This is a genomic window from Mammaliicoccus fleurettii, from assembly GCF_002018435.1.
Taxonomy (GTDB): Bacteria; Bacillota; Bacilli; order Staphylococcales; family Staphylococcaceae; genus Mammaliicoccus; species Mammaliicoccus fleurettii.
Map to the genome: position 1 here is coordinate 57,672 of NZ_MWJM01000003.1, position 57,671 is coordinate 115,342.

At 30.0% G+C, this 57,671-nt stretch carries 48 protein-coding genes and 2 tRNA genes (1 of these 50 only partly in view); 33 read left to right on the forward strand and 17 right to left on the reverse strand.

The window, feature by feature from the left end; translation table 11 throughout:
* Positions 1-103: 103 nt before the first annotated feature.
* Positions 104-1,300, reverse strand: coding sequence for a lipoteichoic acid biosynthesis MFS flippase LtaA (ltaA, locus tag B2G86_RS03240; RefSeq protein WP_078356705.1), 1,197 nt, complete (start codon positions 1,298-1,300; stop codon positions 104-106).
* The gene (locus tag B2G86_RS03245) at positions 1,278-2,453 is read right to left on the reverse strand and encodes a diglucosyl diacylglycerol synthase (protein ID WP_078356706.1); all 1,176 of its coding nucleotides are present in this window, start codon (positions 2,451-2,453) and stop codon (positions 1,278-1,280) included. Before B2G86_RS03245 ends, ltaA begins: the two co-directional genes overlap by 23 nt.
* 285 nt (positions 2,454-2,738) lie before the next feature.
* Here B2G86_RS03245 and B2G86_RS03250 point away from each other — a divergent pair, with 285 nt between their 5' ends.
* The 6 genes from B2G86_RS03250 to B2G86_RS03275 all read left to right on the forward strand — a co-directional run bounded on the left by B2G86_RS03250 (position 2,739) and on the right by B2G86_RS03275 (position 10,375).
* Positions 2,739-4,223, forward strand: a complete 1,485-nt coding sequence (locus B2G86_RS03250) for a UDP-N-acetylmuramoyl-L-alanyl-D-glutamate--L-lysine ligase (protein WP_078356707.1) — start codon at positions 2,739-2,741, stop codon at positions 4,221-4,223.
* Positions 4,213-4,452, forward strand: coding sequence for a YueH family protein (locus B2G86_RS03255; RefSeq protein WP_078356708.1), 240 nt, complete (start codon positions 4,213-4,215; stop codon positions 4,450-4,452). Before B2G86_RS03250 ends, B2G86_RS03255 begins: the two co-directional genes overlap by 11 nt.
* Positions 4,453-4,465: 13 nt before the next feature.
* Positions 4,466-6,028 carry a peptide chain release factor 3 gene (locus B2G86_RS03260; protein WP_078356709.1) on the forward strand — a complete coding sequence of 521 codons (1,563 nt, stop codon included), beginning with the start codon at positions 4,466-4,468 and terminating at the stop codon, positions 6,026-6,028.
* Between the two features lie 220 nt (positions 6,029-6,248).
* Entirely contained in the window at positions 6,249-7,070 is an 822-nt protein-coding gene (locus B2G86_RS03265; RefSeq protein ID WP_078356710.1) for a TerC family protein, read from the forward strand.
* Between the two features lie 253 nt (positions 7,071-7,323).
* Positions 7,324-9,006: a S1C family serine protease gene (locus B2G86_RS03270; RefSeq protein WP_078356711.1), complete on the forward strand. Its 1,683-nt coding sequence runs from the start codon at positions 7,324-7,326 to the stop codon at positions 9,004-9,006.
* 16 nt (positions 9,007-9,022) lie between these two features.
* Positions 9,023-10,375 (forward strand): TrkH family potassium uptake protein, encoded by a 1,353-nt coding sequence (locus B2G86_RS03275; protein WP_078356712.1) that lies wholly within the window; start codon positions 9,023-9,025, stop codon positions 10,373-10,375.
* A gap of 43 nt (positions 10,376-10,418) precedes the next feature.
* Here B2G86_RS03275 and B2G86_RS03280 read toward each other — a convergent pair whose 3' ends face one another.
* Complete coding sequence (locus B2G86_RS03280; RefSeq protein WP_078356713.1) at positions 10,419-11,891, reverse strand: ATP-binding protein; 1,473 nt, start codon at positions 11,889-11,891, stop codon at positions 10,419-10,421.
* A gap of 158 nt (positions 11,892-12,049) precedes the next feature.
* On the opposite strand from B2G86_RS03280, the gene B2G86_RS03285 reads away from it, so the two are divergent.
* Positions 12,050-13,561, forward strand: coding sequence for a bifunctional metallophosphatase/5'-nucleotidase (locus B2G86_RS03285; protein WP_078356714.1), 1,512 nt, complete (start codon positions 12,050-12,052; stop codon positions 13,559-13,561).
* A 256-nt stretch (positions 13,562-13,817) separates the two neighbouring features.
* Here the strand turns inward: B2G86_RS03285 and B2G86_RS03290 are convergent, their stop codons facing one another.
* Both B2G86_RS03290 and B2G86_RS03295 read right to left on the reverse strand, forming a co-directional pair.
* Positions 13,818-14,423 carry a CPBP family glutamic-type intramembrane protease gene (locus B2G86_RS03290; protein WP_078356715.1) on the reverse strand — a complete coding sequence of 202 codons (606 nt, stop codon included), beginning with the start codon at positions 14,421-14,423 and terminating at the stop codon, positions 13,818-13,820.
* Positions 14,424-14,425: 2 nt separating this feature from the next.
* Positions 14,426-14,611: a YkvS family protein gene (locus B2G86_RS03295; protein ID WP_025905642.1), complete on the reverse strand. Its 186-nt coding sequence runs from the start codon at positions 14,609-14,611 to the stop codon at positions 14,426-14,428.
* Between the two features lie 171 nt (positions 14,612-14,782).
* On the opposite strand from B2G86_RS03295, the gene B2G86_RS03300 reads away from it, so the two are divergent.
* A complete protein-coding gene (locus tag B2G86_RS03300; protein WP_078356716.1) occupies positions 14,783-15,778 on the forward strand; it encodes a lipoate--protein ligase in 996 nt (331 codons plus the stop codon).
* A gap of 71 nt (positions 15,779-15,849) precedes the next feature.
* Here B2G86_RS03300 and B2G86_RS03305 read toward each other — a convergent pair whose 3' ends face one another.
* Entirely contained in the window at positions 15,850-16,065 is a 216-nt protein-coding gene (locus B2G86_RS03305) for an IDEAL domain-containing protein (protein WP_078356717.1), read from the reverse strand.
* Positions 16,066-16,316: 251 nt separating this feature from the next.
* Here B2G86_RS03305 and B2G86_RS03310 point away from each other — a divergent pair, with 251 nt between their 5' ends.
* The 6 genes from B2G86_RS03310 (at position 16,317) to B2G86_RS03335 (ending at position 18,951) form a co-directional block, all read left to right on the forward strand.
* Entirely contained in the window at positions 16,317-16,682 is a 366-nt protein-coding gene (locus tag B2G86_RS03310) for a VOC family protein (protein ID WP_078356718.1), read from the forward strand.
* 97 nt (positions 16,683-16,779) lie between these two features.
* Positions 16,780-17,334, forward strand: a complete 555-nt coding sequence (locus B2G86_RS03315) for a competence protein ComK (protein ID WP_078356719.1) — start codon at positions 16,780-16,782, stop codon at positions 17,332-17,334.
* 131 nt (positions 17,335-17,465) lie between these two features.
* Positions 17,466-17,540 (forward strand) — tRNA-Asn (locus B2G86_RS03320).
* 1 nt (position 17,541) lies between these two features.
* A tRNA-Ser gene (locus tag B2G86_RS03325) sits at positions 17,542-17,629 on the forward strand.
* A 101-nt stretch (positions 17,630-17,730) separates the two neighbouring features.
* Positions 17,731-18,198: a GNAT family N-acetyltransferase gene (locus B2G86_RS03330; protein ID WP_078356720.1), complete on the forward strand. Its 468-nt coding sequence runs from the start codon at positions 17,731-17,733 to the stop codon at positions 18,196-18,198.
* Between the two features lie 24 nt (positions 18,199-18,222).
* The gene (locus B2G86_RS03335; RefSeq protein ID WP_078356721.1) at positions 18,223-18,951 is read left to right on the forward strand and encodes an alpha/beta hydrolase; all 729 of its coding nucleotides are present in this window, start codon (positions 18,223-18,225) and stop codon (positions 18,949-18,951) included.
* Between the two features lie 248 nt (positions 18,952-19,199).
* Here B2G86_RS03335 and B2G86_RS03340 read toward each other — a convergent pair whose 3' ends face one another.
* Complete coding sequence (locus tag B2G86_RS03340) at positions 19,200-20,138, reverse strand: 1,4-dihydroxy-2-naphthoate polyprenyltransferase (RefSeq protein ID WP_078356722.1); 939 nt, start codon at positions 20,136-20,138, stop codon at positions 19,200-19,202.
* Between the two features lie 189 nt (positions 20,139-20,327).
* Between B2G86_RS03340 and B2G86_RS03345 the strand changes: the two genes are divergently transcribed.
* Genes B2G86_RS03345 through menB form a run of 4 tightly spaced genes read left to right on the forward strand, consistent with a single transcriptional unit; the run spans position 20,328 to position 24,958 of the window.
* Positions 20,328-21,680 (forward strand): isochorismate synthase, encoded by a 1,353-nt coding sequence (locus B2G86_RS03345; RefSeq protein WP_078356723.1) that lies wholly within the window; start codon positions 20,328-20,330, stop codon positions 21,678-21,680.
* Between the two features lie 2 nt (positions 21,681-21,682).
* Positions 21,683-23,362 carry a 2-succinyl-5-enolpyruvyl-6-hydroxy-3-cyclohexene-1-carboxylic-acid synthase gene (gene menD / locus B2G86_RS03350; protein WP_078356724.1) on the forward strand — a complete coding sequence of 560 codons (1,680 nt, stop codon included), beginning with the start codon at positions 21,683-21,685 and terminating at the stop codon, positions 23,360-23,362.
* On the forward strand, positions 23,343-24,164 hold the full coding sequence (gene menH, locus B2G86_RS03355; protein ID WP_078356725.1) for a 2-succinyl-6-hydroxy-2,4-cyclohexadiene-1-carboxylate synthase: 822 nt from the start codon (positions 23,343-23,345) through the stop codon (positions 24,162-24,164). The genes menD and menH overlap by 20 nt, the downstream gene beginning before the upstream one ends.
* Positions 24,137-24,958 carry a 1,4-dihydroxy-2-naphthoyl-CoA synthase gene (menB, locus tag B2G86_RS03360; protein ID WP_174221881.1) on the forward strand — a complete coding sequence of 274 codons (822 nt, stop codon included), beginning with the start codon at positions 24,137-24,139 and terminating at the stop codon, positions 24,956-24,958. Before menH ends, menB begins: the two co-directional genes overlap by 28 nt.
* A 293-nt stretch (positions 24,959-25,251) precedes the next feature.
* Here menB and B2G86_RS03365 read toward each other — a convergent pair whose 3' ends face one another.
* Both B2G86_RS03365 and B2G86_RS03370 read right to left on the reverse strand, forming a co-directional pair.
* Positions 25,252-26,850, reverse strand: coding sequence for a M20/M25/M40 family metallo-hydrolase (locus tag B2G86_RS03365; RefSeq protein WP_078356727.1), 1,599 nt, complete (start codon positions 26,848-26,850; stop codon positions 25,252-25,254).
* Between the two features lie 15 nt (positions 26,851-26,865).
* Positions 26,866-28,023, reverse strand: a complete 1,158-nt coding sequence (locus B2G86_RS03370) for an aminotransferase class I/II-fold pyridoxal phosphate-dependent enzyme (RefSeq protein WP_078356728.1) — start codon at positions 28,021-28,023, stop codon at positions 26,866-26,868.
* 126 nt (positions 28,024-28,149) lie between these two features.
* On the opposite strand from B2G86_RS03370, the gene B2G86_RS03375 reads away from it, so the two are divergent.
* Positions 28,150-28,686 carry a hypothetical protein gene (locus B2G86_RS03375; protein ID WP_078356729.1) on the forward strand — a complete coding sequence of 179 codons (537 nt, stop codon included), beginning with the start codon at positions 28,150-28,152 and terminating at the stop codon, positions 28,684-28,686.
* Between the two features lie 287 nt (positions 28,687-28,973).
* On the opposite strand, the gene B2G86_RS03380 is transcribed toward B2G86_RS03375, so the two are convergent.
* The 5 genes from B2G86_RS03380 to B2G86_RS03400 all read right to left on the reverse strand — a co-directional run bounded on the left by B2G86_RS03380 (position 28,974) and on the right by B2G86_RS03400 (position 37,345).
* Positions 28,974-29,975: an acyltransferase family protein gene (locus B2G86_RS03380; RefSeq protein WP_078356730.1), complete on the reverse strand. Its 1,002-nt coding sequence runs from the start codon at positions 29,973-29,975 to the stop codon at positions 28,974-28,976.
* Between the two features lie 155 nt (positions 29,976-30,130).
* Complete coding sequence (locus tag B2G86_RS13550; RefSeq protein ID WP_158079019.1) at positions 30,131-34,885, reverse strand: GW dipeptide domain-containing protein; 4,755 nt, start codon at positions 34,883-34,885, stop codon at positions 30,131-30,133.
* Positions 34,886-35,001: 116 nt separating this feature from the next.
* Entirely contained in the window at positions 35,002-35,427 is a 426-nt protein-coding gene (locus tag B2G86_RS03390; protein WP_078356732.1) for a GNAT family N-acetyltransferase, read from the reverse strand.
* 127 nt (positions 35,428-35,554) lie between these two features.
* The gene (locus tag B2G86_RS03395) at positions 35,555-36,031 is read right to left on the reverse strand and encodes a DUF2538 family protein (RefSeq protein ID WP_078356886.1); all 477 of its coding nucleotides are present in this window, start codon (positions 36,029-36,031) and stop codon (positions 35,555-35,557) included.
* 18 nt (positions 36,032-36,049) lie between these two features.
* Positions 36,050-37,345, reverse strand: a complete 1,296-nt coding sequence (locus B2G86_RS03400; RefSeq protein WP_078356733.1) for an LCP family protein — start codon at positions 37,343-37,345, stop codon at positions 36,050-36,052.
* A 197-nt stretch (positions 37,346-37,542) separates the two neighbouring features.
* On the opposite strand from B2G86_RS03400, the gene B2G86_RS03405 reads away from it, so the two are divergent.
* The 5 genes from B2G86_RS03405 (at position 37,543) to B2G86_RS03425 (ending at position 41,612) form a co-directional block, all read left to right on the forward strand.
* Entirely contained in the window at positions 37,543-38,391 is an 849-nt protein-coding gene (locus tag B2G86_RS03405) for a WecB/TagA/CpsF family glycosyltransferase (RefSeq protein WP_088368990.1), read from the forward strand.
* Positions 38,392-38,520: 129 nt separating this feature from the next.
* Positions 38,521-39,894 (forward strand): AMP-binding protein, encoded by a 1,374-nt coding sequence (locus B2G86_RS03410; RefSeq protein WP_078356734.1) that lies wholly within the window; start codon positions 38,521-38,523, stop codon positions 39,892-39,894.
* A complete protein-coding gene (locus B2G86_RS03415; protein ID WP_078356735.1) occupies positions 39,876-41,024 on the forward strand; it encodes a thiolase family protein in 1,149 nt (382 codons plus the stop codon). Before B2G86_RS03410 ends, B2G86_RS03415 begins: the two co-directional genes overlap by 19 nt.
* Positions 40,987-41,349 carry a hypothetical protein gene (locus B2G86_RS03420; protein WP_078356736.1) on the forward strand — a complete coding sequence of 121 codons (363 nt, stop codon included), beginning with the start codon at positions 40,987-40,989 and terminating at the stop codon, positions 41,347-41,349. Before B2G86_RS03415 ends, B2G86_RS03420 begins: the two co-directional genes overlap by 38 nt.
* A gap of 8 nt (positions 41,350-41,357) precedes the next feature.
* Positions 41,358-41,612 (forward strand): hypothetical protein, encoded by a 255-nt coding sequence (locus B2G86_RS03425; protein WP_078356737.1) that lies wholly within the window; start codon positions 41,358-41,360, stop codon positions 41,610-41,612.
* A 58-nt stretch (positions 41,613-41,670) separates the two neighbouring features.
* Here the strand turns inward: B2G86_RS03425 and tagH are convergent, their stop codons facing one another.
* Positions 41,671-42,465 (reverse strand): teichoic acids export ABC transporter ATP-binding subunit TagH, encoded by a 795-nt coding sequence (gene tagH / locus B2G86_RS03430; RefSeq protein ID WP_078356738.1) that lies wholly within the window; start codon positions 42,463-42,465, stop codon positions 41,671-41,673.
* Between the two features lie 207 nt (positions 42,466-42,672).
* Between tagH and B2G86_RS03435 the strand changes: the two genes are divergently transcribed.
* From B2G86_RS03435 to B2G86_RS03445, 3 genes are all read left to right on the forward strand, one after another.
* Positions 42,673-43,476, forward strand: coding sequence for an ABC transporter permease (locus tag B2G86_RS03435; protein ID WP_078356739.1), 804 nt, complete (start codon positions 42,673-42,675; stop codon positions 43,474-43,476).
* An 84-nt stretch (positions 43,477-43,560) separates the two neighbouring features.
* Positions 43,561-44,616, forward strand: coding sequence for a CDP-glycerol glycerophosphotransferase family protein (locus B2G86_RS03440; RefSeq protein ID WP_158079020.1), 1,056 nt, complete (start codon positions 43,561-43,563; stop codon positions 44,614-44,616).
* A gap of 4 nt (positions 44,617-44,620) precedes the next feature.
* Positions 44,621-45,673: a glycosyltransferase family 2 protein gene (locus B2G86_RS03445; RefSeq protein ID WP_078356741.1), complete on the forward strand. Its 1,053-nt coding sequence runs from the start codon at positions 44,621-44,623 to the stop codon at positions 45,671-45,673.
* Between the two features lie 78 nt (positions 45,674-45,751).
* Here B2G86_RS03445 and B2G86_RS03450 read toward each other — a convergent pair whose 3' ends face one another.
* Both B2G86_RS03450 and tagD read right to left on the reverse strand, forming a co-directional pair.
* Positions 45,752-46,894, reverse strand: a complete 1,143-nt coding sequence (locus B2G86_RS03450) for a serine hydrolase domain-containing protein (RefSeq protein ID WP_078356742.1) — start codon at positions 46,892-46,894, stop codon at positions 45,752-45,754.
* 89 nt (positions 46,895-46,983) lie between these two features.
* Positions 46,984-47,376, reverse strand: a complete 393-nt coding sequence (gene tagD / locus B2G86_RS03455; RefSeq protein ID WP_078356743.1) for a glycerol-3-phosphate cytidylyltransferase — start codon at positions 47,374-47,376, stop codon at positions 46,984-46,986.
* A 338-nt stretch (positions 47,377-47,714) separates the two neighbouring features.
* Between tagD and B2G86_RS03460 the strand changes: the two genes are divergently transcribed.
* The 6 genes from B2G86_RS03460 to B2G86_RS03485 all read left to right on the forward strand — a co-directional run.
* Positions 47,715-49,388 carry a CDP-glycerol glycerophosphotransferase family protein gene (locus B2G86_RS03460; protein WP_078356744.1) on the forward strand — a complete coding sequence of 558 codons (1,674 nt, stop codon included), beginning with the start codon at positions 47,715-47,717 and terminating at the stop codon, positions 49,386-49,388.
* A 14-nt stretch (positions 49,389-49,402) separates the two neighbouring features.
* Positions 49,403-50,569 carry a glycosyltransferase gene (locus tag B2G86_RS03465; protein ID WP_078356745.1) on the forward strand — a complete coding sequence of 389 codons (1,167 nt, stop codon included), beginning with the start codon at positions 49,403-49,405 and terminating at the stop codon, positions 50,567-50,569.
* Between the two features lie 137 nt (positions 50,570-50,706).
* Positions 50,707-52,692, forward strand: coding sequence for an acyltransferase family protein (locus B2G86_RS03470; protein ID WP_078356746.1), 1,986 nt, complete (start codon positions 50,707-50,709; stop codon positions 52,690-52,692).
* Positions 52,693-52,859: 167 nt separating this feature from the next.
* The gene (locus B2G86_RS03475; RefSeq protein ID WP_078356747.1) at positions 52,860-54,143 is read left to right on the forward strand and encodes a nucleotide sugar dehydrogenase; all 1,284 of its coding nucleotides are present in this window, start codon (positions 52,860-52,862) and stop codon (positions 54,141-54,143) included.
* 18 nt (positions 54,144-54,161) lie between these two features.
* On the forward strand, positions 54,162-55,106 hold the full coding sequence (locus tag B2G86_RS03480; protein WP_078356748.1) for a hypothetical protein: 945 nt from the start codon (positions 54,162-54,164) through the stop codon (positions 55,104-55,106).
* Positions 55,106-57,671 carry the 5' portion of a glycosyltransferase gene (locus tag B2G86_RS03485; protein ID WP_088368991.1) on the forward strand. Its footprint extends 65 nt past the window's final position, so 2,566 of the gene's 2,631 nt are visible here — the first part of the coding sequence; the start codon lies at positions 55,106-55,108; its stop codon lies off the right edge, out of view. Before B2G86_RS03480 ends, B2G86_RS03485 begins: the two co-directional genes overlap by 1 nt.

The window sequence follows — 57,671 nt, forward strand, 5'->3', positions numbered from 1 at the left end:
AATAATTATTAGTAATGATTTAAAAAATAAGCATATCACTGTAAATTTTAAAAATCAGTTAAGTGATATGCTTATTTATTTTGAGTTAGGAAATATGTTCCTGTTATATTGATTTTTTCTTTTTGTAATTCAAAGCAAAGTAAGTCCCATAGAATAATGCTAAGAATAAAAACATTAAACTAGATGCATAAATTGTATAATAGACATCTCTAAATACTTCTGATATTAAGCCACCTATAAGAGGCCCAATCATTGTACCGAAACCTTGAACACTATTGAATACGCCCCATGTTTCTTCTTGAACTTTACTATGAATATGTCCTGCCATAAAAGTGTTCCAAGCTGGTAAGAGTAAGCCGTATATTGTACCTATAAGCAATGCTATTAAAAGTACGATTAATAATTGAGTTAATAGGGTTAATCCAAAAATAAATGAACTATAAGCTAAGAAACCTACGAAAATTATAATATGCGTAAACGTCTTAGAGTGCTTATCCATTAATTTTGAGAAGAACAGCATTGATATCGTACAACCAATTCCACCAACAATGAGTATAATTGTATATTCTAAAGTAGTTACACCCATATGTTTTGTTGCATACGTAGGTAATATTGGTACAAGCATACCTATTGCAGATCCTTGCAAGAATATTCCTGGGAATAGTAGTAAATGACGTCTCGTTACTTGAACAATTTCTTTGAATTGTTTTTTGACTGATTTACTTTCGTAGTTAGTTAATTGAACTTTAACAAAATAGAACAAAATCCAAGCAACTAACACGCAAACAGCCATCATAAATGTGAATCGAGTCGGATGCAATTTGAATAGTAAGTTCATAAAGATCATACCTGAGAGCATACCGACTAACCAACTAAAATAAACATAGCCCATCTGTTTGCCTCGTGATGATTCACTTACACTTGATAACATAATGACCCATATGGGACTTACAGCGATACCAAGTAATATTGCACTTAATATAAATATCACTGGTGTTGGTATAAATATAATTAACGCTAAACTAGAAAAGGCTAGTAAAAATCCACAAGTTAAGATAACTGTTGGACCGAATCTTTTTAGAAGAAAACCAATAACAAAGTTTGTTAATGCGTCACTTATAAAATGTAAAGAGATTGCTAACGAAGTAATACCAACAGTCACTTTAGCAGTGGTTGTTGGTAAAATAGGTAAATAACTTAGAATATACATACCTCTAGCAAATTCCATCATGAATAATATGATAAGCATTAACCAAAAATCTTTTTTATAAAATGATTTATCTGATAAAGTATTTGGCATACATAGGAACCTTTCCATAAACTTCATTATATGAAAGTGAGTCACTTAATAATGATAGTAAATCGTTACAAATAGTTTCTGTTGATTTTTTTATATAATTCTCTTCTAGTAATTTAGTCATCTCTTTCAATTTGTTAGGTTGATTCGTAAGTGAAATAACCATTTTAGTGGCTTCTTCCGGTGTGGTTGCAATTTTTCCATAGCCCTTTTGTTCAAAATAATCAGCATTTTCTAATTCTTGACCTGGTGCTGGATTTAAGAATATGAGTGGTAAATGTCTTGAAAATGCTTCAGAAATCGTGATGCCACCTGGCTTAGTAATCATAAGTTGACTAGTTGCCATCCACTCATTCATATGTTTAGTATAACCAAGTATTAAGACATTCTTATTACCTTTAAAATGCGTGCTCAATTCATTCTTTAAAGATTTACTGTTACCACAAATCATCACAACTTGTGCATCTTTAGCATACATATCAATTTTACTTATCATGGTAGAAAATCCAGTAGATACACCAAATGCACCTGCAGACATTAATATAACCTTCTTGTCAGGATCTAATTTGTGTTTAGTTAACCATCGATATCGATCTATTGGTTCTTCAAATTGTTTCGAAATCGGAATGCCTGTAACTTTAATGTCTTTTTCATCAATACCAATAGAATGAATTTCATTTTTTAAATCTTTAGTAGCTACATAATAACGATTTGAGTGTGGTGTAACCCAGTTCTTGTGTAAACGGTAGTCTGTTATAACTGTTGCAATAGGTATATTTAAATTAAACTGTTCTGTTAAAACTGAAACGACTGGTGTCGGAAAAGTTAACAAAATTAAGTCGGGCTTTTCTTTTATAAGTAAGTTAAGTAATTTATTTAGTCCATAATATTTATAGAAACATTTATCAATTTGTTCTGGTCTACTATAGTAGAAGAATTTATACATGTTTCTAAAATATTTAAAGCTGTTTATATACCATTGTTTAGCGATGGAAGTCATAATAGGGTGTGCTTCTAAAAATAAATCATGTTCTATTACAGTCAAATGATTTAAATTCATTTCACCAAATTGTTTCACAATACTATTCGTAACTTGTAAATGACCGTTACCGAAAGAACCAGTAATAATCAATAATTTTTTGTTTTGAGAAACCATTAGACACACTCCGTATTTGTATTTAAATTCTATGATAGTTTAACGCATTTTTCCTCTTTTGTGAAAAGATATAGCATATTATTACAAAAACTACATAGAATCTTTAAACTAATTCAACGTTTCTTTAGTAATTCTTCATCAATTGGATTTTCATCATAATATCATCTATTTGTATATCGAGTAAATACTCATTTATTTTATAATTCTTTATACATATAGTCAAAGCTATAAAATCATTATCATAAAGTGTATAATAAACCTATTGAAAATAAAGGAGAAATAACGATGAACGTTGAGACGTTATTAAATAAAATTAAAATTAAAAAAATATATGGTAATGAAGACCAAGAAGTAGTAGATATTACTACAGATTCTAGAAATGCATTTGAAGGTACAATCTTTGTTGCTTCACAAGGTTATACAGTTGACAGCCATAAATTCATACCAAACGTTGTTGAACAAGGTTGTACAGTAGTTGTAAGTGAGAATTACATGGAACTACCAGATCATGTATTATTAATCGTTGTCAAAGATACATTAAAAGTAGCGAGTATCTTTAGTCATATCTTATACGACTTTCCAAGTCAAAAATTAACTACAATAGGTGTGACTGGTACAAATGGTAAAACAACAATTGCTACAATGATTCATCATTTAACAAGAGGACTTGGAAAAGGAAGTGCTTATTTAGGTACAAACGGTTTTCAAGTTAATGAAAAAATTACAAAAGGTGTGAATACCACACCAGAAACTGTAACTTTAACAAAACATATAGTAGAAGCAGTAAACGAAGAATGTGAAAGTATGACATTTGAAGTTTCAAGTCATGGTTTAGTTATCGGTAGGTTAAGAGGTTTAGAATTTGATATTGCGATTTTTTCTAATTTAACGCAAGATCATTTAGATTTTCATGGTACTATGGAAGCTTATGGACATGCGAAATCTTTATTATTTAGTCAATTAGGACAAGATTATAGAAAAGATAAATTTGTTATACTCAATGCAGATGATAAATTTACGAAAGAATTAATACCAGTGACACCATTTGAAATCTTTACATATGGTATTGATAATGAAGCTGATTTTATGGCTAAAAATATTAAAGAATCAATTAGTGGAGTAGCGTTTACACTTGTAACGTCTTTTGGTGAATATGAAATCGATTCTCCTTATTTAGGTAAATTTAATGTACTTAACTTATTGGCTAGTATTTTAGGTTTATGGGTGCAAGGTTATGATTTATCAAAAGTTGCTCAGGCTGTGCAAACTATGCCACCTGTTGAAGGTCGTTTAGAAGTGTTAGATAGAAAGCTTCCTATTGATTTGATTATAGATTATGCACATACACCAGATGGTATGGATAAATTAATTGATGCAGTTAAACCATTCGTAAAACAAAAACTTATATTTTTAGTTGGAATGGCTGGAGAAAGAGACTTAACAAAAACACCAGAAATGGGTAAAATAAGTTGTCGAGCAGATTATGTCATATTTACACCAGATAATCCTGCAAATGATGACCCTAAAATGTTAACAGCAGAATTAGCTAAAGGAGCGACACATAATAATTATGTAGAATTTGAAGATAGAGCAGAAGGTATTAGACACGCAATTGAAATATCTGAACCAGGTGATACAGTTGTACTAGCATCGAAAGGTAGAGAACCTTATCAAATTATGCCTGGCCATGTAAAAGTTCCTCATAGAGATGATTTAATAGGTCTAGAGGCTGCTTATGAGAAATATGGAGGAAAGCCAAGTGAAGATTAGAGAAAGTCATTCGCAAAATTTGAATTGTAAAGTTTATATATATGAAAATAAAAAAGAAGAATATTTTGTAATATCTATTCCTGATTTGTTTTGGTCTATAAAAGTAGACTATGATTTATACGGAGAATCATTAATTGAGCATCTGTACTTGCATTTATTTAATGTGCTTGATGAAGATGAAGCGAATGAATTAGCGAATAGAATTAGCCAATGGACATCCGAACTATAAGGAGAAATGAATTGTGACGATAAAACAAGAAGTAGAAAGTAGAAAGACATTTGCGATAATATCCCATCCAGATGCCGGTAAAACAACATTAACTGAGAAGTTATTACTTTTTGGTGGTGCTATTAGACAAGCAGGTACTGTTAAAGGTAAAAAGTCTGGGAAGTTTGCAACAAGTGACTGGATGAAAGTAGAACAAGAACGTGGTATTTCTGTAACAAGTTCAGTTATGCAATTTGATTATGACAACTATAATATTAATATTTTAGATACACCAGGGCATGAAGATTTCTCTGAAGATACTTATAGAACATTAATGGCAGTAGACAGTGCAGTTATGGTAATTGACTGTGCAAAAGGTATTGAGCCACAAACATTAAAGTTATTTAAAGTATGTAAAATGAGAGGTATCCCAATTTTTACTTTTATAAATAAATTAGACCGAATGGGTAAAGAGCCTTTTGAATTATTGGAAGAGATTGAAAAGACATTAGAAATAGAAACTTATCCAATGAACTGGCCTGTTGGTATGGGACAAAACTTTTTCGGCATTATTGACAGAGCTGAAAAGACTATTGAACCATTTAGAGACGAAGAAAATATATTACATTTAAATGATGATTATGAACTAGAAGAAGATCATCCAATTAAAAATGACTCACAGTTTGAACAAGCAATTGATGAATTAATGTTAGTTGATGAAGTAGGAGAGCAATTTGATGAAGAAATGCTATTAGCAGGAGAACTAACTCCAGTATTCTTCGGATCAGCTTTAGCGAACTTCGGTGTTCAAAACTTTTTAAATGCATATGTAGATTATGCTCCAATGCCTAGTGGACGTAAAACTGAAGAAGGAGATGTCGTTGATCCATTTGATCAAGACTTCTCAGGATTCATCTTTAAGATACAAGCAAACATGGATCCGAGACATAGAGACAGAATTGCATTTATGAGAATTGTAAGTGGTGCGTTTGAAAGAGGTATGGATGTAACACTGCAAAGAAATAAGAAAAAGCAAAAGATTACACGTTCAACTTCATTTATGGCTGATGATACTCAAACAGTCAATCATGCAGTAAGTGGTGATATTATCGGTTTATATGATACAGGAAACTATCAAATAGGCGATACACTTGTTGGAGGTAATCAAAAATTTCACTTTGAAACGTTACCACAGTTTACACCTGAAATATTTATGAAAGTTAGTGCCAAAAACGTAATGAAACAAAAGCATTTCCATAAAGGTATTGAGCAATTAGTTCAAGAAGGTGCTATACAACTTTATAAGACGCTTCATACTAATCAAATTCTTCTAGGAGCAGTTGGACAACTTCAATTTGAAGTCTTTGAACATCGTATGAAAAATGAATACAATGTTGATGTCGTAATGGAACAGGTTGGTAAGAAAATTGCGAGATGGATTGAAAATGAAAAAGATATAACAGACAACATGAATTCAAGTAGATCAATTTTAGTGAAAGATCGCTTTGATCAATATGTATTCTTGTTTGAAAATGAATTTGCAACGAGATGGTTTGAAGATAAATTCCCTGAAATCAAATTATTTAGTTTGTTATAATTCATAAAACATTGTATAATAATATAATAAAACTAAATAGACCTACGACTTTGTCGAAGGGGAGTAACTTTAGAACTTAAAAATTCTAGCATATTATCGTCATTACGAAACGGAAGTTTCCGGTAATATGGACATACTATAAATGTTAAGTGAGACCTTTGCCTTTAATTAGGCATGGTCTCTTTTGTTTTTTATTAGAAAAAAATGGAGAGTGAATAAGATGGATCCGAGTTTATTTTTGAGTTACGGTTGGGTATTAATCGTATTAATTTTTCTAGAAGGATTGTTGGCAGCAGATAATGCTGTTGTAATGGCGGTAATGGTTAAACATTTACCAGAAGATTTAAGGAAAAAAGCATTATTCTATGGCTTGTTAGGTGCTTTCGTATTCCGTTTAATATCATTATTCTTAATTAGTTTCTTAGCTAACTTTTGGCCAATACAAGCAGCAGGAGCTATATACTTAATTTACATGTCTATTAAGAACTTGATAGACTTCAAGAAACATAAAGACGAAAAAATTAAGACAGCAGATGATATCGAGGGACAAGAAGATTTTACAGAATCAGAATTTCCTTCAGATGGCAAAGGTCATCATAAGTTGAAAAAGAATTTCTGGATGACAGTATTAAAAGTAGAATTCGCAGATATAGCATTTGCTATTGATTCAATGTTAGCTGCATTTGCAATAGCAGTTACACTACCAGCATTAGGTGTAGACTTTGGAGGCATGGATGCCGGTCAATTCGGTGTTATGTTCGTAGGTGGTATGATTGGTGTAATCATCATGAGATTTGCAGCAACATACTTTGTAGAATTATTAAATAAATATCCGAACCTAGAAGCAGCAGCATTTGCTATCGTAGGTTGGGTAGGTATCAAATTATTAGTAATCGTACTAGCACATGATGAAATTAAAGTATTACCACATGACTTCCCACATGGTGTATTGTGGCAGTCAATATTCTGGACAGTATTATTATTGCTAGTTGTGATCGGCTGGATTACATCAGTCCGTAACAACAAAAAAACAACCGAATAACTAGAATGATTTGAGGCTGAGACAATTAATTTGTCTCAGCCTTTCATCTTTTCGAAAAATGAGGTAATTTCAACCTTAGCTAATTCTCAATTTATGATAGTAATTTCTTTAGTTTTCAAGTTATTTAGCTATTTAGTAAATATATGTAAAAATAGGTGTATAATGTAGAGAAATACAATGGTTTTGTGTTAATAATTTTAATATTATATGGCATAATAGATACATTAAGTGTTTAGATTGAGGAGGGCAATAAATGTCACGAAAAAAACATGTCATTCCTAGAAATGAATATAAGAGACAACGACGTGAATTTTTTCATAATGAAGAACGTGAGAAAAGAATTGAACAAGAGAGAAAAGAGAATGAGATAAAAAGAGCAAACGAGTTAGAGTTACAGAAGAAAAATGAATTGCGTGTTAAAGAAAATATGCAAAAAGCTCGTATTGAAAAATTAACTAAAGAAGAAATTAAAAAGCAAAAAGAAGAATCTAAATCACACCCAACGATTGATTTAGATGATGATAGATTAGCTGCTACACAACAAGATCATACGGAAGAAGATATAAAAGCTGATAATAAAAGTGAATTAGATAATGACAAAGTTGATGTAGATAATGAAGAAGATATTCAAGAAATAAATTATAAAAAAGTGAGAAATGAAAGTCATAATAAAGATAAAAAACATGTTGCTAAAGACAATGATTTTGAAACTAATAAGCAACTTGGTGCAATACATGATGAAAAGGTTGAAGAAAAATCTCAAAATAAAAATAATATTTTGAATACTATTTTATCTAAAATTGAAAAACATTGGCCAATAATTGCGATTATTTTAGCCATTATACTAATCTTTATTTTAGTTTGGAGTATCTTCCAAAATGTGAACCCTCCAAATGAAAGTAGAAAGACTATTGAAGAACAACAATCTCAAAAAGGATTCCAAAAACCTATTACAAATGTAATGGAAGCAGTAGAAAAATCTAAGCATTCAGTAGTTGGTGTTTCTCATGAAGATTCTGATATATCTAGCAAGACTGAATCTTCACAAAAAGAAAAAGAAGAAAATAGCGGCGTCGGTTCTGGCGTCGTTTATAAAGTTGATGATAATAAAGCATACATAGTAACAAACGCACATGTTGTTTCAAGCGATAAAAAACCGATTATCACAACTGCAAACGGTAAGAAATATGATGGTAAAGTTTTAGGTACTGATCAATGGTCAGATATAGCAGTGTTAAGTGTGCCTATTGAAAAAGATGATAAATTCAAATCTATTAAATTTGAAGACTCGGATAATTTAATATTAGGTGAAACAGCAATCGTGATTGGTAGTCCTCTAGGTGCAGAATTCCAAAATAGTATTTCTACTGGCGTAGTTTCTGGCTTAAATAGAAAAGTTCCTGTTGATTTTAATGGGGATGACGAGTATGATTGGGAAATTAAAGCAATTCAAACAGATGCTGCAGTCAATCCAGGTAATTCTGGTGGACCAATATTAGATTCACAAGGTAATCTTATTGGTATAGTATCATTGAAGATTGATATGCCAAATGTAGAAGGTATGGCATTTGCTATTCCATCAAACGAAGCAACTGATTACATTAATACTTTAGAAAAAGACGGTGAAATTAAACGTCCTGAACTAGGTATAATGGCTCAAAATTATACTAAATTAAGCTCTAACGAAAAATCTCAAATAACTTTACCTGATAAATATAAATCAGGTATGGCAATAACGGGTGTTACTAAAGATGGTAATGCTGATAAAGCTGGAATTAAGTTTAATGATGTAATTGTAGGCATTGATGATACAAAAATTGAAAATAATCTTGAATTTAGGAAAGAATTATATAATAATCATAAAATAGGTGAAAAAGTTGATTTGAAACTTATTAGAGATGGTAAAGAAACTACTAAAACATTAACATTGAAATAAATAGAGGTGACAATTTGTGTCCATTATAAAATACTTTTTTCAAAAAATGACTCCACAACAAGGTATTGTATTATATTATTTGGGCGCAATCATTGTCGCCTTTTTATTATTGAATTTACCTTATGTTGTTAAACCTGATGTGAAAATTGCACCTGTCGATACGCTATTTGTAGCGGTATCTGGCGTAAGTGTGACTGGACTTACACCCGTTATAATTGAAGATACATTTACAATGTTTGGACAGGCAATAATATTAATTATACTTAATATTGGCGGTATAGGTGTCATGGCGATTGGTACTTTACTTTGGGTAATACTAGGAAAGCATATTGGTTTAAGAGAGCGACAACTCATTATGCTAGATAGTAATTCAAATGCTATGAATGGCGTAGTTAAATTAATATTAGATATTGTTAGAACTATATTAATGATAGAAGTAATTGGAGCGATATTATTATCTTTTTATTTTTATAAAGATATCGGCTCTGTTAAAGATGCGATACATCATGGCATTTTTGCATCTGTATCTGCTACAACGAATGGTGGTTTAGATATCACCGGGGAATCGCTAGCACCATATGCAAATGATTATTTCGTCCAAACGATTATAATGTTACTTATCATGTTAGGTGCAATAGGATTTCCAGTATTGATTGAAGTAAAAACTTATATGCGAAATACGCATCCGAACTTTAGATTTTCATTATTTACTAAAATTGCAAGTGCGACTTATTTGTTCTTGTTCTTATTAGGAACAGTTGTAATATATTTATTTGAGTTTTCAAACTCATTTAAAGACATTTCGTGGCATAAAGGTATCTTTTATGCTATGTTCCAGTCTTCATCAACACGAAGCGCAGGATTATCTACAATAGATCTTGGACAGTTTACTGAAGCAACGAATTTCTTTCTAGGTGGATTGATGTTCATTGGTTCATCACCAAGCTCAGTAGGTGGAGGTATAAGAACAACAACATTTGCAATACTTGTTCTTTATTTAGTCAATTTTAGTAATGGTCGTACGACGATAAAAGCATTTAATAGAGAGATACATCCTTTAGATATACAAAGGTCGTTTGCCGTTATATCATTGGCTTTAGCTATCACATTTGTTGGTGTGTTATCTGTAGTACGATTTGAAGACGGTAGACATGATTTACTTTCAATATTTTTTGAAACAATGTCAGCATTTGGTACATGTGGGTTATCAATGGGGATAACCGATAATTTACAATTAGGTTCGAAAATAGTGATTATGATACTTATGTTCATTGGACGTGTTGGGCTACTATGTTTCGTAGTTATGTTAGGTGGTAAATCAACGCCTGATAAATTCCACTATCCAAAAGAACGAATTCAAATAGGTTAAAAAAACTGGGACAATTAACTTGTCCCAGTTTTTTATTTATATATTAAATATGCTTAACTACAGGTATCATAATAATAAAAGTTGTGCCTTCAGTATTGTTAGCCACGCTTATTGTGCCATCCCAATCTTCAATTAATTTTTTACTTAAATAAAGTCCTAGTCCACTGCCTGAATCTTTTGTAGTAAAGAAGGGGTCAAATACTTTTTGTTGAACTTCTTTTGACATACCTTTTCCATTATCTTTAAATACTAATTTTATTTGTTTTGTATTTGTCTTTAATAGTTGAATTTCTATTGAAGCATTATGTACGTCAGTTAATGCGTCTTTAGAATTTTGAATTAAATTGATCAGTATTTGTTTTAATTGGTCTTCAGATAAAAAGGCATAAATGGGTTCTTCTGGTAATGATAAAGAAATATTTATGTTGTTTTGTTCTAATTCATACTTTGAAAATTGCTCTATATCTTTGATTGTCTGGCTAATATTAACATTTGTGTAAGCTAAGTTTGTTGGTTTACCTAAATATAAGAATTGTGTAACGATGTTATTAATTCTATCTAATTCTTCTGTAATAATATTAAAATGGTTATCTTGCTGGTTTTGATCATATTTCATTCTAGTGAGTTCTATAAATCCATTAATACTCGTTAAAGGATTTTTTATTTCATGCGCGGTATTTGCAGCCAATGTTCCTATTAGTCGCAATTTTTCATTATTTGCTTGTTCGATTAACTTTTCATGTTCTAATCTATCGGAACGACTTTTAAATATTAAAGTTAAAATCGTTAATATTAAGAAAATAACTAAGAAAATAAATATACTTGGTAAAATTACGCGCGTTATAACACTATATTGTCCAGTAATGCTAATTGTGACAGGTAAGTTATTGTAAAAATAAGTGATTGTTTTTGTATGTTTATGTGATTTGCCGACTTGATAAATTTGAGTACCATCTATACCTTGTACTTGTATTTGGAATCTCTTAGCAATTAACTTTATTTCATTTTTAAATGAATTCATATTTATTTCTGCAGCAACAGTATAGTCTTGATTTTTAATCTTTAATCGATTTGTAAGTAATAATGTTTTAGGTCTATCTAGTGATCTCTTTTTGCTACTTAATGTGGATTTTTGAGTAAATGGGAAGTGATACTTATATTGATTAAAGTCTTCTATTGAAGTATAGTTTGGTCCTTTAGAGTCATAGACGATTTGATTTTTATTATTCAAAATATAAATATGATCTATCCAAGTATATCTAGTATGATTATCTTTTAAAAATTGATTAATAAATTTTTCATCGTTACTATTAGATAATATCGTCGTTAAAGATTCAGAAATACTGTTTGATTCGCTTATGAATGTATCGATTTTTAAGTTAATAATTTCTTTAGTAGTATCAAATCTTTGATTAATTCTATTATTATAGTTTTTACTAATGAGTGCACCAATTAATATAGAAACGATAAGTGCAAAAACAATATTTAGTATGATAATTTTATTAAAAGGTTTCATAATATTCTCCTATGTATATATACTCTTAATTGAGTATATTATGATTAACTAATATTGCCAACATAAAATAAAATTACATTATCATTATTCAAATTAGTTTAAAAAGACATATCATTTTTTAAAAATGGTAAAATATAAAAGAAAGAGGGGGAATAGCATTGAATACGAATGAAATCATTACGATTGATTTATTAGCTACTTCTGACTTACATGGTCGAATAAGTAGAAGTGGTATAAGTGGAAATATATTAAAGATGGCTACTTACGTAAAACATAAACGTAAAGCAAACCATCGTGTATTATTATTGGATAATGGTGGAATGTTGTCGGGTTCAATGTTTGCTTTTTATTATGCACAAATTGCACCATACAAAAGAAACCCAATGATTAAAATTATGAATGAAATGCAATTTGATGCAAGTGGTGTTAGCCCTGATGAATTTAATTTCGGCTTAGACTTCTTAAATAAGTCTATTGCCCTAAGTAGATTTCCATGGCTTGCAGCTAATATAGAACATAATAAAACAAAAGAACCTTATTTTACGACACCTTACACAATCAAATACGTTGATGGTATTAAAATTGGTATAATTGGGTTTACTTCAAGTGGCTTAATGGAAAATAAAAATATAGAATTCGAAGATGAAGTTATTGTTGGAGAATCAATGGCATCAGCAAAACGTTGGGTAAGATATTTGCACGAAAAAGAAAGTCCTGACTTTTTAATTATGTTATATCATGGTGGGCTAAACACTTACACAGATAAAAATAATTATAGATCATATTATAGTAATAACGCTGAAAACATGATTAAAAGTACAGAAGGCGTTAACGTCATTATTACAGGTCACCAAGAACATGTCGTGGATTTAAAAGTTGCAGAAACTCAATTTATACAACCAGGTAAAGATGCGACTAATATTGTAGATATGTCGATTCAATTTAGAAAAAGAACTAATTCAGTTGAAATTATTGATACATCAATTAAACATGTTGAACTTTCTAGTTATCCAGAAGATAGGGATTTACTAGAGTTAACTTATTTCGACCAAAAAGCAGTACAACATTGGTCGGAACAAGATGTAACGGATATGCCTGTAGTACTAGATTATAAGCAATTAACTGACCTATATATTAAGCCACATAAATTTATTGAGTTAATTCAAAATAGTATGAGTAAAGCATTTACAGAAATAGACTTTATTTGTGCACATATTGGAAACCCATTAGGTAATGGTTTAAGAGGAGAACTCAAAGTAAAAGATATATATAAATCTTATGTTCATACAGATAAACCAGTCAAAATAAAACTGACTGGTATTGAAATTAAACGTATATTAGAAAGAACAGCAACAGCAATGTACAAAGAAGAAGGAACAATAAAGTATAACGAAGAAATTTTAGAGCCAACATTAATGACAGTTTGGAAAGGTTTCAAGTATAAAATTGACTTAAACAAACCTGTAGGAAATAGAGTTGAACTTTATAATATAAATCTAGAAGACAGTTTTAATGTAATTATGACAGATTACTTATTTAGACATGTTAATAAGATTATTTCAGAATCAACATATGAAAGATCTAAAAAAACTGTGATTGAATATATGGTAGAAGAAATAGGGGAAACTAAAGGTAAATTCGAGCTAGAACATGATTTTGAAATTGAATAATAAGACATATCGAGTTCGAAAGAGCTAGTTGAATATTTCTTAATCGTTAACCGACAAAAAAATAAACAAAGTAAGTAAATAAATATAAAAATTATTAATATTTGGTATTTTTTTGCGCTGACTCCTGCGGGAAAAGCATGATTCGAAGACTACAGGCTGAGAACATGCCCGCGGAAAGCATGCGCATAAAAAAATGCCGGCAAAGTCTAAGACTTTGTCGACACTCTGAATCCAAACACGGCTGTGTTTGGATTTTTTAACTAAATATTATTACAAGTATAATTATTGCTGCTACTTGAGCGATATATGAAGTTACGATTCTTTTAGTGTAGAAATATAAAGTAGATAATATTAATTGAGCTAAAAATATAAAAATGAATATAGCGAAATTACCTAAATATAAAAATAGTGAACTAGAAGCAAAAGCACTTACAACGATTGCAACAATAGGTCGTGACAATTTAAGTTGTAGTTGATTTTGTAATATCGTTCTAATATAAAGCTCGTGACAAGGTATCGCAATAACAATTGTTACTAACATTTGCCATTTATAAAAAACGCCTGCGTGCATTAATTCTTTTAATAATGATGCATACGATAAACCATTATAAATTTGGGATAATAAAAGTTGAAGTATAACTAATAATACTGCACCAATTAAACCATATCCTATTGATTGTAATAATCGTTTAGACTTAATCTCGCGTTGATAAAAGACATAGCTAATGCCTGCAATCATCATAATGCCAGTATATAAGTACCAGAATACTTCTTTTTCACCTTGCATTAAAAATAAAATAAAGTGAAAAATAATAAAACTCGATATGAACCATATTAATTGAGGATTAATTTGTTTTTTCACTATTATCCCTCTTCAGAAATTATAGTATAACGCTTGTGATTTACTACAGTTTTTTCAGGTAGTTCTAAACTTTCAAAGTTATCCATGATTGTTATGTCTACTATAACTGAGTTTTCATTAATCTTTTCAACTCTACCTCTTAAGCCATCTTGAAATTCTATGATATTTCCAACTTCTGCGATTGTCATGATATTCCTCCTAAATAATACTATGAAATATTATACTAAATAACGGTTCAATTATAAAGTAATAATAAGATATACATCTATTTTATCACAAACATATCATTCATATTATTATTTAAACATATGGTAATATTAAAGTAAGGCAACAAGGGGAAAAATAAGGAGGAAATATAAATGAAATTTGTAAGTAATAATGGAATAAACGATCCAATGATCAATTTAGCAATGGAAGAATATGTACTTACTTCTCTTCCTAAAGATGATAGTTATTTTTTATTCTATATTAATCAACCATCTATTATTGTTGGTAAAAATCAAAATACTATTGAAGAGGTAAATCAAGAGTATGTTGAAGCTAATAATATTAAAGTTGTACGAAGAATTTCTGGTGGTGGGGCAGTTTACCACGATTTAGGGAATTTGAATTTTAGTTTCGTTACGAAAGATGATGAAGATAGTTTCCATAACTTCGCAAAATTTACACAACCTATTGTAGATGCTTTAAATGAAATGGGTGTTAATGCTGAATTATCAGGTAGAAATGATATTCAAGTCGGAGAAAAGAAAATTTCTGGTAATGCAATGGTAAAACAAAAAGATAGAATGTTCTCACATGGTACTTTGATGTTAAATAGTGAAATTGAAGAAGTTGTAAATGCTTTAAGAGTTAATGAAGCAAAAATTAAATCTAAAGGTATTAAATCTATTAGATCAAGAGTTGCTAATATTCAAGAATTTTTAGAAGAACCAATGGATATTGAAACATTTAAACAACGCATACTAACTTCAATTTTCAAACAACAAGGTAGTGAAGAAGTAGAGGAGTACCATCTTACTGATGAAGACTGGGATAATATTAATGAATTGAGCAAAAATAAATATCAAAAATGGGAATGGAATTATGGGAAAAACCCTAAATACAACTTTGAAAGAAGCCATAAATTTGATAGAGGTTTAGTTCAAATAAAATTAGATGTCAAAAAAGGTATAATAGAACATGCAGCAATCTTTGGGGACTTCTTTGGAGTGGGAAATGTAAATGATATTGAAGAAGCTTTAATAGGCGTACAACATCAAAAGTCTTCTATAAAAGAAGCATTAAAAGATATTGATGCATATCATTACTTTGGAGATATAGATAAAGAAGAAATTATTAACTTAATGTTATAAAAAATAAAAGAGACGATTTTTGAATGTTTTCAAAAGTCGTCTCTTTTATGTGTTAATTTTTAAATGATAACTCACGATTGTAAATCCTCCAACTGTATTAATTCTGCACTATATTGTTCAAATAAAGTATTGTTACGATTCAAAAGTGCTTCATCGATTAAAGCCATCAATTCTCGTTTGCGATTTTCACGTAAAGCAGAATCTATAACTAGTTCTACAGATAAATCATTTAAGTTATTAACGAAAGTTTCTAAACTCTGATGCTTAACTTGAGAATATTGTTTCATTTTAAACAACCCCTTGACTTTATTTGTTAAAATTATAGCGTATTTATTTTCTAAATGCAATGAATATTCAGAAATTTTAAAAAAGTAATTCTTTTTAACGAATTTATTGATAAACTAACTTTATAATTACATTATAATTTAGTATTTATAATTTTCAAATTATTATGCTCATAGCCACATTAGTGGGGTGTGATTTATTGTAAAAATAATACTTTGAAAGTTAAACATGAGAATAAAAAGGAGATATTAATATGTATAAGCTAAAAATGTGGGACCATGTTCAGTTGTCTGCTCCAAAAGGATCAGAGGGAAAGGCGAGAGCGTTTTATGTAGATCAATTAGGATTTAATGAAGTTGAAAAACCGGAATCTTTAAAAGGTAATGGTGGAGTTTGGTTTAATATTAACAATATTGATTTGCATATCGGTATCGAAGAAGATTTTATACCTCTTAAAAAGGCACACCCTGCAATTAATGTTGAAAATCTCGAAGATTTAATTGAACACTTAACAGAAGAAAAAATAGATTTTAAGACAGATAATCGATTTCCTGGTGCTAAAAGACTACATTTATATGATCCTTTTAGTAACAGGTTAGAATTTATAGAAAAACAATAGAATTTCATAAGAAAAATATTGACTAAGAATTAAATATATATTATATTTAATTCAGATAGATATAAAAGTAAAAAATTATCACTGAGAGGAGTTTGCGATGAAAAAGTATGTAATAAAACAGAATACAATGTATATAAGGGGTATTAAAGTAAATGAACACACTGTTCATACAGAGGTTTCTGAAGCAGGTAAATCACCCTTTATTATCGAACAGAGACCTCAAGAAATTATGAATCATTCCTGTCGCTTTTATGGAGAACATTTTCAAGAAAGGAAATTATTCACTAAACGACTAACTAGTATTACTAGTAAACCTCCAATTTTAGTTTCTCCTGTAACATCCACTTATTTTTTCTGTACTCATTCCGAAAGATCTGCTGACAACACATGGATTAATTTACTCTATGTTAAACATTTCACGAAATTCAAAGGTAATAAAACTAAAATATTTCTAGAGCAAGATCAGTCACTTGTATTCCCAATTTCTTTTCATGTAATTAATCATCAATATTTGAACTGTACATGTTTATATTATAAGAATCATAGAAATAATATTTTTATAAAACAGTTAAATACACCCAATATTGATTTGACGCAAGATGGTTATAGTGTGTTGGATGTTATAAAGATGTATCTTAAAAATCATCATTAGAGAGTCAAAGTGAACATTAACGGAACAAGTGCCACTAAAGTGTAAATGTTCCGTTAATTTTTTTAAGTTTTCACTTGAAAATATTGTGATGGTTGATATAATAGTACTTGTGCTTGATTAAATCATATTAATCCACAGTAGCTCAGTGGTAGAGCTATCGGCTGTTAACCGATCGGTCGTAGGTTCGAGTCCTACCTGTGGAGCCATGGAGATGTACTCAAGTTGGCTGAAGAGGCGCCCCTGCTAAGGGTGTAGGTCGTTCTGCGGCGCGAGGGTTCGAATCCCTCCATCTCCGTCATATAGTCTGTAACCGTTATGGTTGCAGGCTTTTTTTGTATGTGTAATGATTTTATATGTGTATAATGAAGCTAAATATAAACTGAAAAGGGGATTTTTATGAGTGTTAATTTAAAGTTAATGCAAGAGCATGAATTTAAAAATTTTTACGAAATTTCTCTTAAAGAGTATGCGGATGAACAGGTGAAGAATGGCACATGGGATAAAGATGAAGCTGACAGTAAAGGTAGAGCGTATTTTGAAAAATTATTACCAAAGGGTTTGAATACGGAAGGTCATAAAATTTTCAATGTACATTCAGATAATGAAAAAGTTGGTATTTTATGGTTACATATTTTTGAAAAAGATAATACATTGAAAAGTTTTATTTATGATATAAAAATAGAAGAAATACATAGAGGAAAAGGGTTAGGGAAAGAAACGATGCAAGCTTTAGATAAATATTGCAAAAGTCATAACATTGAAAGCATAAAGTTACATGTGTTTGGCCACAATAAAATTGCTTATTCATTATATGAAAAAATGGGATTTGAAACAACGAACTATTATATGGAGAAAAAATTATAGAAAACAAGTAGCGGAGTGATTGTGTTGTTGAAGTTAAAAGAAGCGCGTAATGTGTATTTAAAAGGTGGAAGTGAAGCTGTATTGTTATTACATTCTTTTACTGGAACAGTACGAGATGTAAAAGAATTGGCGACCTCATTAAATGAAGTTGGATACACTTGCTATATACCAGCGTATAAAGGACATTGCTTAAGTGTCGAGTCATTAATGAAATATAATACAGATGATTGGTGGCAACAAGCTCAGGTTAGTTATCAATTTTTAGTAGATGAGGGCTATAAAGATATAAATGTTCTCGGTGTGTCTTTAGGAGGATTAATGTCTCTTAGACTAGCTGAAACGTGTGATATTAAAAAATGTCTAGTTATGTCAGTACCTAATAATCGTACAAGTGCCGATATAAAACGAAGACTATACAGTTATGGGAAAAGAATTAATCAAATTCAAAATTTAGAAACTGAAGAAAGTGAAAGACAACTTGCTTTAATTGATGGTTATAATGAAGGTGCACATGTTTTTACGGAATTTATTGAGAATACAATGAAAAATTTGAAATCTATTCAAATACCAATTTCTATAATGTATGGTGAACGAGATCAAATAACTTATCAAAAGAGTGCAGAACATATTTATCGAGAAGTAGGAACGCATAATAAATTGCTTACTTCTTATGAAAAAGCCACGCATCTTATGACACGTAGTGCTGATAAGGACAAAGTAGAAAAAGATATTATCCGATTTTTAAATAATTAATTAAATTATACGAAAATGCTTTATTTTTGTATAAAAAAAAGATTAGTAACGATTTTGTAAAGTGCTGACGCCTGAGGGAATAGTATGCGTGAGAGACTACAGGCTCGAACCATACCCTCTGGCAAATGCACGAACAAAATTGTAAGATAAAAAAATAAGCATATCACTGTAAACTTTAAAAAATCAGTTTAGTGATATGCTTATTTATTTTGAGTTAGTATTTTTGTCCGAGATCGTTTTTTAAATAATTATAAGCCGCCTAATATGCCACTAATATAAACACCAAGTGCTAATAATAAACCAAATATTGTGTTTGTTTTACCTGTTGCTGCCATCGCAGGCATCATTGTTTGCGGTGTATCGTTCTTATTAAAGCGACGTACTGCTTTAATTGGGAATGGTGCTGAAATAAGCACTAATAACCATAATATTGATCCATAAGGCTTGAATAATGCTAAGTAAATAACAAACACATATGAGAAAATGTATAAAATAGCCATAGTCATAATTGAAATTCTTTTTCCGACTAAGATAGCATACGTTTTTCTACCACTTTGTTTATCTTTTTCTCGGTCTCTAATGTTGTTAGCTAAGTTGATTAATCCGATTGTGATAGATACAGGTATACTTAATAATGCTGGATAAAAACTTAATGTACCAGTTTGTATGTAGAATGAGATCATTACAATTACGAATCCCATAAAGAAACCGGCGAATATTTCTCCAAATGGTGTCCATGATATAGGATAAGGTCCACCAGTATAGAAATAACCAATAGCCATACAAACGAGTCCGATTGGTATTAATAACCATGTACTTTGCATGCAAATATATATACCTAACATTACTGCGATTATATAAAATGCTATGGCTAAGTTATATACGGATTTTGGTGACATACCGTTTCGTACAATAGCACCACCAATACCAACAGATGTATGATCATCTAAGCCACGTTTATAGTCGAAATACTCATTAAACATGTTTGTTGCTGCTTGTATTAATATGCTTGCTAATAACATAGCTAATACTACTGAAATTTTAATGGATGCTTCAGCACCTGTTAAAAATATCTTTGATGCCGCTGTTCCTAGCAATACTGGTACAAATGAAGCAGTAAGCGTATGTGGCCTCATTAAATGATAATATTTTTTTATGCCTGAATGCTGTGATAAATTTTGTGACATTTATTTACCTCTTATTTATTAATATTTTTGACAGTATTAGTATATGCTTTCGACATCAATTGGTCAATCACTGTATTTGTGTAATATTTTAATATATATTCTATTTATAAAGTACAATATTAACGCATGTTATGTTAAAAAATGATAAAATAAGAAGATAGATATTTTTCGGAAAGAAGTGGAAATGAAATGGCCTTGAGGACCGATTTGAAGCAAAAAATGATTTCTGAAATCGATGGAAATAAAAATTATATTTCAGTTGAAATTGAGCTTCAATATCAACCAGATTTAATCCATTTATTAAGGGAAGAAATCAATTATATTGGACAACGTTTTTATTACAAGTCAAAAGATTTCAAATTAGAAATGTGTGGTATCGGCTATTTATTAGAAGCTAGATACTCACATTTAGAGCACGATGAAATTTATGAGTATTGGCAAAATATTAAAGAACAGTTAAATACGGTAATTATGCATGATGATAAACATCATTTGAAATTCTTTGGAGGATTTCAATTTTCAGAGCATTCTTTAACTAATGAGTGGAAAGATTATGGAATGAGTCATTTTGTTTTACCAAAATTTTTGATTACAAAAGAAAATGGTCGTTGTTACTTAACATATACTGACGATAACAATAAATTTGATATAGAAAATATTGAACGCATATTAAATGCTATCGATTCAAAAGCTCAAACGGGAGTATTATCAGAACCTTCAGTTGTAGAAAATAAAGACATTCAAAGTGAAGAATGGAAAGATTTAGTAACAAAAGTTGTATCATTGATGAATGAGTCAGTTGCATTGCAAAAAGTTGTATTATCTCGAAGAAGAAAAATTGAATTTCAAGATGATGTTAATGTTGAAGATGCTTTGCAAAGATCTCTTGATAGCAATGAATCTAGCTATTTATTATTATTTGAATCTGGTAAATCACAATTCATATCACAAACACCTGAACAACTTTGTCAAATAGATAATGGCAAATTATATACCAATGCAATAGCTGGAACAATTATTAGAACTGAAGATGAAAGTGAAAACAACAAATTAAAAGCTGAACTTTTAAATGATTCTAAAAATCAATTCGAACATCGTTATGTTGTGGATAGTATTATTCATGATATTCAATCGTTTACTAAACAATTGGAATACGATAAAAAGCCAACGATTTTAACAAATAAACATTTATATCATTTATATACAAAGATACAGGCAGATTTATTATCCGAAAATGTTTTAGAAATCGTAAATCAATTACATCCTACGCCTGCTCTTGGAGGATTTCCAAAGGTAGAAGCTATTAAATTTATTGAGCATGAAGAATTTGGCACTAGAGGTTTCTACGGTGCACCTTTAGGTTATATTGATTTAGATAATAATGGGGAATTTGTTGTTTCAATTCGCTCAATGCTTGTAAGAGGAAATGCAGCAACATTATATTCTGGTTGCGGCATCGTTAAAGATTCGAATGCAATTTCAGAATTTGAAGAAACAGATTTAAAATTCAAACCAATGTTAAAAGCGCTAGGAGTGATGTAGATTTGAGTACACATACTGAAAGTTTAACAAAACAAGTGTTTACATTTGTTTCTAAATTATACGAATATGGTGTTGATGATGTCGTAATTAGTCCAGGGTCAAGATCTACGCCACTTGCGATTGCTTGTGAGAGACACCCTCATATTAAAACGTGGATACATCCCGATGAAAGAAGTGCTGCTTTCTTCGCATTAGGTATAATCAAAGCAAGTCAGAAACCAGTTGCGATAATTTGTACTTCAGGTACAGCAGCTTCAAATTATACACCTGCAGTTTCAGAAGCATTTATAAGTAGGTTACCACTTGTCGTTGTGACGAGTGATAGACCACATGAACTTAGAAATGTTGGTGCACCACAAGCAATTAATCAAATTAATATGTTCCAAAATTTCACTAAGTTTCAATTTGATATGCCTATTGCAGATGAAACTGAAGGTACAATCAATGCAATAAACATGAATATGATAAAAGCTGAAAAACATTTCGTAGGACCACAAAGAGGTCCTGTACATTTTAATTTTCCATTTAGAGAACCGCTTATTCCTAATGTGAAACTTAGAAGATATTTATCTTCTAAGAGAAAAATAGCAACGAAATACCAAAAATCAATTGATTTTTCAAATATACAAACATATATTGAGAAACCACGTGGAATCGTCGTAGTAGGAGATACACAAGGGCAAGATTTATCACAAATTTTAACTTATTCAGCCATTCATAATATACCTATTTTGGCAGATCCATTGAGTAATTTAAGAAAGTTAAATCATCCAAATGTTATTGCTACTTATGATGCACTTTTTAAAGGTGGTTTAAGTATAGAGCCACAATTTATTATAAGAGTTGGACAACCAGTTGTTTCTAAACATTTAAATAATTGGTTAAAAGATGTTAAATGTCCACAAATACTCGTACAAAATAATGCTACACCAGATGCTTATCCAAAAGTACCAACACTTTCTGTAGAGTTAAGTCCAAATGACTTCTTTAGACAGGCACAAGATGTGACGCCAACTCAAAATAAAAATTGGTTAGAAAAATGGATCACTATGGATAAAGAAGCTAGAGCATTAATAGAAAAGTATATTCAAGAAGAAACTGACGAAGGTGCTGTTGTAGGCAGTTTATTGAAAAAAATGTCTTCAAAAGATACTGTTTTTGTTGGTAATAGTATGCCAGTTAGAGATGTAGACACTTTCAATTTAGATTCTAAAGCTGAAATTGCAGCTAATAGAGGTGCTAATGGCATTGACGGTGTTGTATCAACTGCTTTAGGGATGTCTGTTTATAAAAAAGTAACATTAGTTATTGGAGACATTTCGTTCTTCCATGATATGAACGGATTAATAATGAGTAAGTTGCATGATTTAGATATTACCATCGTATGTTTGAATAATAATGGTGGGGGCATCTTTAATTATTTAGCACCGAAAGATGAAGCGCCAGAGCATTTTGAAAAATTATTTGGAACGCCTTTGGATTTAGATTTTCAACATGTTGCTCATTTATATGAATTAGGATATGAAAAATTTGAAGATGTGGCTGAGTATAAAAGACAAACTTTACCTCAATTTGGTTCATATTTATATGAAATTTTAACGAATAGAGAAGAAAATACAGAAACACATAGAGAACTATTTGAAAAGATGAAAGGTATACAATATGTTAACTCACCACGTTAAGCAGTTAGATATTGATAAACCTACAATTTTATTGTTACATGGATTTATTAGTGACCATACAACTTTTCATTTAGTTGAAGATGCAATTATCAAACAAGGTATTAATGTGATATCTATAGATTTACCAGGTCATGGTGATGATAAATCAAGTTATGATAAACAATGGTCTATGGGATTTATTGCAGATAAGATTAAAGAATTGATTGCACATCTAGAATTAAAGACGGTCTATTTACATGGATATTCAATGGGTGGACGTGTTGCATTAAGCTTTGCAATTCAATATCCTGAATGGTTAAATGGTCTTATTCTAGAAAGTGCAAGCCCTGGTATAGAAAATAATAAAGATAAGCTTAATCGAATAGAAGTAGATAAAACTAGAGCTGAATATATACAAAATATCGGGATGACAAAGTTTGTAGAAGAGTGGTCACAATTATCCTTATTTGAAAGTCAGTCCATTCTTTCCCATAAAGAAAGAAATCGGATAAAGAAAATGAGACTCTCTCAATCTCCCGGTGGTTTGAGTAAAGCTTTAATTGATTATGGAACAGGTGCTCAACGATCTTATTGGGATAAATTAAATGATCTTGATTTACCTACATGTATTATAGTAGGTGAGAAAGATAAAAAGTTTATAGAAATAGGTAAACGAATGCACGAATGTATTAAAAATAGTAAATTTCAAATTGTTAATGATGCTGGGCACACAATTCATGTGGAACAACCAGAAAAGTTTGATACAATAATAATAGAATTTATTTTAGGAGGCAAATTATGTCAAGACAATGGGAAACTTTAAAAGAATATAAAGAAATTAAATATGAATTTTTCGAAGGTATCGCAAAAATCACAATAAATCGTCCAGAAGTACGTAATGCATTTACGCCATTAACAGTACAAGAAATGATTGATGCATTTTCTAGAGCAAGAGATGACCAAAGAGTTGGATCTATTATCTTAACAGGTGAAGGCGACTTAGCATTTTGTTCAGGTGGAGACCAATCAGTACGTGGACACGGTGGTTATGTGGGTGAAGATCAAATCCCTAGATTAAACGTATTAGACTTACAACGCTTGATTCGTGTTATTCCTAAACCAGTAGTAGCAATGGTTAGAGGATATGCAATCGGTGGTGGTCACGTATTGCATATCGTATGTGACTTAACAATCGCAGCTGAAAATGCAAGATTTGGACAAACTGGTCCTAAAGTAGGTTCATTTGATGCTGGATATGGTTCAGGTTATTTAGCAAGAATCGTTGGACATAAAAAAGCTCGTGAAATTTGGTTCTTATGTCGTCAATATGATGCAAAAGAAGCAATTGATATGGGACTTGTTAATACAGTAGTGCCATTAGACAAAATAGAAGACGAGACAGTGCAATGGTGTAAAGAAATGATGCAACACTCACCAACAGCATTACGCTTCTTAAAAGCGGCAATGAATGCAGATACAGATGGATTAGCAGGATTACAACAATTCGCTGGCGATGCAACATTGTTATATTATACTTCAGACGAAGCAAAAGAAGGTCGTGACGCATTTAAAGAAAAACGTCAACCAGACTTCGATCAATTTCCTAAGTTTCCTTAATATAGATAAAAGGCATGGCGTAATTGCCATGCCATAGAGTGTCGACAAAGTCTTAGACTTTGCCGGCATTTTTTTATGCGCATGCTTTCCGCGGGCATGTTCTCAGCCTGTAGTCTTCGAATCATGCTTTTCCCGCAGGAGTCAGCGCAAAAAAATACCGAATATTAACAAATTATTTTATAAAAAAGATTTCGTAGTCCCACCCCGGCAAGGATGACTAGGATTGAAAAAGCTTGATATAAGCGCATGTTCAATCCAGTCATCTACTGCCTCTATTTTGTTATTATTGATCTTTATAATAAATGCTTCTTAATAACTTGTTCGATTATGGTTGGTATTTCTTCAAAGGCACTTTTCATATTGATTCTTTCAGTAACTTGATGTGCATCTTTTCCAATTGGACCGATATTAATAACAGGCGCACTTATCTCTTTAATATCGTTAAATGGAATAAAGTAAGATTCGTTAAATACGGGTGTTTGGTTAATATAACTTTCAAAGCCTAAATCATCTAGTCGATATTTTGCATAGCTTAAATCACTAATACCATTAAAGAAATATTGTCTTTTAGAAACTCTATTAAATTTAGATAATGAAAGATCACTAACAGTTTCTACTATTTCATCTATGAATGGATCTTCTGATGAGTGTGCAGCTGGATAATAAGGTGGTGCAAAGAATGTAATAACACTAGGGCCGAGTCCTTTTAACATATGCATGAAGCGGTCAGTAATTTCTATTGATTGCGCTCTTTCATCATGAATTTGCTCAATGACTTCTTTTATTACATATTTAATATGTGCTTCACCAAATTCTTTAATTGCTAAATCTTTTAATTCTTTATAGCTTAAAACATTTATAGATATATTTTTATTGAAACCTTCAGATTTTAATTTATCTTGAAAGGTTTTTTCGCAAATTGATACAGCATCTTTTACTACATCATTAAATATTGTGAAGACATCTTCTGCATTTCTATTAAATAAAAATACATTATATAAAGCAACTGTTCGAAATGGTGTTTGTACATCATAATGGTCTTTAATATCTCGACTCATTAGTGATACTGGAAGTGGTGTCACTTCGTTTTTATAATGTTCTTTAAAAAGATTGCTATATTCCATCTTACTATTGATAAAGCTTTGTATATAATTTGAACTGATGCCATTTAAAGGCTGTCCTACATGTGTTTCTTTACCATAACAAAGTGCAGATGGCATAATTTTACCTATTGTGCCTGAATAAACATAATGGTTATCATCATGTTCTGCTTGTGAAAATGTAGGCTCACTGTTTAAATGTAAAGCTATTTCTAAATTATCTTCTTTTCTAATTTGATTGATTCTTTCAACAGCTTTATGCATGCCTAAAGATTCAACTTCTTCATCTGGAACTGAAACAACGATAATATTGATGTCCCATGACTCTTGTATTGCTTTTTCAATTAAAGACATATGTATCATTAGACCAGGTTTCATATCCATAGAGCCACGGCCAAACAAATAATTATCCGAACTGAGATCTTCTTTAGCATTTGAAGATAAATATTTATCATCTTCACGAAAAATATCTGTTATATTATCCATATCAAATGCTTCACTTTTATATTCACTATAATCGTCTATGCCAACAGTATCAAAATGACTAATACATATGAGCGCTTTTTTAGTTTTTGGTGCTTTATAATATGCAAGTACTGCATGTCGACCATCCCCAGTCGGTTGCAAAATCACTTGTTCATTATTATTTTTGAAATAATCGAGTTTTAAATATTGTTCTTTTAAAAAGTATGGAAATGTTCTTTCGCCTTCTGAATGTGTAATGGAATCATGTTTAACCAAGCTTTTTAATAAATTTCTTCGAGTTTCAAATGTTTGCCATAAAAAGTTCATTGAAATTCATCCCCTTTAAAATAGTTCTTGAATCATTCTTTCCAATCTATTTAAGCCTTCTTCAAGCGCTTTAATGTTGTATGCATAAGAAATTCTTATATATCCTTCACCAATATGAGTGAAAGCTGAACCAGGCACAATTGCAACGTGATAATCTTCAAGTGCTTTCATACAAAATTCATAATCACTTATACCAAATTGAGAAATTTTAGGAAAAATATAAAAAGCTCCTTGAGGCTTTTCGTTCAGAATAAATCCCATATCAATTAAACGTTTATATATGTAATCGCGACGTTCAATATATGCTGAGTTCATTTCTTTAGGTGAGTCAACAGCATTAGTAAGTGCTTCTATTGCAGCGTATTGACTCGGTACATTTGCACAAATACAGTTATATGCATGCACAAATGTCAGTTGTTTCATCACATACTCAGGTCCTAGTAGAAATCCGATTCGTAAACCAGTCATAGAGTGAGATTTGCTTAATCCGCCTAACAATATACACTGGTCTTTAATAGCATCATATGAAGCAAATGAGGTATGTTGTTGACCAAACGTATTTTCAGCATAAATTTCATCACTTACTACATAGATTGGATAATCTTTGAACACATTAACCAGTGATTCAACTTCATATTGATTTAACGTAATACCAGTAGGATTGTTTGGATAATTCAATAAAATGGCTTTAGTTTTATCTGTAATATGAGATTTTACTAATTCAGGTGTTATTTTTAAACCGCTTTGGGTAGTATCTATGTATATAGGTTTAGCTCCTAATAATTCAATTAATGGAACATAGCCAGCGTATACAGGTGAGGGAATTAACACTTCATCTCCTTGTTCAAGTATACCTCTCAACGTAGTATCAAGCGCTTCACTAGCACCATTAGTAATTAATATTTCATTCGTATTAAAATTTGAACTGAATCGGTTTTTATAATAAGATTGGACGACTTTCCTTAGTTCTAACAATCCGGCATTATGAGAATAAGTCGTAAAGTTACGATCAATAGCTTGTTTCATTGCATCTTTAACACTTGTTGGCACTTTGAAATCAGGCTGACCAACTGTTAAGTTAATGACATCATCAATTTCAGGTATACGGTTGGAGATAGCTCTTATTCCAGATACTTGAAGTTGAGATGCAAATTTATTTAATGGTAATTGCATTTTTTTCACCTCTTCAAAACGATAATTTTATTATAACGATAAAAAGAGAACAAATAAATGAATATAGCAAAAATTTTGAAAACGTATTACAATAAGAGAAACATTACAATAATAGGGGATGTTTATATGGTGAACTTAACAAATATGAATCAACGATTAAAGTTATTACTTTCATTAAATATTTTTGAATGGTTACCACATCCAACTTTTGTACTTATACAAAATAATGATGAACAATGGATGATATCGTTTGAAGAAGATTCAATACATATATGTAGAGCAGAAGCTCAGTTACCACATTTTCATCGATATTACTTTGGACAAGATAATCGCCTTATTAAAAATGCACAATTTCATATTAAATTTAAATCAAAAGAAGAGCTCTCACTTGATGAAAGAAAATTTGTTTCAGATTTTATGCAACCAACAGCTAAAAAAGAAAATCCTATATTGTTTATACAATCAGACACACCTTATACTCAAGAGTGGATTGATTATTTAACTTATTTATTAAGTGCGAGTTATGAAGTGTTAGAAAACTTATATAATAATAATCACGAACTAGCACCCGTAACGCATAAACATGTTCAAATACCAGCATATCTATTAAATCAAGAAGATAAATATATCGGAACTATTTCATATGAATCATTACTTAGGTAAAAATTGAATATAGTTTTAACTATAAAAGAGGGTAGGACAAATTAATTTGTCCTATCCTCTTAGTCATTAGGAGCCCCATATTCACACAAGTCAGTAGAAGTGTAAGCAAGGGTAGCCATATTTACATAAGTTGAGAGAAGTGTAAGCAAGGGTAGGTATATTCATACAAGTTGAGAGAAGTGTAAACAAGGGTATCTATATTCACACAAGTTGAGGAAAGTGTAAGTGATTTTTATAAGAAAAAAGAGCAGAAATTCATTTTTAAAAATGAATTTCTGCTCTTTTACTTATTTATTTTTTTTAGGTGGTTTTTTTAAATTAACAACTGGATTAGCATAATGTCTAACTATATCACTACTGAAGAAGTACACAATTGTTATTGTAATAAGCACAATTGCTACCCATACATACGGTTGATCTAATAACATTCTATCCCAATCTTTAGAACGGAATAATCCAACGAATAGTCCATGAAGTAAGTAAATAAACATTGTTCTTGAACCAATATAAGTTAATGGTAATTTTCGTTCTGGTATTAAATTCATAAAACTTAAAGTTGAAACAAAGATAACAACGTAAATAAATAATCTCTTCAATGCACTGTAAACATCAACATCGCCTTCGAGTGCTGAATATGGTTTACTTCCGAATAACCATTCAAAGTTATAGTCAGTTAATAAATAAGCAATAAAAATAACTAATAAACTTAATGTAGAAAGCCATAAGTATTTTTTATTTCTTAAAATAAATGACTGTTCTTTATTGATATAATAACCTAATAAGAAAATAGGGAAGAATACAAATGTTCTTGATAGACTAAGTTTTGCATTAATAAAATCAAAGTAGCCAACTATCAAACCTACTAATATAGCAACTGCAAATGTTATATATGGATTGAAGTTTCGTACAAAATGTAAAATAACATGCCATGAAAATAAGCTGACTAGGAACCACATAGCCCATTGTGGGTCAAACGGACTAATGTTTAAAGTATCATCTCTATCTATATAGTAATAATATAACCCATAAAACAATTGGAATATCAGATAAGGTAACAATAGCTTAATGGTAACTTTTTTTATGTAACCAGGTTTACCAACACTTTTTGCGAAAAATCCTGATATTAGAACAAAAGCGGGCATATGGAAACTATAAATAAACATATATAATGCTTTAAATAAATGACTGTCATTAACATATGATCTTGTTAAGTGGCCAAATACAACTAGTACTATTAAGAAAAACCTAGCGTTGTCAAAATAATGATCTCTTTCTTTACCGTTTGCCATGAAAAGTACTCCTCTAAATCGATTGTCTACAGTTTTCTTGAAACGTAGATTATAAATTAAAACTTCTGAAAGTACAAATAAAATTATTTAGAAATAATAAAAAAATCAAACCAATGCCTTAAAAGACATTGGTTTATTCAGTATTCATTTAAGAATTATGATTTATATTGATCAACATCATAGAATTGACCATCAGTTTGAATTTGTTGATAGAAGTCACTAATACGTTTTGCGTTAGATTTTGAAAAATCTACGCCAGTTGCATATTGGTGTACGCCTGGTTTTTGTGGATTAAATCTCATTTTATAAAGTGTATTTTGTCCTGCTTTAATATAATTGTTTGCTATAAATTGAGCGCCACCGAATATAGCTTTTTCTGGTGTGTTCCATCCAGCTTGTTGTGCATATTTGATACCACCGTATAATGCATTCTTATCGATCGCACCTACACCAAACATATTATAGTATTTAGTTTTTGAGTTTAAATCAACTTTTCCATTTTTATCAATATTTCCACCATTTGCTAATTGACTTGTTCCATTACCAGTCTCTAATAGTGCATGTGAGATTAAATAGATTTCATTAATACCAACAGCTTTTGATGCTTGACTAAATGCATTACCTTGGTTTTCTAAAATGCCTTTACCTCGAAGTAATTCATTTAATTTAGATGGAGAAATATTTTGTGATTTATTTAAATCTAAGAATTGATACTTTTGAACTGTATCATTCACATACTTGCTTGTATCCATTGCATCTTTAACTTCTGCTCTAGTAGCATTTCTAATACCACTTGGTAATACTTTTTTAGGCTCAGATCCATTTCTTAACGCCATTTGAATATCAACAGCTTGATCAAGAGTATATGGACTAGTAGAAATATTTGTAGCCTCTGTTGCTAGTTGTAAATATTTAGAATTAATCCATACTGTTTTACCATTAAGTAAACCTTTATACCAAAGTTCATTTCCAACTTTTTGTGAAGAAATAACTTTAAAGTACGCATATTGATAATTTTGTAGTGACCCTAATAATGTAGATTTAGACTCATTCGGTTGACTATAGAAATAACCAGTATTATCAAAGATTAAATAATTAGTATAATTTTCTTTTAAATTCATTGGTTGATTGTTTACAACATTGGATTTAATAGCATTAGTCTTTTTAGGTTGAGCAGGCGTAACTTGTTTTACTGGTTTAGGTTGAACTCTGTTAGTTTGTAATTGTACATCGTTAGCTTTAACCCATCCTAAAGGAATTGCATTGTTATCTTGTAATAAATAATATGTTTGATTATTGTATGTTGATTGTTTACCAATCTTAAATGTTCTACCAGCTTTATTCATAGCAGGTACTGTTTTTTGATCATAAACAGAAGTATAAACACCAGAAATATTGTTATTAACCTTACCAACATAATTAACTCTAACCGTTTTCGCAACAGGCTTAGTTGCAGGTTTCGCAACAGGTTTAGTTGCAGGTTTTGCAACAGGCTTAGTTGCAGGTTTTGCAACAGGCTTAGTTGCAGGTTTCACAACAGGCTTAGTTGCAGGTTTTGCAACAGGCTTAGTTGCAGGTTTCACAACAGGCTTAGTTGTATTCTGTAATTGAATATCACTAGATTTAACCCAACCTAATGGAGTACCTTTAGTATCTTGTAATAAGTAGAACACTTGGTTATTATATGTTGATTGTTTACCGATATTAAATGTTTTACCAGCTTTATTCACAGCAGGTTTAGTTGTTTTGTCATAAACAGAACTGTAAACGCCAGACGCATTTGTATTAACTTTACCTTTATAGCTAACAGCAACAGTTTTAGCTGTGCTTGCAACAGGTTTAGTTGCAGGTTTTGCAACAGGCTTAGTTGCAGGTTTCGCAACAGGTTTAGTTGTTGGTTTCGCAACAGGTTTAGTTGTTGGTTTCGCAACAGGTTTAGTTGTTGGTTTCGCAACAGGTTTAGTTGTTGGTTTCACAACAGGTTTAGGCGTTGGTTTAGTTACAGTCTGTAATTGAATGTCGCTAGATTTAACCCAACCTAATGGAGTACCGTTATTGTCTTGTAATAAGTAAAACACTTGGTTATTGAATGTTGATTGTTTACCAATATTGAATATTTTACCAGCTTTATTCGTCGCTGGTTTTGTTGTTGTGTCATATACAGAACTATATACACCAGATGCATTAATGTTCACTTTACCTTTATAGTTAACAGCAACAGTTTTAGCTGTGCCTACAACAGGCTTAGTTGGTTTAGGTTTAGTGACTACTGGTTTAGTAGGTTTAGGCGTTGGTTTCACAACAGGCTTAGTTGGCTTTGGTTTAGTTACTATTGGTTTACTTGGTGCAGTTAGAGTACCTGTTTTGTACTGATACTTCTCATGCACTAAATCTACAAGTTCATTAAATGTATAGTTGTTTTCAGCAAACCAGCCGTATGGATCACTATGATTTGTACCACCTAAATATTTTGATACAGCATCATGTGACCATAAAGTACCATTACCATCGTATTCAGCACTATCAAATGGTAATCCATAATAAGCTAAATTAGTGGCAATATAATCAGCATAATTATTGATAGAACGTGCGAAGCGATCACCGCCATAAACACGAACAAGTTCAACATGTATGAAACGTTGGTTAGCAACACCACCAGCACCCCAAGCAAGATAGTCTGTTGGAGCAACTTCAATAATGTTATTGTCATCAATGAAAGCATGTACAAATGCATTTTCATAATTATTTTTCATGTATGCAATTTCACCATGAATAGTTGAATTAGGATTTGCCGTTTCATGAGCAATAACACCTTCAGGTTTGCCAACACCATTACGATAAGGAATTTTAGGAATATGGCTAGAAAAGTCTTCAACATAATTAGGTACAGCATAATTATTACTTCTAATTTGATTATTAATCGTTGAGCTAACAGCGGCGTTGTAAGTACTTCTATATGTTGAAGTAGGAATACTGCGTGCTGATCTAGCTGCAAAAGTTCTAACTTGTGGCTTAACATTAGCACTTTCAAGTTGAACATTTTGATTATTATCAATACTATTTGATTCTATATCGTTAGAAGTGTCATCTTGGTCATCAAAATCAAAATTATATTCATCGTCAGAAGTGTTCTCTTCTGTATCTTGAGCAACTTCAGAGCTATCTTGATCATCAACATCTTGAGAAGAAGTTTCGTCAGAATCTACAACATCTGTAGTATCTTCAGAAGTATTGTCTTCTGTATCTTGAGCAACTTCAGAACCATCTTGATCTTCAACATCTTGAGAAGCAGATTCATCAGAATCTACAACGTCAGAAGTATCTTCGGAAGTGTTCTCTTCTGTATCTTGAGCAACTTCAGAGCTATCTTGATCATCAACATCTTGAGAAGAAGTTTCGTCAGAATCTACAACATCTGTAGTATCTTCAGAAGTATTGTCTTCTGTATCTTGAGCAACTTCAGAACCATCTTGATCTTCAACATCTTGAGAAGCAGATTCATCAGAATCTACAACGTCAGAAGTATCTTCGGAAGTGTTGTCTTCTGTATCTTGAACACCTTTAGTATTATCTTGATCTTCAACATCTTGAGAAGTAGTTTCATCAGAATCTACAACATCTGTAGTATCTTCGGAAGTGTTGTCTTCTGTATCTTGAGCAACTTCAGAGCTATCTTGATCTTCAACATCTTGAGAAGCAGATTCATCAGAGTCAACAACGTCAGAAGTATCTTCAGAAGTACTATCTTCTGTATCTTGAACAGCTTCAGTACTATCTTGATCATCAACATCTTGAGAAGTAGTTTCACCAGAGTCTACAACGTCAGAAGTATCTTCGGAAGTGTTATCTTCTGTATCTTGAGCAACTTCAGAGCTATCTTGTTCTTCAACATCTTGAGAAGCAGATTCATCAGAATCTACAACGTCAGAAGTATCTTCAGAAGTGTTGTCTTCTGTGTCTTGAACAGTTTCAGTACTATCTTGATTTGTAACATCTTGAGAAGTAGATTCATCAGAATCTACAACGTCAGAAGTATCTTCAGAAGTGTTCTCTACTGTATCTTGAACAGCTTCAGTACTATCTTGATTTGTAACATCTTGAGAAGCAGTGTTATCAGAGTTCACATCATCTGTAGTATCTTCAGAAGTACTATCTTCAGTATCTTGAGCAACTTCAGAGCTATCTTGATCTTCAAAATCTTGAGAAGCAGTATTATCAGAATCTACAACGTCAGAAGCATCTTCAGCAGTGTTATCTTCAGTATCTTGAGCAACTTCAGAGCTATCTTGATCTTCAAAATCTTGAGAAGCAGAGTTATCAGAGTTCACAACGTCTGTAGTATCTTTAGAAGTGTTATCCACTGTATCTTGCACAGCTTCAGTACTATCTTGATTTGTAACATCTTGAGAAGCAGTATTATCAGAATCTACAACATCTGTAGTATCTTCAGAAGTGTTATCTTCAGTATCTTGCACAGCTTCAGTACTATCTTGATTTGTAACATCTTGAGAAGCAGTGTTATCAGAATTCACAACGTCAGAAGTATCTTCAGAATTGTTATCTACTGAATCTTGAACAGCTTCAGTACTATCTTGATTTGTAACATCTTGAGAAGCAGTGTTATCTGTGTTCACAACATCAGAAGTATCTTTAGAAGTATCTTCAGTTACTTTAGGCTCATCTATTATAGATGGATCCTTATATGTTTTTGTACCTGATACGTTCAAAGATTGGCTTTTTAATTCTTTTTGCTCATCTTGAATTTGACTAGCATTGTTATGTTGCTCAATGATGTTTTTGTTATCTTTGTTTGATGTTTCTTCTGCATTCACCTGATGAGAAACGAGTGTCGTACCTGCTAAAGTCATTGCTACAAGTGCAGGGGTTTTGTAATAGAATTTTTTATCCATAAACAATCTCCTTTGAATAGGTATTTTATTTAATAACATTATAAGGCTTTTTGACAGTAAAGTATGAAAATTATCTAAATTGTAATGTAACTTTAATATTTGAGATGAATAATAATTTAGCTAAAAGTCAGTTTCATATGATAGTGGGGGATGTTTTCTTCTAAAAACTCTTCGCCTTCTGTTATATATCCTAATTTTTCATAAAAACCTTTTGCATGAGATTGGCCATTTAAGACAGTACCTAAGAATCCATCTTCTTTAGCTTTTAAATTTATAAAATCCATTACTTTTTTTCCATAACCATATTTTCTGTATGGTTTTAATACGGCTACTCTTTCAACTTTAGCGTAACCGTTATGATATGTTCTATATCTTCCTACTGCAGCAGGTTCTGCTTCATGATAAAGAATAATGTGCTTAGAAATTTCTTCAAATTCATCAATTTCTGCTTCTAATGGCACACCTTGTTCCTCTACGAAAACTGTTTTTCTTATTGTTAGTGCATCTTGTTTTTCTATATCATTTTCAACTATTTTTATCATGATAGTACCTCCATTAAATTGAATGTTTTTTATTATACATTATTAATGTATTTCACTCTAATTAATTAAATAACTCTCCTAATCCTGGTAATAAAATTCGGATTGGAGAGTTATATTTTTATAATTTTTAATTTTGAATTGCTGCTCTTCTTACAATCGCTGTATATTGCCAAAACAATCTAAGTTGATGGATGCTCCAATTGGTAATGCCCATTGTGTATCCACTTGGTGTGAATATTTGAATTTGGCTTGTTTCTAATGCTGCGGCAACGAGATATTGTAAGTGCACACTTAATGATTTCATTTCTTCTGTTAACCCTGTTTCAGTGTATACCCATGAGAATGGAAGGGGATTATCGAAAATGTTAATTGCATTAAATATTTCTGGAATTGCAATAATATAACAAGCACCATCTACAATTGGATCATGGTTTGCTTGATTATAATAAAGCAACAATGCTTCGTAATTTTCATGATGTTCATGATTAACATAGTATAAGTTCTTTCTAAAGTTAGATAAATCTCCAGAATGAATGATTTGATTTTCTAACGCATCAAACATTGTATTGATTTGTTCATACTTTTCATATGTTTTACGTTCAATCATAATATACCTCCTTTCCTAGTAAACATTAGGTTCTTGTTGCTGTTGTACACTAGGGTCTACTCCTGGATTAGTTTGTTCAGGAGCTTGTTGCGGTGTTTCTTGTGGTGCTTGTGGCACTTCTTGGGACGGCACTTCTTCGGTAGGTGGCTGCTCTACAGGCTGTTGTTCAATAGGCTGTTCAGTAGGTTGCTCTGTCGGCTGTTCTATTGATTCATCAGTATCAGGTTTAACTGCTGGTTCAACTGTCTCTGATGAATCGTCTGTGTTAGTTTCACCACTTTTTAGACTTTTTTTCGAAACTTCGATATATGGCATAAGATCACCATAAGCTTGAGTCATTAAATAATTCATCATTTCTGTCTTTTTAGTTTTAGGTAGTTTTAAATCTTTTCTCAGTTTGTTAGAAAGTTCTAATAAGTTATCTAAATCTGGATTATAGAAATAAACACCATTAAAGTTAGCATCTGTACCAGTTATTTGTTCTGTTTTAATTTTCACTTTGCTTGAAGAGTAAGTAGTTGCTAAGTTTTGAATATCATCAAATGTGAAATTATGTTTAGCATTTTTACCAACTATTTTAACTAAATCGTCTAGTTTATTAATTGAATTTGTTTCTTGTGCTTTTTTGATAATGGCTTTTATCATTTCCATTTGTCGTTTACCACGTTCTAAATCTGAGTCTTGTTTTCTTGAACGTACAACTGCAAGAGCTTCATCACCAGTTAAGTTTTGTTTTCCTTTTTTAACTTTAATTCTGCCTTTATCTTCTGTATTAGGTTCATTTAAACTGAATGGTACATCATATTCAATACCACCAAGCTCGTCTACAACTTCTACAAAAGCTTCCATATTAATACGTGCATAAAAGTCTACTGGCACATTTAATGTAGATTCAACACTTTCCATTGAACCTTCTGGACCATCAATAGCATGTGCATGTGTAATTTTGTCATAGTACTTAACTGCTGGTATATAACTCAAAGTATCACGTGGAATACTTACCATACGTATTTGCTTTTTGTCTCTATTAAATGTAGTGTAAATCATTGCGTCTGTACGAGACTGGCTAGCTTTTTGGCCACCTTTACGTCTAGAATCGCTATCATCAACACCTAAAAATAATACGGAAACATGATCTAAGCTTGGGTCTACTGGTTTATCTCTTAAAGATGATTTGCTTTTTTTTGAATCTAGAAATGAATCATTTATAGCACCTTTTGTTTCAAGATAAAGCATAAGGCCGAATACTACAGGTAGTATCATAAGAATCATGGACATCAAAAGTAAACCTATCTTTGCGAATCTATTCATATTATATATTTACCCTTCTATTCGTGATTTGATTTAAAATATAAATTTTTGCATATTATACATCATATACGATTATACAAGTAAAATTCAACAATTTAAATGAATTATGTGTATCGATTAACGAGTGTTGAATGTAAATTTGTTGTAAATTATGTAGAAATGGTGTAAATTATAGTGAAGAATGTGAGGTGAAACAAATGGCAAAAGTACTAGAAAAAGATTTAAGTAGCATTGGTGAACAAATTAAATTAAATAGAGAGAATTCGTTTGATGTAATTAAACCACAAACAATAAATGTACTTGGTTTGCCATTTGCAAACCTTACAAAGTACGAGATGGTCGAACGAATTAAATATTTTGTTAACCAAGAAACAAATGATAATTTATTTGTTGTTACTGCGAATCCAGAAATTGCTCATTACGCTTATAACAATAACCATTACCAAAGACGAATTAAACATGCGGATTACATTGTACCAGATGGTATCGGTATTGTTAAAGCAGCTAAATATTTGAATACACCTTTGAAAGAACGTATTCCAGGTATCGAGTTAATGGAAGAAATGTTAAATATCGCGAATGCTAGCAGCAAGAGAGTGTTCTTACTGGGATCTTCTAAAGAAGGCGTTAAAGCTACTAGAAAAATTTTAGAAGAACAATATCCTAATATAACCTTTGATCATAAGCATGGATATAAACATGTACTTGATTATAAAGTTACTAAGAAAATTAAGAAATTCGAACCTGATTTTATTTTTGCAGCAATGGGCTTTCCTAAACAAGAAGATTGGATATACTACAATCGTCATCATTTTAAACATACAGTAATGATGGGTGTAGGTGGGTCATTCGATGTTATAAGTGGTAATGTCAAACGTGCACCTAACATGTTTATTAAACTCAATTTAGAATGGTTATATAGAATTATAACTGACTTAAAACGTGTGAACCGTGCTCTTAAGATTCCATTGTTCTTAAAAGAAGTACAATTTCAAAAATCAAGTACACCTAAAAAGAATAAATATGAATATATGAAATATAAATAAATTTTAATAGAACAACTTGTTGTTGTGAGCTGATGCTTATCATGACAAGTTGTTTTTTTGCTTTTTATTAATCAATATTGTTAACTGAATGATATAATATAGTTAACAATGCGAGAAGGTGTTCAGTTTATGAAAATTTTGGATCTAATTAAAGAACAAGTTTATTTAAAACAACAAGTCAAAGCAATTTACATAGAAAACCAATCGATATCATTTCGTGAATTATGGAATGAATCAGAAATTTTAGCTGGAAAGTTAAAGCAATATCCTGAAAATATAATGGTAGGTATTGCAATAAAGCATCCAATTCAATTTATGAAATGGTATATTGCTACTTTGATGAATAATCAAATTCCATGTGTATTTGATGTAAATTTAACAGATGAAAAAATAAAACATTTGATAGATATATATTATATTGATGTATTCATAGCAGATTCTAATACAATAAGTTATTTCAATCATTCTAATCATAACAACATATCAAACGACACTTTGCATATTGGATTTACTTCAGGTACAACTGGTACTCCTAAAGCATACATGCGCAATAATGATTCGTGGGTTAAGTCATTTAAATACAATGAGAAGTTAATGCAAGACAATACTCAAGTTATAGTAGCTCCTGGCCCTCATGCCCATTCATTGTCATTATATGCCATGGTTTATGCTTTATGTACCGGTAGAGGGTTCATTGGTCAATGTAAATTTAATGCACAATCTTTAGAAAAAGTAATGAATAAAATTAAAGAGCAAAAAACGATGTTTATTGTGCCAACGATGTTACACAGTTTACTTAATTATAAAGTTAACTTAGAGAAGGTTAATAGTGTCTTTTCATCGGGAGCCAAATTATCCAATACGATATTTCAAACTTTCAAAAAAGAATATCCACAAATAGATGTCATTGAATTTTTTGGCAGCTCAGAAGCTAGTTTTATTAGCTATAATATTAATGGGAATGCATCTATTGAATCAGTAGGTAAGTTGTTTCCGAGTGTTAAAGTTAAATTTACAAACCAAGATAAAGACAAAGTTGGTATCTTGTATGTAAAAAGTGACATGACTTTTAGTGGTTATTTAAATGATGAGAAATTTGAAGAATGGATTAAAATTGGTGATTGGGCATCCATTTCAGAACAAAATGAATTGTTTTTATATGGAAGGGAAAGTGATCGGCTAATTATTGGAGGGAAAAATATTTATCCTGAAAGTATAGAGCAAAACCTCTTAAACTCAAAAGAAATCGATGAAGCAATTATTATTAGTGAAAAACATAATAAGTTTGGAGAAATAGCTGTTTTAATATATAAAGGACAAGAAAAAATATCTTATTTGAAAGTTAAAGAATTGCTATTAGAATGTGGCTTAAGTCGATATGAAATACCATCTAAATTAATAAAAGTTAACAAAATGATATATACAACTAGTGGAAAGATAGCTAGACATAAGATGAAAATATTATACGACATAGGAGGAGAAGAATGGAACCAGTTATTGTAGCTGCGAAAAGGACACCTTTTGGTAAATATGGTGGTGTATTTAAACATTTAGAACCTGAAATATTATTGAAACCTTTATATGAATATTTATTAAACGAACATAGTAAAGCGATTGAAGATGTATCAGAAGTCGTCTTAGGTAATGTTGTAGGTAATGGAGGGAATATCTCTAGAAAATCATTGTTAGAAGCAAAATTGCCACAACATATACCAGGTGTAACTATAGATAGACAGTGCGGATCAGGAATAGAAGCTGTTACATATGCATGTCGAATGATACAAGCAAATGCTGGGGATATTTATATTGCTGGTGGTGTAGAAAGTACGAGTAGGGCACCTTGGAAAATAAAAAGACCACAATCAGTTTATGAATCCGATGTTCCAAATATTTTTGAAAGAGCTTCATTTGCACCTGATGGAGAAGACCCATCTATGATTGAAGCGGCAGAAAATGTTGCTCAAGTTTACCAAGTAACTAGAGAAGCACAAGATGATTTTGCATATAATAGTCATCAAAAGACAATTTCTGCATTAGAAAAAGGACATATATCCCATGAAATATTACCTATTAAAGTGCGAAATGAATGGGTTGATCGTGACGAAAGTATAAAGCCAAAATTGACTTTGAAAACCTTATCTCGATTGAAACCGTTAATTAAGAGTGGGACTGTAACCGTTGGTAATAGTTGTATGAAAAATGATGGAGCAGTATTACTTTTAGTTATGAGTAAAGAAAAAGCAATTTCATTAGGATACGAGGAAGGATTAGAATTTGTAGACAGCGTTGTAAAAGGTGTAAATCCAAAAGTATTAGGTATCGGTCCAGTACCTGCAATGGAATCTTTACTAAAGAAACAAAATTTAGATATAGATGCAATTGATGGTATAGAATTTAATGAAGCATTTAGTTCTCAAGTATTAGCATCTAAAGAAATGTTAAATATACCTGATTATAAATTTAATATTTATGGAGGTGCATTAGCCAACGGACATCCGTATAGTGCAAGTGGAGCTCAACTTGTAACACGATTATTTCATATGAAGCATATCAATACTTCTATAGCTACAATGGGAATAGGAGGAGGTATGGGACATGCAGCATTATTCAAAAGATGGAACAGAAATAATTGATATAGTATTTAGTACAGAAGATATAAATGCATATAAATTACTTATACAAAATAATGACCGTAAAGAGACCGTACCAGTATTGTACTTAGCGAGTATTTGGCCAAAATTTCAAATGTTTGAGCAATTTTTGGAAACAGAAATATACTTAAGAGAAACGAGTATTAATAAGTATAAAGACTTAATTGTAGATACATGGTATGAAGCGGTCTTAACTAAAGAAAAAAGAACTCATGTAAAATCTTATACAATCTATCAATTTAGCTTAAAGATAAAAAAAGAAGAAGAAACATATGTAACAATCAATCAAACATTTATAGAGAAGTGAGGAACAATATGAAATATGACTTAGAAACAGTTCAAGCTTACTTAAAACTTATCAATGACGCTAATCCTATACATGATGAAATTGTTCCTGGACAGTTAGTTTGCGAATGGCTACTAAATGACGTGGTCTGGTATAAATATAAAATTCAATATAAAAATCCAATTAAGATAAATGAACCTTTAATAAAAGAAATAATTAAAGATAAGATAGTATGTATGAATGAAGATGGAACAGTAAAGATAGTGGTGAGTAAAATAGAATAAAAATAGGCTGAGACATAAATTTGTCTCAGCCTATTTTTACTTTGGATATTATATTTAATTACTTAATATAAAAACGAGTAGAATCTAATTCATCTTTAAAAGCTTTTTTGTCTTTAGCAGATTTCTTGTTGAACTCTTTTAAGAATGATTGATATTTAGGTAATACTTCTTCATTAGAGCCAAATTCTTTTAACTTCCCGCCTTCAATCCAAGCGATTTTTGTACAAAAATCTTTAACTTGTCCAATATTATGACTAACGAAGAAAATTGTCTTTCCTGCTTCTTTAAATTCATTCATTTTATCTAAACTTTTTTTAGTGAAAGTTTGATCACCAACAGACAAGGCTTCATCTATAACTAAAATGTCAGGATTAACTGTAACATTAATCGCAAAACCTAATTTAGATTTCATACCACTTGAATATTTTTTAACTGGTTGATAGATAAATTCGCCTAACTCTGAGAATTCAATAATTTCAGGAGTTAGTTCTTTAATTTGTTTCTTAGTAAAGCCAAGTAAGAGCATTTTATATTCGATATTATCTACACCATTTAATTGCGTGTTTAAGCCTGAATTAATTGCTATAACATTCACATCACCATGACGTTCAATATCACCACCAGTGGGTTGTAAAGAGCCACCTATGATATTACTCAATGTTGATTTACCAGAACCATTAATGCCTACTAAACCTATAATATCTCCTTCATAAGCAGTGAAAGTAATATCCTGTAGTGCAAAAAATCTTTTAGTTTGATGTTTTGGTAAGAACACATCTTTCAATCTCTCTTTATTACTTCTAAAAATTTTATATTCTTTTGTTAGATTATTAATGATAACTGATTCTTTCATATGTACTTCATTCCTTATAATTATTAACAATTCTATTATGCATTATTTTAAGAGTTTAGTAAATTTATTGTAAATTTTGTTGGAATCATGTAAATTATATATGTTCTGTAATTATATGATTAACCTAAAGATAAATATATCATCTATTAGTAATTGATGCTATATTATTGATTAAGTAATAAATGTCTAAGCGAGAGAGTGATATTCATGAATGCTGTATTTACTGTGATAAAAGAGCATGTTAAAAACTTTTATCTAATACAAAGATTAGCGATGTTCCAATTAAAAATTTCAAATCATGACAACTATCTTGGTTTAGCTTGGGAAATTATAAATCCTATGCTTCAAATCTTTGTTTATTGGTTTGCGTTTGGATTTGGGATACGACAAAATGCACCAATTGATGGTGTGCCATTTATTTTATATTTATTAGTCGGTATAAGTATGTGGTTCTTCGTAAACCAAGGTGTATTAGAAGGTACTAAATCTATATCAACTAAATTTAATCAAGTAGCGAAAATGAACTTTCCATTATCTGCCATACCTGCTTATATTTTAACAAGTAAATTTTATAGTCATCTTATTCTAGTTTTAGCTATTGTTTTAATTTGTATTCCAACAGGTATCTTACCATCGATTTATATTTTACAATTGTTTATATATATGCCTTTAGTATATGCATTTGCATTCTCAGTATCAATGTTTACATCAACATTAGGTGTGCTTATACGTGATACTCAAATGGCTATGCAAGCTATTCTAAGAATGTTGTTTTATATGTCTCCGATTTTATGGATACCAGAAAAAGGTTCTATTATAGAATTGATCATGAAATTAAACCCTGTATTTTTCTTTGCGGAAGGATATAGAGCGGCAATCCTTTATGATAATTGGTACATAATCGACCATTGGCAATTGGCGCTGTATAATATATGCGTAACAGCATTATTCTTTGTTGTCGGTTCTATATTACATGTTAAATTTAGACAAAGATTTGCTGACTTTATTTAAAATAATAATCAATAAAAAAGGATTGCTCGTATGAGTAATCCTTGTTTTATAAAAAGAACTTAATTCATGTTAGGAAGTGTCAAAGTGATTAGAAATGTGATTAAACAAGTTTATCTTTCTTTATTATTCATATTTAATAAATTTTTCAAACACAATATAAAAAGTCGAAATGTTGTTGTATTTATGACTTTTAAAGAAGATGTATTACCAATTATTGAAGAACTTAAAAGAGAAGGCTACTGTATCACAATCATTGCACACCCAAAATGGCTTGAATTTGCTAACAGTTTAGAAGTTGATAAAGTGATAAATTTAAAAAATAAATATGTAGTCCAGCAACTTAAAGCAATTAAAAAAAGTAAAACAATTATTATTGATACATATTATTTATTACTTGGCAGTATTAGTAAATCAAGAGAACAATCTGTCATTCAAACTTGGCATGCTGCAGGTGCATTGAAGAACTTTGGACTTGAAGATAATAGTATAAACAAAAGCAATAAACAGCTTATAAAAAATTATTTATCTGTTTATCATTTTACAGATTACTATCTTGTTAGTTCAGATATAATGAAAGATGTTTTTATAAATAGTTTAGATGCTAAAGAAGAACAAATGTTACCGTTTGGATTACCGAGATTAGATCAATATAAAAATAAACATACATATAATGATCATTCAAAAAAAATCGCTCTTTATGTTCCGACATATAGAGATTATACGAATGAGATACAAACAATTGATAAAGAAGTATTTGAAAAAATGTGTCCTGATTATGAACTCATAACTAAGTTACACCCGAGCATTACAAGTTATGATTCAGACGAAAGAAATATTCAAGAATTGGTTGAAATAGCAGATGTTATTATTACAGATTATAGTTCTCTAAGTATAGAAGCTTCATTGCTAAACAAACCTATAATATTTTATTGCTATGATGAAGAAAAATATGATGAGATGAGAGGGTTAAATAAATATTATTATGAAATGACTAAAGAAAATAAAGCATATAATTTAGAAATGCTTTATAAACTAGTTAATCGATGTAAAGTTAATGAAGCAATTAAGCCAATGTGGCATCAATATACTCATTTTGATGCGACGAAAAAACTAATTGATTTTATAAAAAAAGGAGTCTAAACCTATGGAAGTAAGTGTCATTATACCAATTTATAACGCTGAAAAAACAATAGAAGAAACGATTCGCTCTATTAAAAGTAACTATGAACATGAAATAATTTGTATTAATGATGGTTCCAAAGATTATAGTGCAGATGTTATTAGTAAAATAAACAATCCCAACATTGTTCTATTAAACAGAGAGAATAAAGGGGCAGCAGCAACAAGAAACGAAGGTATAAGTATTGCTAAAGGTAAATACATTATGTTCTGTGACGCTGATGATAAGTTAGGCGAGGGAATAATCGATAAAATGGTTAAAGCTATAAAAGAAAACGGCACAGATATTGTTGTTGGTAAAGTATCACATTTAATTGGAGAAGAAATAAGACCAATTAAAACTTACAATGATTTAAAAGCTATCGAGCATACAACATTAAATCGTACACCTGAAATCATTCAGTCAATTGGACCATATGGGAAGCTATATAAGAGTGAAATCATCCGTGATATAAGGTTTGATGAAGATATAACATTTTGTGAAGAACACACTTTTAACTTAAAAGCTTGGTCGAACAGTAAAATCACCATAATAGATGATCTAGCATATTTATATAATATTGGAATTGAAGATTCTATTGTAGCATCTAGTTATAAACATATTGAAAAGTATTTAAATGATGCTACAGAAGTAAGAAAAAGATCCTTAGTTATTTTAGATGAACTAAAAGAAAAAGTAAGTAATTATTACAGTTATAGAATGGACTATTTAATCATTTATTTCTTAATCCGTAACAATTTTATGAAGGTAGAAAATTTAGATGATTTAATAAACCCAGCTACCAAATATTTAAAAGGCATAGAAAAGATTGAGACAGATAGTGTGAAAGAATTGAAAGAGCTTATATTAACAATCTCTTCAGGTGCACAATATGAAAAGTATGTAGAAGTATCTAAAGAATTGAAATTAGAGTTTAATAAAAAGACATATAGAAATTATCAAATGAAACTTTTAAAACTCAAAACAAAAATGAATTTAAGAAGTATAAAAAATAAAAGTAAGAAAATATCTCATTAGAAAAAAGAGGGTGGCTCGAACAATTAATTTGTCTGAGCTACTCTTTTTTAAATAAAATAAATATCTATGTTAATTCACCTATTTTTGTTTCAATTGTTGTCCCAGTATATTAGTGAATATATGTTGTGCCATCTTCTCAGTTTCTTGATTGTATGGTTCTGGTAATTTATTGCTTGCTATAGATACGATATAGCGATCATTAGAATATGTAACGATATCATTTTTATAAAAAATACCTCTATATCTTTGATAGTTTAAATAGTTATAAAAGCCGTATCTATAAGTACCTGGGTATAAATTTAAATCTCCTGTTGAAAGTAAGTTTACTGTAGATGAATGAGATAGGATACTATCAGATTTAAATTTCTTTACGAGTTTAGCCATATCATCTGTAGAAATATAAATATTACCTGCACCATCATACTTATCTAAGTTCATAGGTGGTACGTAAATATTTTGGTTATGGATAGATTTATATCCTTTAGCCATATATTTCTTATGTTCAACTGAATCATAACGTGATGTATATTTTAAATGGGCTTTGTTAAGTATTAGTTCATTGAGATTTTCTTCAAATGTTTTATTAGTTGCGACTTCAATGATTTTAGCTAGGGTTATATAGTTTGCATCATTATAGTTAAATTGATGATACTGTGCAGGTAATACACCTTGTGATTTAATACTTGCTATAGCTCCGTCTAAGTTATGCATATTAGGATTTAAATTTATTTTGGCTAATCCACTTCGATGCAACATTAAATCTTTAATACTAATGGGATATTTATTTTGGAAGTTTGGTATATATTTGTTCACATTATCGTTTATATTGATTGTGCCTTTTTCTTCTAACTGGCGTAACATTAATCCGGTTATGAATTTATTGGCGGACCCGATTAAGTACATAGACTTAGAATCATTTTTTATACTATTTTCAAAATCTCTATAACCATATGCATCACTCATCACGAGTTTATTATCTTTATATATTGTGATATTTCCATTGAAATTTGATGTAGTCAAATAATCATTAACGTCTTTAAATTCAATGAAAGTTTCCTTATCAGAGTTAGCAATATTTTTATGATTTTTACTTTGATGAGAGGATGTTGTCTCTGATGTAAAAGCATCCTTTTTTTTATTAAAATCTTTAAATTGGTTAATAAACAGTATAATGATTAATCCCACAATAATACATAGGGAAAATTTGTATAAATTTTTCATGTATCTCTCCTAATGTTTTTAACATTATATTACCATAATTACTAAATTTTAACATTTATAACCATAAAAAAAGAACACAATTAAGTGTTCTATTCGGTACCATATAATTCTTTTTTAATTTGAGTTGTTGAAATACCTTCAGTTCTTTTAAGGTATATGACTTCACATTCATCTTTTAAGAAGTCAAATTCACCTTCCCAATCATGACCCATTAAGAATGTATCTACGTTATAGTTTTTAACGTCATCTGTTTTTTGTTCCCAATTATTCTCGGGAATTACAAGGTCTACATATCTTATTGACTCAAGCATCATTTTTCTTTGTTCATAATTATAGTATGATTTTTTGTTTTTAAGTTTATTAAATTCATCAGTCGATAATGCAACAATTAGATAGTCCCCATATTGTTTAGCTCTTCTTAAAAGTTCAATATGGCCATAATGTAGTAAATCATATGTTCCATAAGTAATTACTCTTTGCATTTTTTTCACCTCATTATTTTATATATCAAGCTTAATATATATGTATACCAATGTAAACTATTTGTCTACTTTGTAAATTTTATATTAAGGTATTTTAGGTTATTATTTCATCAAAATAACCATTTTACAATTCTGAAAATGGTTATAATGTATATTTATTACTTATTAGTATATTATACTAGAATATGTTGAGTTTGAGTAAAATGGGATGACCCTTTACCAAAATGAAAACTTTGCAGAAATGTTATAATTATAACAATGAAATTACTCATAAATCTTACGTGTACAGACAATGAAGTCAATTTATTGTATTAATTTAATATTATTAGAGGTGTAAAATGATTAAAATTATAGATATTCATGAGCAACCGAACTTAGAGAACTTCATAAATACGCATTGTCGGGAAGTAAGTCATATTATTTTAAAAGATAAATATACTCAAGTTAGAGAAGATATTGTAAAAAATACAGAGCTAGATGACAATTCTTATATAGTCGATTATACAAATAACGGATATTATACAAACGATAGTAGATATATGGGAAAAGCATTTATAACAATATCTGATTGGTTTAATAATGTAACGCTTCAACCAAATATTATTTTTGAAAAAGAAGATTTAAAATGGTTAATCACTAACTTTGAATGGGAAAATATTTTTGATATTACTTTAAATGCTTTAATTCATTTAGATGAAATTAAAATAGATTCTCATGTTGTATTTGATTTTTATGATCAAAACCAACCAAGTATACATGGAATAAAAGCTTTGAAAGAGCAAAATCTTGATTCAGAGTCGAAATTTTATATAAATAAATTAGCGCTGCTTAGTTCTATGAACAGTGTGTTTGAAATGAAAGAAGTCAGCTTACCGTATAATGCTAGAACGATTGACAAGATAATGCTGAAAACAAAGTTTAAATTACCAAAAAGCACCTATCAAAATTTAAATAAAAAAGCTGTACAAAAACAGTTGGAATCTATAAACATTTATGAAAAGGATAAAACAAAATTAAAGCCTTATATTGTATTTTTAGGTTTTGATTTTGGATATAGAGGTAATTCAAAGTATTTGTTTGAGTATTTAACAGAACAATATTCGAAATACACGGTATATTTTATTACCGATGATAAAAAAGGTGATCATTTTATTTCACCTAGTCATATTGAAACAAATGAAATGATAGAAAGAGCTAGTGTCGTGATACTGGAGAGTTATTTACCAGACAATATAAAACCTAATGGAACGATTATCCAATTATGGCATGGTACACCATTAAAACGGTTATTTTTAGATAGTAAAGAACCTAAACAAAATATTGATATTTTTAATTATAGAGCACGTAAGTATAATAAATTAATTAAGCAAGATTATTTTATTACTGATGTTGAATCGATTAACTATGTATTTGAATCTGCATTTCCTATGCAAGACACAAAGATAGTATCTTGTGGTTATCCTAGGAATCAATATTTATTGGAATATAAAAGGGATATGAATGAAATCGAAAGTATTAAACAACTTTTAAATTTAAATAAAGAGAAAAAAACGATTCTATATACGCCAACATGGAGAGATAATAATGATGAAGAATTTTTACTTGAATTTCCTGAAGAAATAAAGTCGAAATATAATATCATCTATAAATATCATGAAGAAGATCATTCTAATAAACATAAGAATTATATTGATACAGCTCAATTTGAAACGCAACAACTTATATTAGTATCCGATATTATAATTAGCGATTATTCATCTATTATATTTGATGCGTTAACGATTGATAAAAAGGTATACTTATATACACCAGACTATAAAGTTTATGACTACAATAGAGGTTTATATAAACATATTTATGAATTAGTAAACGAGAATCAATACTTTGAAAAAGAGGCTTTATTTAAAGCAATATTGAGTGGAGAATATTACGACATTAACGAAAAATTTATTAATAAAAATAATGAATCATACGAAACTATCACAAGTTTGATAGATGAGTCCATGATCTGAAATAGGTGATTATTATGAAATCTTTTACATTTTTAGTTCACAATATATATCATATGGGTGGTACAACTAAATCAATTTCTAATTTGGCAAATATTTTAAGTGAAAAAGGACATAAAGTAAAAATTATTTCAGTTTTCAAAGCAAATCAAAAACCTTATTTTGATTTGCATGAAAAAATTGAAATCAAACCAATTATAGAGTATAACAAAACAGTTAAAGGTTTAACTAATATATTTATGAATAGATTGAATAAATTCACACCTTTACTTAAACCGAAAATAATACATCCGTCTGAGCCAGGGTTACATCAGTTTTCAAGTTATATAGAGAAACAAATTATTCGAGAAATTAAAAATGTTCATACAGATATAATTGTAGGTACACGCGCAAGCTATAATATACTTGTTGCAGATTATGGTCCAAGTGATGTCTTAAAAATAGGTATGGAACATATGTATTTACATGCGCATAATGAACAATATCAAAAAAGCATTCTTGAATCTTATAATAAGCTAGATTTGGTAACAACCTTGACGAATGAAGATAAAATGGATTATCAGCAAGGACTGTCAGAAACCAAGGTTATAATAGTACCTAATATTCTTAAAGAAACTAAATATGATATTGCAAAGCAAAATGTTATTACTGCTGCTGGTCGTTTTGAACAAGAAAAAGGTTTTGATTTACTGATTGAAAGTATTAACCATATACAAGAAACTATGAGGAAATACGACTATCAACTTGAAATATACGGTGATGGCCAAGAAAAAGAACATTATAAAAAAATGATACAACAATATGGTATAAGTGATATCGTTCAATTGAAACCAACTACAAATCAACTATCTAAAATTTTAGCATCTAGTAAAATTACCGCAGTTCCATCTAGAGTTGAAGGATTTGGATTAGTCATTTTAGAAGCGATGTATCAAAGTAATATTGTGGTGAGTTATAAAGGTTGCTATGGACCAGAATTTTTAATAGATAATAAAGTTAACGGTTATCTAATAGAACAGCAAGATATAAAGCGTTATGGCAATCAATTGGCATATATTATTGAAAACTATAATAGTGATGAAATACAGAATATTATAAGTTATGGTGAACAAAGAAGTGCCCATTTTGAAGGTGACACAATATATCATCAATTTATTAAAAACATAAATCTGCATATGAAATAGTAGAATCCCTAACAATTCAATTGTTAGGGATTCTTTAATTACGTATTAAGATATTGTAAATATTATATATTTATCTTTCTAATGAATATCTAGATAGATATACTAACATTTGTATAATATTAAAAGGAGTTTTTCATATGCAGACACAACCAATCAATATAGAGAGGAAATTTAGACCTGAAATCGAGGGTTTAAGAGTCATTGCAGCATTGCTAGTAGCAATTTATCATATATGGTTTGGAAAGGTATCAGGAGGCGTAGATGTATTCTTCGTTGTTTCAGGATTTCTTATAACGACATCAATCATATCTAGATACAATCGGGAAGGATCATTTAAATTTTTACCTTACATAACAGGATTAATTAAACGATTATTTCCATCAGTTATCACAGTATTACTTACAACGGTCGTATTAAGCTTTTTCTTATTGCCTGAATCGATATTAGGTAAAACTATAAAAGAAATTATAGCTTCATTGTTTTATTATCAAAATTGGGAACTCGCTTTATCAAGTACTGATTACTTAAATAAAGATCAAATGAAGACACCAGTAGAACATTTCTGGGCAATGTCTATACAAGGACAATTTTATATTATTTGGTTCTTATTATTTAGTTTGATTTTTGTGATATATAAAAAGAAAACAAACTTGAAAATCGTAAATATAATGAATTTATTCTTAGGTACTTTATTTATTGTATCTTTTATTTATTCAATATATTTAACAAATGTAAATCAACCATGGGCATATTTCCATACATTAACTAGAGTTTGGGAGTTTTCATTAGGTGGGTTATTAGCAATTAATTTATCTAAAATAAAAATATCCAGTGTAGTAGCTAGCATTATAGGTTGGTTAGGTCTAATTGGTTTGATCTTAACAGGTGTTATTTTCAATGTATCAACAATGTTTCCGGGATACATTGCATTATGGCCAATGCTTTGTGCAGTATTTATTTTAGTATCTGGAAACCACGAAACAAAGCTTGGTGTTAAGAAATTTCTAGGTTCTTCCTTTATGGTAAAAGTAGGTGGATTATCATTTGGGTTATACTTGTGGCACTGGGTAATACTTTCATTCTATCAATATCATAACAACGAAAAACCAGGTATTATTTTAGGAATATGTATGATTTTACTTTCTTGGTTATTATCATACTTAATGACAAAATATATTGAAAAGCCAATTCGAACAGCATCTTCAGATAAAATTTCATTTAAAAAGTTAGGGATTGGTTTAGTAATTAATTTAATAGCTGTGGCAGCATTATATTTCATTGTATTTAATAATCCATTAGAAAAAGATAAAGTTGCATTAAGTGAGGACTATCCTGGTGCAATGGCTGCAGAAAAACAAGTTAAAGTAAATGATGATGTAGATGTGATACCAGAATTTTCGAAAATTAGAAATGAATCTCCTGATTCTACTAGAGACAAAGTACATCAAAAAATAGGTGAGTCAAAAGTTTTAGTTGGAGAATATGGTAAGAAAGAAGATTATGATAAGACAATTGCACTAGTTGGAAGCTCTCATGCACAACATTGGCTTGGTGCATTACAAACCGCTGCTAAAGAAGGTAATTACAGAGTCTTAAACATGACGAAAAGTGGTTGTGTATTGACAACTAAAGATAGTGAGCAAGATTGTACAGAATGGAATAAAAACTTAATCAAAGAAATTGAAAAGCAAGATATAGATTTAGTTGTAACAACAGCAGATTCAAGTACAGATATAAATGGTAAAATAGATCCATTACAAATTAAACAATTTGAGAATATCACTTCAACTAAGACACCAATAATGGCAATAAGAGATAATCCACGGTATGAATTTAATGTTCCAGAGACATTAGATAAATTTGGTGAAAAAGAAACAATCAATAAAATGAATGCCAAACAACGCTTACCAAAAGAGGATAAATGGAGTCAACTTGAAGAAAAGCCGAAGAATACAAAATATGTTGATTATACAAAGTACTTTAAAGAAAATGGCAAATTTGTACCGGTTATAGGAAATGTAATTGTTTATATGGATAAAGGACATATATCAAATAGTTATTCAAAAACATTCGGACCTAGATTAAAAACTGATATTGAAAAATATTTAAAAGAACTCAATTAATTTTGAGTTCTTTTTATTATTAAGCAAATGTAAACTATGATAAAAGAATGTAAACCCTTCCTTAAGTATCTGTTAAACAACTGTTTATTGCTTTAATAATAGTTACAATATAATTAATATTACATAAGTAATAGCTTAACAATTAATTATTAAAGGATGGATATAATATGAAATTAACTACTATTGGTTTAGGATACATCGGATTACCAACCTCAATTATGTTTGCGAAACACGGCGTAGATGTTGTGGGTGTAGATATAAATAAAGAAGCAGTGAATAAATTAAATAACGGTCAAATTCATATAGAAGAACCTGGCTTACAAGATGCTTATGAAGAAGTATTATCTAAAAATAAATTTAAAGCTAGTTTAAAACCTGAAAAAGCAGATGCTTTTATAATTGCAGTGCCTACTCCAAATAATGATGATCAATATGAATCATGTGATATTTCATTAGTAATGGGAGCAGTTGAATCAATCGTTCCATTTTTAGAAAAAGGAAATACTGTTATTGTTGAATCTACAATAGCACCTAGAACAACGGATGATCACGTTAAACCTTATCTTGAAAGCCAAGGCTTTGAAATTGGTAAAGATATTTTCCTAGTACATTGTCCTGAAAGAGTATTACCAGGAAAGATATTACATGAATTAATTCATAACAATAGAATTATTGGTGGTATCACGCCGGAATGTGTTGAAGCAGGTAAAAAAGTATATGGCACATTTGTACAAGGTGAAATGATTGAAACTAATGCTAAAACTGCTGAGATGAGTAAACTAATGGAAAATACTTATAGAGATTTAAATATAGCATTAGCAAATGAACTCGCTATGGTATGTAATCATTTAGATATTAATGTATTAGAAGTGATTAAAATGGCGAACAAACATCCTCGTGTTAATATTCATTTGCCAGGACCAGGGGTTGGTGGACACTGTTTAGCAGTGGATCCATACTTTATTATTGCAAAAGATCCAGAAACTACACCGTTAATTCAAGAGGGCAGACGTATTAATCGTTCAATGCCACAATATGTCATTGAAGAATCTAAAAAAATATTAAAAGAATTAGGTGGCAACAAGATTACAGTATTCGGCTTAACTTACAAAGGCGATGTAGATGATGTAAGAGAATCACCTGCTTTTGATATTTATAATGATTTGAGAAAAGAAGATGATCTTATAGTAGAAACATATGATCCACATGTTGAATTAGGCTTTGTTGAGAAAGATATTAAAAAGGCAGTTGAAGATGCATCATTAGTATTAATACTAAGCGATCATTCTGAGTTTAAAACATTAACTGATCAAGACTTTGAAGGTATGAAAAATAAAATCATATTTGATACTAAAAATGTTGTTCAATCTAAATTTGAACAAGTTAAATATTATAATTACGGCAATTTATATACATTCGGAAAAGAAATTGCATATTCATTTAATAAGTAAAGATTGAGGGGTCTTCATATGATTGATGTAAAAAGTCCATTTATTCAAAGCGGATTAAGTTTTCAAATTATTTTAAGAGAACCAGAAAATCAAGAAATATTTGATGTGGATGACGATGAAATTATAGTGAATCATGTTTCAGATTATTTAAATAAGGCTTTAAAAGTTATTTCAGTAAAAGACATAGAAAGTGAACTTTATGGACTCGTTGTAAGAGGTACCAATATAATTGGATGGACTAAATTGAATAACTCTATCAAATTAATTTCAAAGCCTATAGAAACAATAAGAGTTGATTTAACTCATTTTAATACGCCACAAATAAATAGAGATTTAGGTTTTAAAGTAGATTATAACTTATTGTTCCAAGAGAAGAACTATTCTTCTAGAGCTTTATATTTATATGAAGGTGAAATTTTAGAAGCAATATTTAATAAAGGTACATTTAGTGGTTTTGTAAAAACTGAAGATATAGACAGAGCAGTTATGATAAATACTAAAGTATCTATAAAAAATTCTACTTTATTTTATCAAGATAGTGCCAAGAACAAAACAATTGACCTTTCTTTAGATGAAGAACAATTTGACTTTAACAATGTGAATATCGATATGGTATTTTTAAAAGCGAAATCAGTTCGCGTTATTATTAAAAAGAAAAAATATTGGATTAGTCTTTCAGATTTAATTGATAACGAAATGATTGATTCTTTAGAAAGTATAAGTTACGAAAATTATAATGAATTGGAACTAGAACAGTTAGATATTATTACTAATTTTCAAGAAGAAAGAAAAGAATCTAAATCAGCTATTGTTCGTTTGATTAATGAGAATATTAATTTACAAAAAAATCATAAAAAAGAAGAAAAAGCACAATACGAAAGACTATATCACAATTTAAGAAATTCTAAATTAGGAAAAATTCAAACGAAATACTGGAGTTGGAGAAATAGGAGGAAATCATAATGTCTTCAAATGAACCAACAAAAATCGACAAAAGTAATAAACTTCAAACAGCTAAAGAAGAATTAGTTAACTTTGACGACAAAACAAAAGTTGAACAATTAGAAGAAGTTCTGGATATTGTTGAACAAGATTATATGTATGGATTGTATAAACTCAAAAAAGTAAAAGATTATACTAATCATCATAATTATTATAAAAAAGTTGCAGATGAATCAAAATTAGATTTCCTTGAAAATCATCAACAACATATCTCACAACTTAATACCTCTAACGAATCAAGAGTATTTGTAAAAAATAAATATAAAGTTGGTTTAATCGCTGATGAATTTTTATATAATTCGTTTAAAGATATAGGTAATATTGTATATATAGATAGTGAGTTTTCATCATTAAGTGATGATATGGATGTATTGATTGTAGCAACTGCATGGAGAGGTATAGATGGAAGTTGGACTGGTCTAGCATCAGTCAATAGCGAAAAGAGAAGAATGTTAATAGAAGGTATACAAAAAGCGAAAAATCTTAATATACCAATTGTATTTTACTCGAAAGAAGATCCTGTTAATTTCCATTTATATAAAGATATTGCTACTGAGTGCGACATTATTTTAACTTCTGCAGAAGAGGTTGTTAATGATTATAAAGAATATTGTCAAAATGATAATGTTCATGTACTACAGTTTGGAATTAATCCACATTATCATAATCCTGTTGGTTCAAGAAGCCAATATAATCAAGCATTTAAAAATGATGTTATTTTTGCAGGAAGTTGGACTGAAAAATATCCTGTAAGAAACCAAGAATCAGCAAGAATTTTTGATGAATTAATAAATAATGAAAATGATTTAACGATTATAGATAGAAATTTACCTTTAAGAAGAACGCGTTATCAATTTCCTATGAAGTATATTCCATTTTTAACAATGCCAATCGATCATAATGAACTTATGAGCTTACATAAAGTTTATCGATGGGCTGTAAATGTGAATTCAGTTAAATATTCAGAAACTATGTTTGCGAATAGAATTTTTGAATTACAAGCGTTTGGCAATTTAATCTTATCTAACTATTCAGTTGGCGTGAATAATCAATTTCCTAATGTGTTTATGATTAATCATAAAAGCGATGTCGCACCAATTATGAATCAATATAAAGAATATGAAATTGAAGATATGCAGGCGAAAAGTATTAGAAGTGTTATGAGAGATAGCACAACTTATCATAGATTAGATGAAGTTTTATCGTATATAGATATAGAGCCAACTCAAAAGGACAGTAAAGTTTTAGTAATTGTTGATCAATTAACAGATAAAATGAATGATATTTTATCTCGTCAACTTTATGTGCAATTTGATGTAGCTGAAGCTAACCAGACAATAGATGACTATAGTCAATATGAATTCATTACATTTATGAAAGACTCTATTTCATATGAAGAATATTATTTAGAAGATTTATTTTCTGTTTTTAAATATGTAGATGTTGATTTTGTCACTAAAGATAAACAGCATGAAGCTCATCAATATATTGATGAAGCAATAAATAACTATTTAACGATGTATCATAGAAATATTGTAGACGAAAACTTAAATATATTACAATCCAATAATGGCTATAATTTAGATCAATCCGAAATTTACGAATCTACTTTATATGGTCAAAATAAGCAAAAGAAAAAATTGAGTGTAATTATCCCTATACACAATAATGGGACGTATTTAGAAGATAAATGTATGCGTAGTTTAAGAAGATCCTCTATCTTTAGTGAAATGGAGATTATATTTGTAAATGATGGAAGCACAGATTCAGAAACGATTTCCATTATTAACAGACTTAGAAGAAGATTCCCTGATATCGTGTATTATGAATATGAACAAGGATCAGGAAGTGCATCAAGACCTAGAAATAAAGGTGCAGAGCTTGCTTCTACAAAATATATAACTTATCTTGATCCTGATAATGAAGCAACAGGCGATGGATATGCAACTTTATTAGAAGAAATCGAAACAAATAACGATGTAGATATGGTTGTTGGAAACATTATTAAAGAAGACAACAAACGTAGAGCATTGTTTAATTATGCTGGAACTGTTAAGAAATACAATGACGGTAACTTATTAATTGAAGATCCTAAGAAATATATGAAGAAATGTGGATTACGAGCACAAAGTATACAAGCTTTAGTTATTAAATCAGCAATTATTAAAGATAATAACATTCAAATGATTGAAGGAGCAGCTGGGCAAGATACATTGTTCTTCCAAGAATTGATGATTAATTCTAAAAAGGTAAAAGCTGTTACTGACGTTATTCATATGTATTATGCAGCTGTTTCAGGTTCTGTAACTAATTCAATTTCCAAAAAATTATTCGATAAATATTATGCTTTAGAAATTGAAAGAATTCCTTTCTATGAAAAGCATGGCTTACTTAGTTCGTATTTAGAACATAGATTTAACTTCTATGTTAAAGGTTGGTATTTACCAAGACTTGAGAAAGTTAAACCTGATGAAAGAAAAGAAGCGGTTGAGAGATTTTTAGAAATTTATAGTTTATACGATCAGT

Excerpts from the sequence above, each read along its gene's own strand:
- B2G86_RS03330 (WP_078356720.1), top strand. The coding sequence starts at position 17,731 with ATGAGTGTTAATTTAAAGTTAATGCAAGAGCATGAATTTAAAAATTTT.
- B2G86_RS03465 (WP_078356745.1), top strand. The coding sequence starts at position 49,403 with ATGAAATCTTTTACATTTTTAGTTCACAATATATATCATATGGGTGGT.
- B2G86_RS03300 (WP_078356716.1), top strand. The coding sequence starts at position 14,783 with ATGAAATTTGTAAGTAATAATGGAATAAACGATCCAATGATCAATTTA.
- B2G86_RS03250 (WP_078356707.1), top strand. The coding sequence starts at position 2,739 with ATGAACGTTGAGACGTTATTAAATAAAATTAAAATTAAAAAAATATAT.
- B2G86_RS03390 (WP_078356732.1), bottom strand. The coding sequence starts at position 35,427 with ATGATAAAAATAGTTGAAAATGATATAGAAAAACAAGATGCACTAACA.
- B2G86_RS03295 (WP_025905642.1), bottom strand. The coding sequence starts at position 14,611 with ATGACAATCGCAGAAGTTGGAAATATCATAGAATTTCAAGATGGCTTA.
- B2G86_RS03450 (WP_078356742.1), bottom strand. The coding sequence starts at position 46,894 with ATGAAAAATTTATACAAATTTTCCCTATGTATTATTGTGGGATTAATC.
- menH (WP_078356725.1), top strand. The coding sequence starts at position 23,343 with ATGTTAACTCACCACGTTAAGCAGTTAGATATTGATAAACCTACAATT.
- tagH (WP_078356738.1), bottom strand. The coding sequence starts at position 42,465 with ATGAAAGAATCAGTTATCATTAATAATCTAACAAAAGAATATAAAATT.
- B2G86_RS03345 (WP_078356723.1), top strand. The coding sequence starts at position 20,328 with ATGGCCTTGAGGACCGATTTGAAGCAAAAAATGATTTCTGAAATCGAT.
- tagD (WP_078356743.1), bottom strand. The coding sequence starts at position 47,376 with ATGCAAAGAGTAATTACTTATGGAACATATGATTTACTACATTATGGC.
- B2G86_RS03370 (WP_078356728.1), bottom strand. The coding sequence starts at position 28,023 with ATGCAATTACCATTAAATAAATTTGCATCTCAACTTCAAGTATCTGGA.
- B2G86_RS03265 (WP_078356710.1), top strand. The coding sequence starts at position 6,249 with ATGGATCCGAGTTTATTTTTGAGTTACGGTTGGGTATTAATCGTATTA.
- B2G86_RS03315 (WP_078356719.1), top strand. The coding sequence starts at position 16,780 with ATGAAAAAGTATGTAATAAAACAGAATACAATGTATATAAGGGGTATT.
- B2G86_RS03305 (WP_078356717.1), bottom strand. The coding sequence starts at position 16,065 with ATGAAACAATATTCTCAAGTTAAGCATCAGAGTTTAGAAACTTTCGTT.
- B2G86_RS03435 (WP_078356739.1), top strand. The coding sequence starts at position 42,673 with ATGAATGCTGTATTTACTGTGATAAAAGAGCATGTTAAAAACTTTTAT.
- B2G86_RS03400 (WP_078356733.1), bottom strand. The coding sequence starts at position 37,345 with ATGAATAGATTCGCAAAGATAGGTTTACTTTTGATGTCCATGATTCTT.
- B2G86_RS03410 (WP_078356734.1), top strand. The coding sequence starts at position 38,521 with ATGAAAATTTTGGATCTAATTAAAGAACAAGTTTATTTAAAACAACAA.
- B2G86_RS03380 (WP_078356730.1), bottom strand. The coding sequence starts at position 29,975 with ATGGCAAACGGTAAAGAAAGAGATCATTATTTTGACAACGCTAGGTTT.
- B2G86_RS03475 (WP_078356747.1), top strand. The coding sequence starts at position 52,860 with ATGAAATTAACTACTATTGGTTTAGGATACATCGGATTACCAACCTCA.
- B2G86_RS03340 (WP_078356722.1), bottom strand. The coding sequence starts at position 20,138 with ATGTCACAAAATTTATCACAGCATTCAGGCATAAAAAAATATTATCAT.
- B2G86_RS03270 (WP_078356711.1), top strand. The coding sequence starts at position 7,324 with ATGTCACGAAAAAAACATGTCATTCCTAGAAATGAATATAAGAGACAA.
- B2G86_RS03480 (WP_078356748.1), top strand. The coding sequence starts at position 54,162 with ATGATTGATGTAAAAAGTCCATTTATTCAAAGCGGATTAAGTTTTCAA.
- B2G86_RS03460 (WP_078356744.1), top strand. The coding sequence starts at position 47,715 with ATGATTAAAATTATAGATATTCATGAGCAACCGAACTTAGAGAACTTC.
- B2G86_RS03365 (WP_078356727.1), bottom strand. The coding sequence starts at position 26,850 with ATGAACTTTTTATGGCAAACATTTGAAACTCGAAGAAATTTATTAAAA.
- B2G86_RS03310 (WP_078356718.1), top strand. The coding sequence starts at position 16,317 with ATGTATAAGCTAAAAATGTGGGACCATGTTCAGTTGTCTGCTCCAAAA.
- B2G86_RS03245 (WP_078356706.1), bottom strand. The coding sequence starts at position 2,453 with ATGGTTTCTCAAAACAAAAAATTATTGATTATTACTGGTTCTTTCGGT.
- B2G86_RS03405 (WP_088368990.1), top strand. The coding sequence starts at position 37,543 with ATGGCAAAAGTACTAGAAAAAGATTTAAGTAGCATTGGTGAACAAATT.
- ltaA (WP_078356705.1), bottom strand. The coding sequence starts at position 1,300 with ATGCCAAATACTTTATCAGATAAATCATTTTATAAAAAAGATTTTTGG.
- B2G86_RS03375 (WP_078356729.1), top strand. The coding sequence starts at position 28,150 with ATGGTGAACTTAACAAATATGAATCAACGATTAAAGTTATTACTTTCA.
- B2G86_RS03470 (WP_078356746.1), top strand. The coding sequence starts at position 50,707 with ATGCAGACACAACCAATCAATATAGAGAGGAAATTTAGACCTGAAATC.
- B2G86_RS03415 (WP_078356735.1), top strand. The coding sequence starts at position 39,876 with ATGGAACCAGTTATTGTAGCTGCGAAAAGGACACCTTTTGGTAAATAT.
- B2G86_RS03420 (WP_078356736.1), top strand. The coding sequence starts at position 40,987 with ATGCAGCATTATTCAAAAGATGGAACAGAAATAATTGATATAGTATTT.
- B2G86_RS13550 (WP_158079019.1), bottom strand. The coding sequence starts at position 34,885 with ATGGATAAAAAATTCTATTACAAAACCCCTGCACTTGTAGCAATGACT.
- B2G86_RS03445 (WP_078356741.1), top strand. The coding sequence starts at position 44,621 with ATGGAAGTAAGTGTCATTATACCAATTTATAACGCTGAAAAAACAATA.
- B2G86_RS03280 (WP_078356713.1), bottom strand. The coding sequence starts at position 11,891 with ATGAAACCTTTTAATAAAATTATCATACTAAATATTGTTTTTGCACTT.
- B2G86_RS03425 (WP_078356737.1), top strand. The coding sequence starts at position 41,358 with ATGAAATATGACTTAGAAACAGTTCAAGCTTACTTAAAACTTATCAAT.